This window comes from Caballeronia pedi (assembly GCF_001544915.2).
GTDB classification, from domain to species: Bacteria; Pseudomonadota; Gammaproteobacteria; order Burkholderiales; family Burkholderiaceae; genus Caballeronia; species Caballeronia pedi.
On record NZ_FCOE02000047.1, the window covers coordinates 1 to 55,476 of the forward strand.

General features: G+C 60.3%; 59 protein-coding genes and 3 pseudogenes. 26 read left to right on the top strand and 36 right to left on the bottom strand.

Annotated features, from left to right (window positions below; genetic code table 11):
- Positions 1–1,305 precede the first annotated feature (1,305 nt).
- The 4 genes and pseudogenes from AWB80_RS36885 to AWB80_RS36900 all read right to left on the bottom strand — a co-directional run bounded on the left by AWB80_RS36885 (position 1,306) and on the right by AWB80_RS36900 (position 5,283).
- Positions 1,306–2,109 (bottom strand): enoyl-CoA hydratase-related protein, encoded by an 804-nt coding sequence (locus AWB80_RS36885; protein ID WP_061179614.1) that lies wholly within the window; start codon positions 2,107–2,109, stop codon positions 1,306–1,308.
- A 26-nt stretch (positions 2,110–2,135) separates the two neighbouring features.
- A pseudogene (locus AWB80_RS36890) lies at positions 2,136–2,890 on the bottom strand (SDR family NAD(P)-dependent oxidoreductase).
- A gap of 33 nt (positions 2,891–2,923) precedes the next feature.
- A complete protein-coding gene (locus AWB80_RS36895) occupies positions 2,924–4,324 on the bottom strand; it encodes a GntP family permease (protein ID WP_061179575.1) in 1,401 nt (466 codons plus the stop codon).
- 80 nt (positions 4,325–4,404) lie between these two features.
- A complete protein-coding gene (locus tag AWB80_RS36900) occupies positions 4,405–5,283 on the bottom strand; it encodes an NAD(P)-dependent oxidoreductase (RefSeq protein WP_061179576.1) in 879 nt (292 codons plus the stop codon).
- A gap of 302 nt (positions 5,284–5,585) precedes the next feature.
- On the opposite strand from AWB80_RS36900, the gene AWB80_RS36905 reads away from it, so the two are divergent.
- Genes AWB80_RS36905 through AWB80_RS36915 form a run of 3 tightly spaced genes read left to right on the top strand, consistent with a single transcriptional unit; the run spans position 5,586 to position 7,884 of the window.
- Positions 5,586–6,290 carry a CoA transferase subunit A gene (locus AWB80_RS36905; protein ID WP_061179577.1) on the top strand — a complete coding sequence of 235 codons (705 nt, stop codon included), beginning with the start codon at positions 5,586–5,588 and terminating at the stop codon, positions 6,288–6,290.
- A 10-nt stretch (positions 6,291–6,300) separates the two neighbouring features.
- A complete protein-coding gene (locus AWB80_RS36910; RefSeq protein ID WP_061179578.1) occupies positions 6,301–6,936 on the top strand; it encodes a CoA transferase subunit B in 636 nt (211 codons plus the stop codon).
- Between the two features lie 48 nt (positions 6,937–6,984).
- Positions 6,985–7,884, top strand: a complete 900-nt coding sequence (locus AWB80_RS36915; RefSeq protein WP_061179615.1) for a LysR family transcriptional regulator — start codon at positions 6,985–6,987, stop codon at positions 7,882–7,884.
- Positions 7,885–8,277: 393 nt separating this feature from the next.
- On the opposite strand, the gene AWB80_RS45480 is transcribed toward AWB80_RS36915, so the two are convergent.
- The gene (locus tag AWB80_RS45480) at positions 8,278–8,544 is read right to left on the bottom strand and encodes a BtpA/SgcQ family protein (RefSeq protein ID WP_087131891.1); all 267 of its coding nucleotides are present in this window, start codon (positions 8,542–8,544) and stop codon (positions 8,278–8,280) included.
- Complete coding sequence (locus tag AWB80_RS45485) at positions 8,469–8,810, bottom strand: hypothetical protein (protein ID WP_341866860.1); 342 nt, start codon at positions 8,808–8,810, stop codon at positions 8,469–8,471. Before AWB80_RS45485 ends, AWB80_RS45480 begins: the two co-directional genes overlap by 76 nt.
- Positions 8,811–9,066: 256 nt before the next feature.
- Between AWB80_RS45485 and AWB80_RS43630 the strand changes: the two genes are divergently transcribed.
- Both AWB80_RS43630 and AWB80_RS36930 read left to right on the top strand, forming a co-directional pair.
- Complete coding sequence (locus tag AWB80_RS43630) at positions 9,067–9,282, top strand: hypothetical protein (protein ID WP_143328206.1); 216 nt, start codon at positions 9,067–9,069, stop codon at positions 9,280–9,282.
- A complete protein-coding gene (locus AWB80_RS36930; protein ID WP_061179579.1) occupies positions 9,279–9,518 on the top strand; it encodes a hypothetical protein in 240 nt (79 codons plus the stop codon). The genes AWB80_RS43630 and AWB80_RS36930 overlap by 4 nt, the downstream gene beginning before the upstream one ends.
- Before the next feature lie 543 nt (positions 9,519–10,061).
- Here AWB80_RS36930 and AWB80_RS36935 read toward each other — a convergent pair.
- The gene (locus tag AWB80_RS36935) at positions 10,062–10,853 is read right to left on the bottom strand and encodes an EAL domain-containing protein (RefSeq protein ID WP_061179580.1); all 792 of its coding nucleotides are present in this window, start codon (positions 10,851–10,853) and stop codon (positions 10,062–10,064) included.
- A gap of 547 nt (positions 10,854–11,400) precedes the next feature.
- Here AWB80_RS36935 and AWB80_RS43635 point away from each other — a divergent pair.
- On the top strand, positions 11,401–11,604 hold the full coding sequence (locus AWB80_RS43635; protein WP_143328207.1) for a hypothetical protein: 204 nt from the start codon (positions 11,401–11,403) through the stop codon (positions 11,602–11,604).
- Between the two features lie 131 nt (positions 11,605–11,735).
- Here the strand turns inward: AWB80_RS43635 and AWB80_RS36945 are convergent, their stop codons facing one another.
- Positions 11,736–13,439 (bottom strand): methyl-accepting chemotaxis protein, encoded by a 1,704-nt coding sequence (locus AWB80_RS36945; protein ID WP_061179582.1) that lies wholly within the window; start codon positions 13,437–13,439, stop codon positions 11,736–11,738.
- Positions 13,440–14,279: 840 nt separating this feature from the next.
- Here AWB80_RS36945 and AWB80_RS36955 point away from each other — a divergent pair.
- Both AWB80_RS36955 and AWB80_RS36960 read left to right on the top strand, forming a co-directional pair.
- On the top strand, positions 14,280–15,239 hold the full coding sequence (locus AWB80_RS36955; RefSeq protein WP_061179584.1) for a chemotaxis protein: 960 nt from the start codon (positions 14,280–14,282) through the stop codon (positions 15,237–15,239).
- On the top strand, positions 15,236–15,550 hold the full coding sequence (locus AWB80_RS36960; protein WP_143328208.1) for a hypothetical protein: 315 nt from the start codon (positions 15,236–15,238) through the stop codon (positions 15,548–15,550). The genes AWB80_RS36955 and AWB80_RS36960 overlap by 4 nt, the downstream gene beginning before the upstream one ends.
- A 397-nt stretch (positions 15,551–15,947) precedes the next feature.
- Here the strand turns inward: AWB80_RS36960 and AWB80_RS45640 are convergent, their stop codons facing one another.
- The 5 genes from AWB80_RS45640 to AWB80_RS36980 form a co-directional block, all read right to left on the bottom strand.
- On the bottom strand, positions 15,948–16,250 hold the full coding sequence (locus AWB80_RS45640; RefSeq protein WP_160147509.1) for an EAL domain-containing protein: 303 nt from the start codon (positions 16,248–16,250) through the stop codon (positions 15,948–15,950).
- Positions 16,132–16,569, bottom strand: a complete 438-nt coding sequence (locus AWB80_RS44510; protein ID WP_167390495.1) for an EAL domain-containing protein — start codon at positions 16,567–16,569, stop codon at positions 16,132–16,134. Before AWB80_RS44510 ends, AWB80_RS45640 begins: the two co-directional genes overlap by 119 nt.
- A gap of 224 nt (positions 16,570–16,793) precedes the next feature.
- A complete protein-coding gene (locus tag AWB80_RS36970) occupies positions 16,794–18,479 on the bottom strand; it encodes a methyl-accepting chemotaxis protein (RefSeq protein WP_425266924.1) in 1,686 nt (561 codons plus the stop codon).
- 670 nt (positions 18,480–19,149) lie between these two features.
- Positions 19,150–19,449, bottom strand: coding sequence for a hypothetical protein (locus AWB80_RS36975; protein WP_061179588.1), 300 nt, complete (start codon positions 19,447–19,449; stop codon positions 19,150–19,152).
- Positions 19,450–19,462: 13 nt separating this feature from the next.
- Complete coding sequence (locus AWB80_RS36980; protein WP_061179589.1) at positions 19,463–20,545, bottom strand: IS630 family transposase; 1,083 nt, start codon at positions 20,543–20,545, stop codon at positions 19,463–19,465.
- Positions 20,546–20,733: 188 nt separating this feature from the next.
- On the opposite strand from AWB80_RS36980, the gene AWB80_RS36985 reads away from it, so the two are divergent.
- Positions 20,734–21,099, top strand: a complete 366-nt coding sequence (locus AWB80_RS36985) for an ElaB/YgaM/YqjD family protein (RefSeq protein WP_061179590.1) — start codon at positions 20,734–20,736, stop codon at positions 21,097–21,099.
- A 279-nt stretch (positions 21,100–21,378) separates the two neighbouring features.
- On the opposite strand, the gene AWB80_RS36990 is transcribed toward AWB80_RS36985, so the two are convergent.
- Positions 21,379–22,590, bottom strand: a complete 1,212-nt coding sequence (locus tag AWB80_RS36990) for a DUF2252 family protein (protein ID WP_061179591.1) — start codon at positions 22,588–22,590, stop codon at positions 21,379–21,381.
- Positions 22,591–22,782: 192 nt separating this feature from the next.
- Between AWB80_RS36990 and AWB80_RS36995 the strand changes: the two genes are divergently transcribed.
- Complete coding sequence (locus tag AWB80_RS36995) at positions 22,783–23,391, top strand: Gfo/Idh/MocA family protein (RefSeq protein ID WP_425266927.1); 609 nt, start codon at positions 22,783–22,785, stop codon at positions 23,389–23,391.
- 403 nt (positions 23,392–23,794) lie between these two features.
- Here AWB80_RS36995 and AWB80_RS37000 read toward each other — a convergent pair whose 3' ends face one another.
- Positions 23,795–24,166, bottom strand: a complete 372-nt coding sequence (locus tag AWB80_RS37000) for a GNAT family N-acetyltransferase (protein ID WP_061179592.1) — start codon at positions 24,164–24,166, stop codon at positions 23,795–23,797.
- 564 nt (positions 24,167–24,730) lie between these two features.
- Here AWB80_RS37000 and AWB80_RS37005 point away from each other — a divergent pair.
- Positions 24,731–25,081 (top strand): response regulator, encoded by a 351-nt coding sequence (locus AWB80_RS37005; protein ID WP_061179593.1) that lies wholly within the window; start codon positions 24,731–24,733, stop codon positions 25,079–25,081.
- A gap of 68 nt (positions 25,082–25,149) precedes the next feature.
- Here AWB80_RS37005 and AWB80_RS45645 read toward each other — a convergent pair whose 3' ends face one another.
- From AWB80_RS45645 to AWB80_RS37020, 5 genes are all read right to left on the bottom strand, one after another.
- Entirely contained in the window at positions 25,150–25,644 is a 495-nt protein-coding gene (locus AWB80_RS45645; RefSeq protein WP_061179594.1) for an IS3 family transposase, read from the bottom strand.
- The gene (locus tag AWB80_RS45650; RefSeq protein WP_087131894.1) at positions 25,571–26,032 is read right to left on the bottom strand and encodes a Gfo/Idh/MocA family oxidoreductase; all 462 of its coding nucleotides are present in this window, start codon (positions 26,030–26,032) and stop codon (positions 25,571–25,573) included. Before AWB80_RS45650 ends, AWB80_RS45645 begins: the two co-directional genes overlap by 74 nt.
- Positions 26,033–26,402: 370 nt before the next feature.
- Positions 26,403–26,570: a hypothetical protein gene (locus AWB80_RS44515; RefSeq protein WP_167390497.1), complete on the bottom strand. Its 168-nt coding sequence runs from the start codon at positions 26,568–26,570 to the stop codon at positions 26,403–26,405.
- Between the two features lie 277 nt (positions 26,571–26,847).
- Positions 26,848–27,354: a DUF421 domain-containing protein gene (locus tag AWB80_RS37015; RefSeq protein ID WP_061179596.1), complete on the bottom strand. Its 507-nt coding sequence runs from the start codon at positions 27,352–27,354 to the stop codon at positions 26,848–26,850.
- 120 nt (positions 27,355–27,474) lie between these two features.
- Positions 27,475–28,065 carry a ParB-like protein gene (locus AWB80_RS37020; protein WP_061179616.1) on the bottom strand — a complete coding sequence of 197 codons (591 nt, stop codon included), beginning with the start codon at positions 28,063–28,065 and terminating at the stop codon, positions 27,475–27,477.
- Between the two features lie 359 nt (positions 28,066–28,424).
- Between AWB80_RS37020 and AWB80_RS37025 the strand changes: the two are divergent.
- From AWB80_RS37025 to AWB80_RS43645, 4 genes and pseudogenes are all read left to right on the top strand, one after another.
- Positions 28,425–28,733: pseudogene (locus AWB80_RS37025) on the top strand (thiamine pyrophosphate-binding protein); the annotation flags it as partial.
- Positions 28,734–29,616: 883 nt separating this feature from the next.
- A complete protein-coding gene (locus tag AWB80_RS37030; RefSeq protein WP_061179597.1) occupies positions 29,617–30,483 on the top strand; it encodes a glucose 1-dehydrogenase in 867 nt (288 codons plus the stop codon).
- 364 nt (positions 30,484–30,847) lie between these two features.
- Complete coding sequence (locus AWB80_RS37035) at positions 30,848–31,129, top strand: hypothetical protein (RefSeq protein WP_087131896.1); 282 nt, start codon at positions 30,848–30,850, stop codon at positions 31,127–31,129.
- Between the two features lie 677 nt (positions 31,130–31,806).
- The gene (locus tag AWB80_RS43645; protein ID WP_143328210.1) at positions 31,807–32,229 is read left to right on the top strand and encodes a surface-adhesin E family protein; all 423 of its coding nucleotides are present in this window, start codon (positions 31,807–31,809) and stop codon (positions 32,227–32,229) included.
- Between the two features lie 244 nt (positions 32,230–32,473).
- Here the strand turns inward: AWB80_RS43645 and AWB80_RS37040 are convergent, their stop codons facing one another.
- Together AWB80_RS37040 and AWB80_RS37045 are read right to left on the bottom strand one after the other, a co-directional pair.
- Positions 32,474–32,755, bottom strand: coding sequence for a hypothetical protein (locus AWB80_RS37040; protein ID WP_061179617.1), 282 nt, complete (start codon positions 32,753–32,755; stop codon positions 32,474–32,476).
- Entirely contained in the window at positions 32,742–33,101 is a 360-nt protein-coding gene (locus AWB80_RS37045) for a hypothetical protein (RefSeq protein WP_061179598.1), read from the bottom strand. Before AWB80_RS37045 ends, AWB80_RS37040 begins: the two co-directional genes overlap by 14 nt.
- Positions 33,102–33,461: 360 nt before the next feature.
- Between AWB80_RS37045 and AWB80_RS37050 the strand changes: the two genes are divergently transcribed.
- The 3 genes from AWB80_RS37050 (at position 33,462) to AWB80_RS37065 (ending at position 34,793) form a co-directional block, all read left to right on the top strand.
- Positions 33,462–33,836: a phage holin family protein gene (locus AWB80_RS37050; protein ID WP_061179599.1), complete on the top strand. Its 375-nt coding sequence runs from the start codon at positions 33,462–33,464 to the stop codon at positions 33,834–33,836.
- Positions 33,833–34,135 (top strand): hypothetical protein, encoded by a 303-nt coding sequence (locus tag AWB80_RS37055; protein ID WP_061179600.1) that lies wholly within the window; start codon positions 33,833–33,835, stop codon positions 34,133–34,135. Before AWB80_RS37050 ends, AWB80_RS37055 begins: the two co-directional genes overlap by 4 nt.
- A gap of 352 nt (positions 34,136–34,487) precedes the next feature.
- Complete coding sequence (locus AWB80_RS37065) at positions 34,488–34,793, top strand: CsbD family protein (protein WP_244206934.1); 306 nt, start codon at positions 34,488–34,490, stop codon at positions 34,791–34,793.
- Between the two features lie 187 nt (positions 34,794–34,980).
- Here AWB80_RS37065 and AWB80_RS37070 read toward each other — a convergent pair whose 3' ends face one another.
- Entirely contained in the window at positions 34,981–37,299 is a 2,319-nt protein-coding gene (locus AWB80_RS37070) for an FdhF/YdeP family oxidoreductase (protein ID WP_061179601.1), read from the bottom strand.
- Positions 37,300–37,754: 455 nt separating this feature from the next.
- Positions 37,755–38,966, bottom strand: a complete 1,212-nt coding sequence (locus tag AWB80_RS37075; protein WP_061179602.1) for a DUF2252 family protein — start codon at positions 38,964–38,966, stop codon at positions 37,755–37,757.
- A gap of 326 nt (positions 38,967–39,292) precedes the next feature.
- Between AWB80_RS37075 and AWB80_RS37080 the strand changes: the two genes are divergently transcribed.
- Complete coding sequence (locus AWB80_RS37080) at positions 39,293–40,420, top strand: L-dopachrome tautomerase-related protein (protein WP_208635742.1); 1,128 nt, start codon at positions 39,293–39,295, stop codon at positions 40,418–40,420.
- A gap of 19 nt (positions 40,421–40,439) precedes the next feature.
- On the opposite strand, the gene AWB80_RS37085 is transcribed toward AWB80_RS37080, so the two are convergent.
- Both AWB80_RS37085 and AWB80_RS45135 read right to left on the bottom strand, forming a co-directional pair.
- Entirely contained in the window at positions 40,440–40,658 is a 219-nt protein-coding gene (locus tag AWB80_RS37085) for a hypothetical protein (protein ID WP_061179603.1), read from the bottom strand.
- Positions 40,659–40,768: 110 nt separating this feature from the next.
- Positions 40,769–40,966, bottom strand: a complete 198-nt coding sequence (locus tag AWB80_RS45135) for a response regulator (RefSeq protein ID WP_244206938.1) — start codon at positions 40,964–40,966, stop codon at positions 40,769–40,771.
- A 271-nt stretch (positions 40,967–41,237) separates the two neighbouring features.
- Between AWB80_RS45135 and AWB80_RS44520 the strand changes: the two genes are divergently transcribed.
- From AWB80_RS44520 to ligD, 3 genes are all read left to right on the top strand, one after another.
- Positions 41,238–41,408, top strand: coding sequence for a hypothetical protein (locus AWB80_RS44520; protein WP_167390496.1), 171 nt, complete (start codon positions 41,238–41,240; stop codon positions 41,406–41,408).
- A 495-nt stretch (positions 41,409–41,903) separates the two neighbouring features.
- Positions 41,904–43,217 (top strand): Gfo/Idh/MocA family protein, encoded by a 1,314-nt coding sequence (locus AWB80_RS37100; RefSeq protein ID WP_087131899.1) that lies wholly within the window; start codon positions 41,904–41,906, stop codon positions 43,215–43,217.
- A 93-nt stretch (positions 43,218–43,310) separates the two neighbouring features.
- Positions 43,311–45,830 carry a DNA ligase D gene (ligD, locus tag AWB80_RS37105; RefSeq protein WP_061179605.1) on the top strand — a complete coding sequence of 840 codons (2,520 nt, stop codon included), beginning with the start codon at positions 43,311–43,313 and terminating at the stop codon, positions 45,828–45,830.
- A 37-nt stretch (positions 45,831–45,867) separates the two neighbouring features.
- Here ligD and AWB80_RS37110 read toward each other — a convergent pair whose 3' ends face one another.
- Complete coding sequence (locus AWB80_RS37110) at positions 45,868–46,077, bottom strand: dodecin (protein ID WP_061179606.1); 210 nt, start codon at positions 46,075–46,077, stop codon at positions 45,868–45,870.
- A gap of 121 nt (positions 46,078–46,198) precedes the next feature.
- Positions 46,199–46,420, bottom strand: a complete 222-nt coding sequence (locus AWB80_RS37115; RefSeq protein ID WP_087131900.1) for a hypothetical protein — start codon at positions 46,418–46,420, stop codon at positions 46,199–46,201.
- A gap of 408 nt (positions 46,421–46,828) precedes the next feature.
- On the opposite strand from AWB80_RS37115, the gene AWB80_RS37120 reads away from it, so the two are divergent.
- The gene (locus AWB80_RS37120) at positions 46,829–47,416 is read left to right on the top strand and encodes a hemerythrin domain-containing protein (protein ID WP_061179608.1); all 588 of its coding nucleotides are present in this window, start codon (positions 46,829–46,831) and stop codon (positions 47,414–47,416) included.
- 581 nt (positions 47,417–47,997) lie between these two features.
- Here AWB80_RS37120 and AWB80_RS37125 read toward each other — a convergent pair.
- The 3 genes and pseudogenes from AWB80_RS37125 to AWB80_RS37135 all read right to left on the bottom strand — a co-directional run bounded on the left by AWB80_RS37125 (position 47,998) and on the right by AWB80_RS37135 (position 50,722).
- Positions 47,998–49,779, bottom strand: coding sequence for a RecQ family ATP-dependent DNA helicase (locus AWB80_RS37125; protein ID WP_244206939.1), 1,782 nt, complete (start codon positions 49,777–49,779; stop codon positions 47,998–48,000).
- 98 nt (positions 49,780–49,877) lie between these two features.
- Positions 49,878–50,072, bottom strand: coding sequence for a DUF2934 domain-containing protein (locus AWB80_RS37130; protein ID WP_061179610.1), 195 nt, complete (start codon positions 50,070–50,072; stop codon positions 49,878–49,880).
- Positions 50,073–50,189: 117 nt separating this feature from the next.
- A pseudogene (locus tag AWB80_RS37135) lies at positions 50,190–50,722 on the bottom strand (low affinity iron permease family protein).
- Between the two features lie 399 nt (positions 50,723–51,121).
- Here AWB80_RS37135 and AWB80_RS37140 point away from each other — a divergent pair.
- Positions 51,122–51,652, top strand: coding sequence for a hemerythrin domain-containing protein (locus tag AWB80_RS37140; protein WP_425266928.1), 531 nt, complete (start codon positions 51,122–51,124; stop codon positions 51,650–51,652).
- A 199-nt stretch (positions 51,653–51,851) separates the two neighbouring features.
- Here AWB80_RS37140 and AWB80_RS44695 read toward each other — a convergent pair whose 3' ends face one another.
- Positions 51,852–52,127 (bottom strand): hypothetical protein, encoded by a 276-nt coding sequence (locus tag AWB80_RS44695; RefSeq protein WP_208635743.1) that lies wholly within the window; start codon positions 52,125–52,127, stop codon positions 51,852–51,854.
- Between the two features lie 196 nt (positions 52,128–52,323).
- Positions 52,324–52,620: a DUF6723 family protein gene (locus AWB80_RS45490; RefSeq protein ID WP_087131902.1), complete on the bottom strand. Its 297-nt coding sequence runs from the start codon at positions 52,618–52,620 to the stop codon at positions 52,324–52,326.
- Between the two features lie 308 nt (positions 52,621–52,928).
- On the opposite strand from AWB80_RS45490, the gene AWB80_RS45655 reads away from it, so the two are divergent.
- Both AWB80_RS45655 and AWB80_RS45660 read left to right on the top strand, forming a co-directional pair.
- Positions 52,929–53,609, top strand: coding sequence for a divalent metal cation transporter (locus AWB80_RS45655; RefSeq protein WP_087131903.1), 681 nt, complete (start codon positions 52,929–52,931; stop codon positions 53,607–53,609).
- Positions 53,610–53,670: 61 nt separating this feature from the next.
- Positions 53,671–53,874 (top strand): hypothetical protein, encoded by a 204-nt coding sequence (locus AWB80_RS45660; RefSeq protein ID WP_425266926.1) that lies wholly within the window; start codon positions 53,671–53,673, stop codon positions 53,872–53,874.
- 169 nt (positions 53,875–54,043) lie between these two features.
- Here the strand turns inward: AWB80_RS45660 and AWB80_RS37165 are convergent, their stop codons facing one another.
- From AWB80_RS37165 to AWB80_RS37175, 3 genes are all read right to left on the bottom strand, one after another.
- Positions 54,044–54,232, bottom strand: a complete 189-nt coding sequence (locus tag AWB80_RS37165) for a hypothetical protein (RefSeq protein WP_061179620.1) — start codon at positions 54,230–54,232, stop codon at positions 54,044–54,046.
- A gap of 294 nt (positions 54,233–54,526) precedes the next feature.
- Complete coding sequence (locus tag AWB80_RS37170; RefSeq protein ID WP_341866861.1) at positions 54,527–55,015, bottom strand: response regulator; 489 nt, start codon at positions 55,013–55,015, stop codon at positions 54,527–54,529.
- The coding region (locus AWB80_RS37175; protein ID WP_208635744.1) for a YihY/virulence factor BrkB family protein at positions 54,904–55,476 on the bottom strand (573 nt) is incomplete at its 5' end. The genes AWB80_RS37170 and AWB80_RS37175, both read right to left, overlap by 112 nt.

Below are 55,476 nucleotides of genomic sequence, written 5' to 3' on the forward strand. Positions count from 1 at the left end.
GTAGACGCTCCTCCACCTCGATCACCGCCTGCTGGGCATTGCGGCCCGCACGATAAGCGTACGGCTCCGGTGGAAGGTCCGCTTCGAAGATCGGTCGAGCACCAGCATCGCTGCTGTCATGCACACCCGATCCCGCAGGTTCGAGATACCCAATGGCCTCAACTTGCCATTGGCCTTCGGGATAAACACTCTTCTGATAGGGTCCGGCCGGTAAGTCTCCTGCCTGAATGCAAGCGCCAGTTCGCCGAGCCACTTCTGCACCCCGTACGCTTCGACCTCCGCGAAGTCTTGCCGATCGACACCCGGCGCGCCCCTGTTCGAGCGACACTGGGCGTACGCATGCTCCAGCACATCCTCACCGTAGATCTTGTCGTACAGGGCGTAGAGCGGTACCCGGCTTCTGCCTTCGCTTTCGCGTGTAACGCCATCTGCAGCTTCTGAACACGAATCGGAGTTGATAGGTTGCCCAATCTCCACGTCCTCACTACGTATTGCGTCTGTCTTGAACTGAGGCCCCTTCCCTCCACCGGCATTACCCGGCTTCACCGGTACTACGGGCCTCTCCGTCATCCCAAGGCGCCCGGCCTGTCCCTCGCGGGCGTCCGGTTGGTCATCCCTGACTACGCCAAGGGACTTCCCGTGTTGCGTACGCTTTCCTTGTGTACATGCTGTCGCCACTACCCCGGCGCAGCGACTGGGCGTCCAGCCTGCTCATCCATCCAGTCGTATCAGCCTTCCCCGATAGGGTTGCCGGGTCGGCCTGCGCATCGACATTTTCGAGGTTTGCCCGGCGTTCACTCGCGTTACGCCCTGCACACTCGCGCCGTCACCAATTCGTGACACGCATCCCGAAGGCTTCAGCCACTTCGTTGCCTCCATAGCTGCTCCCGTTGCTTCCGGCTGGAGCGGTTGCCGGGCGGGGCTTGCACCCGCTGCAAAGCGCCACCTTTTCACGGCGCACACCCTTCTCAGACATTCAAAGTCAGCGCACGCCTTTGTCCGCTATCAGGTCTCCATCGGCCATCGACGAGACGATCGAAGCGCTTGCCGCCTTTTCGCCTCGCCACAGGCGTCGGGCTGGAACAGTTCAACTTTGTCTGTGGTCGAAAGTTTGGATATCGGTGTGAGGCGCTGAGATCTCGAGTTTGCAAGAAATCTGAATTCTTCCGGATCGAACATTTTCCAAAGGACGTCGCGCCGCTCATCTACTTCGGATTCCATTGCAGCCAACTCGGACGGCGCCAAGCATGGGAGCGTCGGCTCGCGCATCCGCGAGTCGAGTTTGCAGACACCGAGGAAAAGCGATCAGCCCTCGTTTGACGGGCTCATCAAAACATCGCGAAACGTCGGCTTACGCTTCTCGAGAAATGCCCGCACGCCCTCTTTCGATTCTTCAGTTTCATAGTACATTGCGAGCGCCTGCATGCCTTGCCCTGCGATGCCGCGAATCGAATCGCTGTCGGCATTGAACGAGCGCTTGGCGATGGCGAGCGCGGTTGGGCTCATCGCGAGAATCTCCTGACACCACTTCTCGACTGCCGCGTCCAGTTCGCCGTGCGGCACGACCGCATTGACGAGCCCCATGTTCAACGCATCGGCCGCGCTGTATCGGCGGCAGAGAAACCAGATTTCGCGCGCCCGCTTCTCGCCGACGACGCGCGCCAGCAGCGCGGTTCCGAATCCCGGATCGACCGAACCAACCTTCGGACCGACCTGACCGAGTTGCGCCGTATCGGATGCAATCGCCAGATCGCAGCACGTGACGAGCACGTTGCCGCCGCCGATCGCATAGCCGTTCACGCGCGCAATCACAGGCTTCGGGCAGTCACGGAGCGCTCCCTGCAACTCCTCGACAGGCAGGCCGATGATGCCGCGGCCGTCGTAACCGCCGTCGTGCGCGGACTGGTCACCGCCGGTACAGAACGCCTTCTCCCCCGCCCCGGTCAGCACGACCACGCCGACCGCCTTGTCCCACGACGCCGCGTTGAGCGCATGGATGAGTTCGTCGCAGGTCCGGCCGCGAAACGCGTTGTACTTTTCGGGCCGGTTGATGGTGATGCGTGCGACGCCGCCGCGCACGTCGTAGAGGATGTCGGTGTAATCGTTCATCATAGTGTCCGTGGGTTCGTGTGAGATCAGGAAATGATCAGCCCGCCATCGACGGGAAGAATGTGGCCCGTGGTCGAGCGGGATTCGTCGGATGCGAGAAACAGTGCCGTCGATGCGACGTCTTCCGGCGCGATCATCCCGAAGAGCTAGTTGCGCGCCGAGATGCCCGTGACGCCATCCACTTTCATCATCGCGAGCACTCGATCGGTCGCCGTGGCACCGGGCGCGATCGCGTTGACGCGAACACGGTCTTTCGCAAACTCGACCGCCATCGATCGTGTGAGCGCGCTCACCGCGCCCTTGGCGGCGGTGTATGCGTCCTTCCCATGCGTGCCGACGAACGCGAAGATCGAACTCATGTTGATAACCGACCCGCCGCCGCTGCGGACGATTTCCGGAAGGCCGTGACGGCAGCACAGCCAGGTGCCGTAGAGATCGATCCTGATCCGCGCCCAGAACTCGTCCTCGGGCGCTTCGGTCACGGCTGCATCGCGCGCGGAAGAGCCGCCCGCGTTGTTGTGCAGGATGTGAAGTCCGCCGAACGTGCGCACGACCTCGCGCACCGCCGAGGCGACCTGCTCCGCAACGGTGACATCGGCTTCGATGAAGAGCGCATGCGCGCCGCAGCCTCGATGCGCTGTGCGGTCTCGCGTCCTCGTTGATCATCGCGATCGATGATCGCCACTCGCGCACCTTCCCGTGCGAATGTCAGCGCCGTGGCGCGGCCAATGCCGGCTGCGCCGCCCGTGATCAGCGCCACTTTTCCGTCGAGTCGGGGCATGTCGAGCCTCTTGGTTGTGTTAATTGAAGACGGTCAGACGATGCCCGTCGTGTAGTACACCGCGATCACGAAGAACACGGCTAGCGTCTTGATCAGCGTGACCGCAAAGATGTCGCGATACGACTGCCGATGCGTGAGCCCCGTCACGGCGAGCAGCGTGATGACCGCGCCGTTGTGCGGCAGCGTATCCATGCCGCCGCTCGCCATCGCGACCACGCGATGCAGCACTTCCATCGGGATACGCGCCGCCTGCGCGTGCCTAATCAGTTGATCGGAGATTGCCGCGAGCGCGATGCTCATGCCTCCCGACGCCGAGCCCGTGATGCCCGCCAGGGTGCTGACCGACACCGCCGCGTTCACCAGCGGATTCGGGATGACCCTGAGCGCATCGCTGACCACGACGAAGCCGGGCAGCGCCGCGATCACGCCGCCGAATCCATATTCGGAGGCAGTATTCATCGCGGCCAGCAACGCGCCCGCCGCCGCGGTCTTCGAGCCATCGGCGAAACCGGTGGCCACAGCGCGCCACGCCGTGACGATCACGAGCGCGATACCGAGCAGCAGCGCGGCCTCGACGGCCCAGATGGCGGTGACGGTCTTGATGGACGTCGTGAGCGGCACATGCACGCCTGGCAGAAGCTCCGGCGGCACGGTGTACGACGTGCCGTACCACAGCGGAATCCACTTCGTGAACAGAAAGTTCGCGACGCCGACGAGCAGGAGCGGCAGAACCGCAAGCATCGGATTAGGCAATGCATCGGTGGCGACGCGTTCCGGTTCATTGATGAGCGCGCTGCCGTAGCCCTCTCCTTTGGCCATCGCATGGCGACGGCGCCATTCGAGATACGCGAGACCGGTCACGACCATGAACACGGAGCCAACCACGCCGAGCCACGGAGCGGCCCAGCCAGTCGTCTTGAAGAATGTGGTCGGGATGATGTTCTGGATCTGCGGTGTGCCGGGCAGCGAGTCCATCGTGAACGAGAATGAGCCGAGCGCGATCGCGCCGGGCATCAGCCGCTTGGGGATGTTGCTCTGCCGGTAAAGTTCCGCAGCGAACGGATACACCGCGAACACGACGACGAATACCGATACGCCGCCATACGTCAGCAACGCGCACACGGCGACGATCACGACATTTGCGCGCGACCGTCCTATGTAGCGAATCGCCGCCGCCACGATGGACGCGGCGAAGCCCGACATCGCAATCAGCTTGCCGAACAGCGCGCCGAGCAGGAAAACCGGGAAGTAAAGCTTCACGAAACCGACCATCTTCTCCATGAAGATGCCCGAGAATACCGGTGCGACCGCGGCGGGTTCCGTGAGCAGCACGGCCGCGAGTGCGGCAATGGGCGCGAAGAAAATCACGCTGTAGCCGCGATACGCGGCCAGCATCAGAAATGCCAGCGCCGCCACGACAATGATCAGGGTCATGCAATCTTCTCCAATCCTAAATATTTATTATTGACCCGCTACCCGTGGCACCTCCGCCTGGCCGGGCTACCGCATATGCATCAGCGAATGCCTCCGTGACGCATCCATCGATCCATCGCCGAGCCGCCGTGGGCGTCGATATAGCGCGAGACTTCGTCGAGCAGGCCGAGATCGAGCTTGCCCGATGCGGCCATGTCCTTCGCCAGATGCAGATCCTTGCCCACGACCTTCAGCAACGCACCGAACGCCTCATCGGAGCGTGCCCATGCGCCATATTGACGGCGCCCTTCGGCGGCATCGGCAGTGAGGAAGTTGCGTCCCGTGCTGACGTTCACGATCGGTGCGATCTGCTCGAACTTGACGCCATGACTCTCGGCGAGATCGATCGCCTCGGCGGTCAGGAACATGATCGCGATGCAAAGCATGTTGTTGACGACTTTCACTACCTCCGCTGAACCCAGTTCGCCGCAACGGAAGAGGTTCTGCCCCATCGCATTCATCACCGGCGTGACGGCGTCGATGTCGCTGGCGTCGCCGCCGAGCATGATCGTCAGCGTGCCGTCTTCCGCCTTGACGATGCCGCCGCTGATCGGCGCATCGACCAGACGCGCGCCGGCCGCGTTCAGCCGTGGCGCGACGCCCTGCAGCGTGCCGGGCAAGGTCGTGCTCATCACGCAGACGACCGGCGTATGTCCTTCTGCGATGCCATGCACGAGACCTTCGGCGCCGATCGTGACATCGTTGATCTGCGCGTCGTTCCCGACCAGCACGATGATGACGTCGGCCGCGCCGCAATCTCGCGCGGACATCGTAACGTGCGCGCCTTGCGCCTCGAACGAAGCGAGCACGTCGGGATTGCGGTCGCACACGATGAGTCCGAAGCCCGCCTCGCGAACGCGGCGCGCCATCGGCGCGCCCATGCTGCCAACGCCGATGAATGCAACGGTCTTGATTTCCATGATTTCCTTTCCTCGATCGTGCCAAGTTCAAAGCGAATTATCCGCATCGGGCATGAGCGGAGAAAGGCAACGCGCGCAAGGTGGATGTGCATGAATGCACAGTCGCATTCAGTCGCAGAAGCGCATCGCGACTCAGCCACGCACCGCGCGATGACGCGATGTGCATTTGCGCACGCCGAGTTTGCGCCGATCGCCATTGCCACACACGCACAACCGACGCGAGAATTCAAAAAAATTTACGCGGCCAACCCCGGACCGATTCATCGCGTCCAGAGACGATTCCATAGAAAAGAGAGACTTAAATGGAGAAGGTATTCGAGACACCCGAGGACGCGCTCGCCGGCGTCGTCGGAAATGGGCAGACCATCGCCATCGGCGGATTCGGCCTGTGCGGCATTCCGGAAAAACTCATCTTCGCGCTGGGCGACAGCCGCGTGAACGATCTCACGTGCATCAGCAACAATGCCGGCGTCGACGACTTCGGGCTGGGCATTCTGCTCAGGACACGGCAGATCAGAAAGATGATTTCGTCGTATGTCGGCGAGAACAAGGAATTCGAGCGCCAGTATCTGACGGGCGAACTCGAACTGGAATTCACGCCACAAGGCACGCTCGCTGAGCGTCTGCGCGCGGCCGGCGCGGGCATCCCCGCATTCTTCACGCGCACGGGCGTGGGCACGGTGATCGCCGAAGGCAAGGAAGAGCGCGTCTTCGGCGGCAAGCGCTACATCATGGAAACCGCGTTGAATGCGGATGTTGCGCTGATCAAGGCATCGATCGCGGATCGCGCTGGCAACCTCGTGTTCGCGCGGACCGCGCGAAACTTCAATCCCGATGTCGCGATGGCGGGCCGAATCACCATCGCGGAAGTCGAGAAGATCGTCGAGACAGGCGAGATCGATCCCGATGACGTGCACTTGCCCGGCATCTTCGTCGATCGCATCGTTCTGAACCAACATCCCGAGAAGCGCATCGAACGCAGAAGCTTTCGTGCGCGCGGCAACTGAGAGGCGAATCATGGCCTGGACCCACGAGCAAATGGCGGCCCGCGCCGCGGCAGAACTCCGTGACGGAGACTATGTGAATCTCGGCATCGGCTTGCCGACGAAGGTCGTACAGCATGTGCCGGAAGGCATGCAGGTCTGGCTGCAATCCGAGAACGGCCTGATCGGTATCGGCGAGGCGCCCTATGAGGACGAGATCGACCCCGATCTCATCGACGCCGCGAAACAAACCATCACGATGGTGCCGGGCGCATCGATATGTGCATCGTCGATGTCCTTCGCGATGATCCGCGGCGGTCACATGGATCAGTCGATACTCGGTGCGATGCAGGTCAGCGAAGGCGGCGATCTCGCGAACTGGATGATCCCCGGCAAGTTGGTCAAGGGCATGGGTGGCGCGATGGATCTGGTCGCCGGCGCGCGCCGCGTCGTCGTGCTGATGGAGCACGTGGCGCGCAATGGTGAGATGAAGATACTGCGGCGCTGCTCGTTGCCGCTGACCGGCGCGAGTGTCGTGAACCGGATCATCACCGATCTCGCGGTCATCGATGTGATGAAGCAAGGTCTCGTCGTGAAGGAACTCGCTCCGGGCGTGACGCGTGAGGCATTGCAGGCGCGCACGGAGCCTGCCCTTTCGTTCGCGCTTTGAGGTCGAACTCGGTTATCGTCGTGACATCACGGAATGGCGAACGAGATCATGAAAAACGACCTGGAATGGACCGACTTTCGATACTTCCTCGAAGTTGCGCGCACGGGGAAAATCTCCACCGCCGGCGAGCGATTGAACGTCGAGCATTCGACGGTATCGCGCCGCATCAACCGGCTGGAGGAATCGCTCGGCACGGTGCTATTCGACCGTCGGCGCAACGGCTATTCTCTCACCGACGCAGGCAAGGCGCTCGTGCCGCACGCGGAGCGCATGGAGAACGCGATGCTCGGCGCGCTCGAGGAACACATGAGCCAGTCGTCGGCGATCCGCGGTACGGTGCGAGTGGGGACGCCCGAGGCGTTCGGGATCCATGTGCTGGCATCGGGCATCGTCGAACTGAAGCGGCAGCAGCCTGAATTGCACGTCGAACTGATGGCGCAGCCGCAGTTCCCGAGTCTCGTCACGCGCGAGGTCGAGATTCTCGTCACGCTTGAGCCGCCGCAGATCGGCCGATATACGGTCACGCGTCTGGCCGATGTCGACTATTTCTTCTATAGCTCGCGCGCATATCTGGATACGCACGCGCCGATTCGCCAACTCGCCGATATCGCCGAACACGATTTCGTCGATTATGTACACGACGGCTCGGTGAGTGAACGCTATCGCATTCTCGATGAACTCGTGTCGAAGCCGAAGAGACGCTTCACATCGACAAGCGTGCTTGCGCAGCGCGAGGCGGTCGCGGCGGGGATGGGCATCGCGCTTCTGACACCTTACGTCGCGACCGGCCGCCAGGACCTGATCAACCTGTTCCCCGACCACGCGCAAATCACGCGCACGTTATGGCTCGCCGCGCCGGAAGATCTCTTTAAGACCAGGCGGGTTCGTTTCGTTTGGGACTTCATTCGCGGGATCATCGACAGCCATCTGCATCTGTTTCGAAGATAGCGTTAGCCATGGCGCTTCACCGACGGAGATCGTCGCTCTTCGATCGCCCGTGAAAACGGCGCTCGCGCGGGTCGCAGGATGGTAATCCGATTTAGCACTCTGCTGGCGTTTGGCCGCGTTGCAAAGAGAGCGAATGGTTCGGTGATCAAGTGCACGACCGCTCTTGTGAGTCCAGCGATCGCACGGATCGCGCGGTGCCGGTGAGTCGCGAACGGCGGCTCTTGCCGCCGAATGCGGCAATCTGCGCTTCGCTGAGCGTTTTAGGGCGCCCCCGCCTATTTCCGAAAGACTTCACGGCGTTGTCACCGCGGCATACGCTGTTCTGTGTGGTGCGCACGGTCTGAGAACACGCACAAACCATTCGTGGACGATGTTCTCAAAATTATGCGCCTCCTACCCTTCTCGCGCGGCCCGCATGAATGTCGTCACCTTCTTTTCTTCGACGGGATTCCACCACACGCCGCCCACCTTCAGCGAAGTTGCGACGATCACCGCATCGACCACGGACAGAAACGGAATGACGTTATCCTGGGTGCAGCCGCTGCCTACGAGAAGCGGCAGTTGCGTCGCCGCGCGAATCTGCTTCAGGTAATCGAGGCTCGCCGCGTCTCCCGTGCGCGTTCGACACCACGCGCCAGGAATGTTTGGAGTTCCACGCAGAAATCGGCGATCGAATCAACGTAGCGTTCGGCGTCATCAGAACGCCCGTGTTCGCGACGCACTTTCCAAGCCTCCGAAGCTGATCGAGCGCTTCGGGCGCGAACTGAACGCGCCAAGTCATTTGTGGCGAGTTCGAGATTTTTCAGTTCGGCACGTACCTCGTCGGTTGAGAGTGCACGGCTTGGATCGTCGCGAAGTGCCTGCGCTTCAGGAATCACTTCGTTTCGCAACCACGCTTCACCCGCGCGGTCACGCTCGCGGAGCACGCGAAGCGTCTCTCAGCACTTTGCGACTTTTGTGCGTACGAACTCGGCCACCTCGTCAGGTAAAGTGATGCATCATCAGATGCGTCGTCCTCATAGCAACGTCCAGCCAGGGGGACTTAATCCTACTCGCCCCTCATACGCTGAGTCGCTTCTATCTCAATCGCCGAAATGCCAGAATCTGATCGATGGGAACGAGTTATTGCGGCGGCATGAAGAATGCTAATAGGAAACATCCCAATGCTCGCAAGAGGTTGGCATGAGTCACCCTTTGGTGGAAATTAACGCCGCTGAATGGCGCCACGAACAGTCTTCGTTGCGTATATCTCGATGCGTGCGGGCCAGGCTTGCGATGCTTGATCGGACCTCCCGCCGCTACGATCGCATGATCATCTTGGGCTCGATCCTGATTGCCCTGACTCCAGGCTGGCTGGTCATGGTGGCCTGGGTTTTGGCTCAGCGAGAGCTATTATGAGCGATGCCCGAGACGCGGCAGCAAGCCTGTCCTACGTCGAGTTTCACGACCTGGCGCGGGCGCTCAATCTCACACTCGCGACCAGTCGCAAAGCGCAGGGCAAGCGCAATCCAAGCGAAATGGAGCCGGGGACAGCCGAGTGGCATGCGGTGGTAGAGGATTTCGCTGCCGACTTGGTGCGTTACGGCTGTCTATTGCTGCTGCCAATGGGAAGCTCGGCGAATGAGACGGACTGAAAAGCAGGAAAAGCACGCTTAATAGTGTGTTTCCGTACGTGGACCCCGGATTGTTGATTTTTCGCGCCAGGGTGCAAAGTGAATGCGCCAAATCATCTGCGGTGTGCGCGAGCATTTGCAACTCGGCACGTGCTTGGGCGGCTGAGAGTGCACGGCTTGAAACGCTTGCGCTGCGGGCATCACTTCGTTTCGTAACCATGCTTCAACTGCACCGTCACGTTCGCCGGAGCACGCAGAGTGCGTACCGCGGCACTCGCTGTCAAACGGGGTAGTCAATGCTGGCGACTCACGTGCGAACGAGTTATGGCCGCGCGCACGCGCTAGAACTCAACGGTTCCGTGCGTCGCCTCGCCGGGCAACATGAAGTCGCACCCGACGCATATCGAAAAGGGCGTCAAAGATCGATGGACAGTCAAGAGGCGCGGACTCAGTTCGCGCACAGCGTGCTGACGTGTGCCCGATGCCTCGATATTTGGCCCCGTCAACTCTCGCGACCGGTGTTCGCGCCCGGACGGGATGGCGCTTGACTGCCGTTTTTATATTCTATGTCTCCAAAGCGGCGGAATCGATCCGTGGAATTGATCGAAAGGCCGGCTTGGCGAAGAAGTAGCCTTGCATCAGCGTAACTCCATTCGCTAGGAAGAAGTCCCGTTCTCCGCGCGTTTCTATGCCCTCAGCGACTACCCGCACGCCAAGGTCGTTACAAATCGCAAGCACGCCGCAGACGATGCGCTGCCTCACATAATCCGTATCGACATCGCGCACTAGGTTCATGTCCAGCTTGATGAGATCCGGCTGGAAGTCCGCGAGCAAGGAAAGTCCCGAGTAACCGGCACCGAAATCGTCGATCGCAGTCTGGAAGCCGAAGCGCTTGTATGCACGGAAGATATCGACCAAGTGCGACCGATCGTGAATGCTTTCTCCCTCAATCGTCTCGAAGATAATTCGCTCGATGGGAAAGCCGTGTTGCTCTGCGGCTTCGAGGGTGCTGCGTATGCAAGCTTCTGCGCGATACACGGCGTTCGGCATAAAGTTGATAGATAGCAGCCCGCCCATCTCAAGCGCTGCGGCTTGCGCGATAGCGGTTGTCCGGCAGCGCTGATCAAAATGGTAGCGATTGTCCTCATGCACTTGCGCAAGCACACTACTCGCCGGCTCGCCGCGCGGGCCTCGTACCAGCGCCTCGTGCGCAAAAACGCTGCCTGAACGCACATCAACGATGGGCTGAAAGGCAAAACCGAGCGCAATCGGGCTCTGTGCAAGTTTGCATCCGGCGCATCCGCTCGTGGTAAGTCGCGTCCTGCCATTTGCAGGCGACTGTATTGCGTCGTCCATGTTGGGTTCTGACCTGAAGTCCGTTAATGATCTTATCTGTCTAACGGCAAGCTTGCCGTCATCCTTAAGTCTCGCAGCGCTTCGATTAGCATTTGGGTGAGTCAGACTGCGTCCTGCTGATTGCTGACGGCCGCCTTTAATGAGAAGCCATCAGCCAGAGCACACAGTACCGGTAAGGTCGGGAAGAGGTCCTTCACGTCAAGCTTCGACGTACTGTCAGTCAACCTACAGGGGCGTCATACATCGAGATGCTTGATAACGTTCTCAACCAGGATGGAAGCCCGCGGTGAAACGTCTTCCCCCTTCTCGCTTTTGCGTCCGAGTTGGCAAGACCGGTCGAGACAGTGCAACACGAGGCCAAACGCGGCCGGGTACGACACGGACTCCCCCAATCGAAAGCGGATCCAAGGTGCGGGTAGCAGAAGACTACGGCAAGTCCAGGGCTGTCAAAAGCAATTCGCTCCAATTCAATGTTCGCTACATAGCACAGTACATCCTCGGTTTGGATGTATCGTCGATATCTATCTATTTGCGGCCAGCGCCTCTCATGAACCAATATTTCACGACCACGCAGGGCGCCATCACGCGGCTGATGAAGCTCAAGCGCGAACTCGGCGGAGCGCTTATGTCCACAACCATTGTGGGTCGCCGAAAGGACGGACGCGAGGTGTCGGGTCTGCAGGCTGTCCTCCTCAATGCACGCAACGGCCAACTCGCCTGCTTTGTGCAAGCGAGTACAATGGAAGAATAGATCGTTTTCATTAGCTAACGAGAGGCGCCCGCTTGGGCAAATCTGCGTCGGTATCCGTCGCTCGAGATCAGTCCGGCGCGGCCGCGCGAGGGCCTGCACCTCCGATCAGTGCATCGCGTTCAGAACGATTGTTAGTCGTCGCCATGTGTGGCGCTGGCCGCCATCGCGACCGCCGGCCGAGCTGCACGGGTCGTCGAAGCCGACGCGCGTGGGCGCAGTCGGGCGCTAGCAGGTTGCGCGTGAGTCGCCGACTCGACCCGATCACGCTCATCGAGGCGGAAGAACGCCACCGCCTGTGTCAGCTGACGCTCTTGGTTTTCGAGCGATTGGGAGGCGGCCGCCGCTTCCTCCACCAGCGCGGCATTTTGCTGCGTCACTTCATCCATCTGTGTGACCGCCAGATTCACTTGTTCGATGCCACGGCTCTGCTCACCCGATGCCGCAGCGATCTCGCCCATGATGTCCGTCACGCGAGCCACCGCCTGCGTCACTTCGTTCATCGTCGTGCCTGCTTGCTCGGCGAGCACCGAGCCATCCCGAATTTTCTGCACCGAGGCGTTGATCAGCTGCTTGATTTCCTTAGCCGCGCTCGATGAACGCTGTGCGAGGCTCCGGACCTCGCTCGCCACCACCGCGAAACCGCGCCCCTGCTCACCCGCACGAGCCGCTTCCACGGCTGCATTCAACGCGAGGATATTGGTCTGAAAGGCAATGCCTTCGATGATTCCCGTAATCTCGGCGACCTTCGTCGATCGCTCGTTGATGTCACCCATGGTCTGCACCACGTTGCTTACCACTTTGCTTCCCTTGTGGGCCACTTCCGAGGCGTTGGCAGCCAGCGCACTCGCCTGCTGCGCGTTTTCCGCATTTTGCTTCACCGTCGCCGTCAACTCTTCCATGCTGGATGCCGTCTCCTGCAGCGAGGCCGCCTGCTGCTCGGTGCGCGAGGACAGATCCTGATTGCCCGACGCGATCTGGCTCGAGCCCGTGGCGATATTGTCCGAGGCGATCCGAACCTCGCCGATGAGTTTGACGAGGCTTGCCTGCATGACGCCCATCGAAGCCATCACGCTACCGGCCGGCGCCTTCCGCGCACCTTCGACAGCGCTCAAGTCTCCCTCAGCGACGCGTCGCGACACACGGCTCAACGTGTCGGGCTCGCCGCCCAGTGCACGCGTGAGGCTGCGTGTGATCAACACTCCCGCGATCGCCGCCAGGATGACTGCGGTCATACACATTGCAATCAGCAGGGTGCGCTGATTTGCGTACTGTGCCTCTGATTCGTGCACCAATTGCTCTTCACGCTGCCGCGTGTAGGTGCTATAGGCGTTGGTCGCTGTGATGAGTGCAACCAGCAAAGGGCGGCACTGATCGTTCATCATTCCAATGGCCTCATCGTGCCGGTTGTGCAATGCGGCATTCACGATGGCCAGTGCCGGGGGACCGTACTGCGCTTCGACGCGGTCCATATCCGCAACGAGACTGCGCGCCTTCTCCGTCGTATCGGAGGCACTCGCGATCATTTCCTTCAATTTTCGCAGTCGGGACTGGACGTCTTCGTGCGCCTGTGTGACCGCCGCCTTCTCGAGCTCGCGGTCCTCTGGCTTGGTGACGAGTACAAGGTTGCGCGCTGCGATCGCGCGACTATCGACAGCCATACGAACCAGATCGGCCTGCTGGGCGCGTGCGCTAATGCCGCGCACGTATTGCGTAAAGCGCTCGTTGGACTCTCCGAGTGCGCTGAGCGCCATACCGGACACCACCAGCACAAGCCCGACCAATAATCCAAAGGTCACGGTCAACTTGGCGCGCACCGTCATCTGTTTGAAGTCCATACTAAATCCTCCATCGCGATTTATTTGTTCGCACGCTCGAACGACGAGCGCCCACTACCTCTAACGGCAAGGCCTTCGCGTAGCCTAAGGTGGGACCACGCGCTTTATCGTTTGCGTTAGGGTTTTGGCGTCGACGCAGTGTCTGCCGCGCCTTAGAGGCTCGCACAACACACAATTTCCACGAGAAGTGGAGCGTGTCGTGCAAGTTGTCGGTGTCTATCAATCTGAGAGGCGGCTAGCTTTGCAAGCGATCCGACGCGAAAGTCCCGAGTGTTCCGATGTGATCACTTGGCTCACGTGCTGATTTCACGCTTCTCCTGACCGATGCCGTGGGTGGCCTCCTGGATTTCGCCTACCTTCGTGGGATCGAGAGCGATCTATCGAGGGTCCTAGCGAACTGCGAAGCGTCGTGCGAGTGCCGCTTTCCCTAATCCCTGTTCGAACCGCTGACCGTCATTGTCAATGAACACGACCGACAACTGCGTGAGGTACGGCGGTCGGAGATCGCAGCTGCGACCTGACGGCTCGATCAACGGCGCGCGATCGCTGGGCGGCTCACGGACAAGAAGCGAATAGCAGCCGAACTGCATATCGGCCCGGGAGCTCTCCATCGCTTCTCGCCGGTCCCGTGACACCCGCGACGGAGCAGGCCGTGTAAGCCAGGCCTTCAGACCGACCTCGTTTTGCCGTAAGCATCATTGAAAGTCGCAGTGGTTGAGGAAGCCGGCCGCAATACGCGACCGCTCTGATCAACACGGCGGCTGCTGACCTTACGTCGGCGCTCAAGCGTCTCCGTGAGGTGCGAAGGATGACCTGGCTCTCGATGAGGAAAATAACTGAATGAACAGCGACCAACACGATATCGAACAGCGCGTGCGGCTGGCGGGCAGCAATATGTTTGAACTGCTGCTGTTTCGTCTCGGCAGCACGCCCGGCACCGGCGCGCGCGAGCTGTACGGCATCAATGTGTTCAAGGTGCGCGAGATCGTCGCCATGCCTGTGCTGACAGAACTGGCGGGCTCTTCGGACAAGATTCTGGGTGTAGCCGACGTGCGCGGCGAGATCATCCCCGTGATCGATCTGGCTAAGGTTACGGGCTGCGTGCCGCGCGAGGGCAACCGGATTCTGCTCGTCACTGAGTTCGCGCGTACAACCCAGGGATTTGCCGTTGAAGAGGTCGACGACATCGTGCGCCTCGAATGGAACCGTGTACTGTCGGCCGAAGGGCATTGCAGCGGCAAGACCGTGACGAGCATCGCGCGACTGGATGCGCAGCCCGGTGGCCGGCTCGCTCAGGTGCTCGATGTCGAGCAGATTCTGCGCGACGTGCTCCCCGCGAGCGAACCGGAAATCAACGAGGAAAACACCGGGCGCCTCGCGCTGCCGCCGGGGGCGAAAGTGCTTGCCGCGGACGACTCGGGCGTCGCACGCGCGCTGATCGGGGAAAGCCTGAATGCAATGGGCGTGCCCTACATCATGGCCAAAACCGGACAGGAGGCGTGGGAGGTGCTCGAGCGCGCGAACGAGAAGGCCGCCAAGGGCGGCAAAAAAGTCACAGACCACATCGCACTGGTGCTAACGGATCTGGAAATGCCCGAGATGGACGGCTTCACGCTCACGCGCAAGATAAAGTCGGCCGCCGAACTGCAGGCGATTCCGGTCGTAATCCATTCTTCGCTGTCCGGTGCGGCCAACGAACAGCACGTGCGCAAGGTCGGCGCGAACGCCTACGTGTCGAAGTTCGTCGCGGCAGAACTCGCCGCGGTGATGCGGCAGGCCATGTCGGGGGCTGCCGCATGAGCCAGTTGTCGGACACGCCAGTGCCCCCGCGCTTCCCAAGCGAATTGGGTGCCAGCACGGCGTGGCAACTCAGCGACGGACGAAATCTCACGCTGTTCGTGGTCGACTCGTCGGTGCCTTTGTACAACGCGGTCCTCGGAAGTCTGCGATCCTTTGCGAATTCCGATCAGGTGACGGCATTCGTCGCGCGACTCAACGCCGCGCCAGGGGAAGATCCGACGCAACCAGCTTGGCAAGGGGTCTTCGAAACCGGCTTCGAACAGTCGGTCGATGGCTCGCGAAACAAGCGTTGGTGCTTGCGTGAGCGTTAGCCTGCGCTCTTGCCGCTTATCGGTTTTCCCGATGTTCCATAACCCTGCCCCTGCTGACTATGCCATTCGGCATGGGGACCAAGACACTTCTGAACAGGAGCGGTCGTGACAAGTAATCAGCAGGCGTACGACTTCTTCCTGGGCGCGAAGGTGAATAGACGCCAACCGTTGCCTCCGCGGCGCGAGCTGCGAGCGCAACTGCAATGTCGTTCGCTTCGTCCTCATGGACTGGCCCCGATCCGACGAAAGCGAACTCAACACCGCCCACGCGAGCGAGCATGTCTACGCGGATGAGAAGCCGTTCGATTGCCTTGCCCGTGCCCTCAAAAGTGGATTGGCATTACAAGACGTCATGCCTTACCGGTCTCTGTTCGGCCATCGGAATGAGCGAGCCAAATTAGTAACCGTGCATGACCGTGCAACTGAGACCACGCAGAGTCGTTTCGTGAGCGCTCGATTTCATGCCCTTCGACCACACAGATGAGCTTGAGTGAACGGCACAGCTCAACAATGCTTCGACGATGTCCTGCGCCGCCGCGTCAGAAATAATATTCTCCCGGAAGCCACAATCAATCGTTACCTTATCCAGCGGCAAGGGATGGACGCACTTGAGGTTCGAATAGCCCGTGCCGAAATCGTCCAGCGAGATGTGGGCGCCCGGTTTTTTCCAAGGCCCGCAGAGGCGATGCCGCTCGCTCAAAATTCTGTATCAGCACAGTTTCGGTGACCTTGAACGCCAGCCGCCCGGGCGCTACGGCACTTTGCATGATCAAGGCCACAATAACCGCGACCGCTTCCGCCGATCTGATGTCACGAGCGGAAAGGTTGAATGAGACGCGGGTGGTCAGATCGCATGCCTTCATGCACTCATAGGCCTTGCGCAGCATTTTTTGGGAATCGCTGTGGGCATGCGAGCCCTCCATGACATCATCCACCGTGACGTCGATTTGACGAGCAGAAGGGTCATCGTCGGCCAGCGCCGCCAACGGAAGCGCTGGAACCACATGTGCGTCGAGCACGTCGAGTATCCGCAGCAAATTATCGACGAAACCTTCGCAAGACCTCCGTGACTCCCCAACGGACCATGCGCTCACCCGCAGCGACAAGATCCCATCGTGAGTGCTTGAGGCATGGAAGTGGTCTCGGCCTGCCGCGGAGGCAAGCGATGAACATCCCACGCCGGACGGCTTGCTCGAGCTCGCGCCCTCCGACGGGCTCCCGTAGAGGGCACGGTCGCGCCGAGTCAGAACCGCTCCCAGTCGCCGCTCACGTCGGCGGTAACGGTTGTGGCGGTCTTCGCGACCGCAACAGGCGCTGCCTTGGCGGATCGTTTAGTGATCGATGGCTCGAGGCGTCTGGGCGCTGGACGTGGCGATACCGTCACCTTGGAACCAGTGATACCCGGCGCGGGGCGGATGGCTGAGTCTGCATCGTTGCTCAGACGGAACGTCGCGACCGAGGTACGCAACGCGTTAGCCTGATCCTCCAGCGACTGCGCGGCCGCAGCAGCTTCTTCAACGAGTGCGGCGTTCTGTTGAGTCACTTCGTCCATCTGCGTGACAGCACGTCCTACCTGCTCGATGCCGGTACTTTGCTCTTCGGACGCCGCCGCGATTTCGCCCATGATGTCGGTGACGCGCTGAACCGCCCCGATAATGTCCGTCATCGTCTGGCCCGCATGATCGACCAGCGCCGAGCCCGCTTTCACGCGCTCGACTGATGCTTCGATCAACTCCTTGATTTCCTTGGCCGCCGCCGACGAGCGCTGCGCGAGCGTGCGAACTTCACCTGCCACGACGGCAAATCCCCGCCCCTCTTCTCCTGCGCGGGCGGCTTCGACCGCAGCATTGAGCGCGAGGATGTTGGTCTGGAAAGCAATACCTTCGATGATCGAGATGATGTCCGCGATCTTCGTCGAACTCTGATTAATCTGTCCCATCGTGGTCACGACGTCAGATACAACATGGCTGCCTTTGTTCGCGATCTCCGAAGCATTGGCCGCCAGGGAGCTGGCTTGACGAGCATTTTCCGCATTCTGCTTCACCGTGCTGGTCAGTTCCTCCATGCTTGACGCGGTTTCCTGCAACGCGGCAGCCTGCTCTTCGGTGCGCGAGGACAGATCAACGTTGCCGGCGGCGATCTGCTTGCTCGCGGAGGCGATCGACTCGCTGCCCGAGCGCACGTTGCGCACCGTCTCCGCGAGCTTAGACTGCATCTGGGCCAGCCCGCTCAGCAACTGACCCATTTCATCCTTCGACTTGATCTCCACGTTACGGCGCAGATCGCCTGCGGCGATCGCATCGAATTGCGCAAGCGCCGCGTCGATCGGCCCGCCAATCTTTCGACGAAGAGACAGCCAAGACAGCACGGCGACCACGAGTCCAACGCCGATCGAGCCAAAGCTCAGGATGCGAAAGCGCGAGAGCACTGCCTGCCCATCCTCATACGCAGCTTTTGACGTCTCGAACTGCATTTTGTCCAGATCGGTACCCAACTTAGCAAGCTCGTTGTATTTGACTTGCATCGCGTTCGCATCGCTGATCAGCTTGTCGCGTTCGTTCGCCCGCACATGTGCATAGCCTTCATCCAGCAGCTTCTGCATCGCAAGTCGCTTCTCGTTGAAGGCCTCGGCAGTCTGTTTTTCGTTCGCATCCTGCGGCAAGGCCGAGTACCTCGCCCACGCTTCGTCCGACATTCTGCGCATCAAGGCGCCACGGGTGATCGGCTCCTCGGCCGCAGGTGTGCCGACGTTCAGTGCGGCGCGATCAAAACTCAGCCGCTCCCGCGCAACGAACATCTCGGCTTTCGCGACTGAAACGGCGGCCGGCAACTGGTCGCTGTACAGTCCTCGCGTGATTTCGCCAGATCGGCTCATACCAATCGAGCCTACCGTGCCAATCGCGATCAGCAAAACGCCCAGCAACGCCATGACCGCACCGATCCTGCCCTTTATCGTCCCAAGCATAATGTCTTTCCACTGCCCGCATCAGCATCCCGGTGATGCGAAGTCGGCGACGATGCGGTTCCGCCTTCGCGGGAAGGGCACGGTTGCGCCCTACCTGATCGTTTAACGACAGGAAAATGGAAGGCTTTATGGGCGCTGAGAACACGGTCGATCCGCCGACGTCCCCGGACATCGCGGTTTTGATTGCCAGCGGGCGGACTTTGCTTGACTTCGCGATGTGGTCAACAGGCTCGGAGGTAAGTCATTGCTTCATTGGCAATGCTCGCCCACGCAGCTTGAATCATCGTTGATGGACTGCCCCTGTCTCAATGCGATCCTGCGCATGGCAGGCGGCACTTGACACTCGACTAATGTCGGCGGAGTCAATGCGTCAGCGAAACGGGTGATGTTGCGAAATCTTTTACTCAGCCATCGCTCAGCCTGACAACTCGCGAGTGTGTGCAGCCTTTTGCTCGTACGAACTGTCGAGCGCTGTCCGGATCGTCGAGCGCGTGTTGTTCGTAGTCCAATCGAGCAAGAGATCAAAGTACTCAGGCTCATCGCCGCGAGCATCATCGCGTCGCCAATTGGGGCAAAATCTGGTGGCCACCGAGTCGCGTCCTACAAATACTAGTGCAACATCCCGTAAATGCCTTTAATAATTATCGGGCTGCAAATAAGGCTGTAGGAGCGTGACGACGACCTCGGCCATCTCGTCGAGTGAGCCTGTGCCCGGCAGCGGTTCCCATCGGCCGGTGTGGCTGCGAAAGGCGGCACTATAACGATTACGGGCGAGCTCGGTAAGGCGCGCTACAACGGTCGGTTCCTCATCATCAAGGCGTTTGATCAGCAGGTGCCGCCCGTAGGCTTGTGTGACGATCTGCTCATGGCCGAGCAAGCCGCGCAGTTTACGCTGAAGTTCAGTCGCGTAAGGTTTGGGGGGTATGGCTGGCATGTCTGTCTCTCGATTACGATGCGCCCATTTGCAACGGATAGCCCCGGAAAGTCCATTTGAAGGGGCGTGCTGCCTGATTATGCTCGTGCAAAAACTGCTCGGTGCGCTCGCGCAGATGTGCCGTGCTGGTATGGCTGGCATGGCGTAGCACCCGACGCGTATAGCGGGCAAACCAGAGTTCGATCTGATTGACCCAGCTCGCGTGCAGCGGGGTGAAGTGGAAGTGAAACCGCTGATCATGCCGCTCGTTGAACGCCTGCCAAACGGCCTGAGCGCGATGCGTATTGAGATTGTCCCAAATCACGTGCACCTGTTTGCCCGGGTGCGCAGTCGCCACGCGCTCCATGAAGGCGACCAGGTCGTCCTGGGTGCGCCGCTCGCGGCAGTCTGCCAGCACCTCTCCGGTATGCACGTCCAGTGCAGCGATCAGCGCCTGGGTGCCGTGGCGGATATATTCAAACTCCCGACGACGCAGCCGTCCCGGTGCCGGCGGGCGACCCGGGTGCTTGCGGTCGATGGCTTGAATGCCTGTCTTCTCGTCGATGCTGAGCACTACCGCGTTTTTGGGCGCCTTGCGGTACAGTTTGCAAATCTCATTGACCTTCTCGCGAAAGGCCAGGTCGGGACTGTGTAGCCATTGCTGGACCCGGTGCGGTCGAACGTCGCCAGCTTGCAGAATGCGCTGCACATGACTGCGGCTGATCTGTTCGACGATGCCGCGCTCGATTGCCCGCGCCACAATTTCGTCAAGCGTCGGCGTGACCCGCCCCTCCGGTTCCTGCGCTTCGCATGCCAACGCAATCAACTGCAGTCGCGTTTCTTGCGTGATGCGTGGCGGACGGCCGCTACGTTCACCCTCGCGCAGGCCCTGCGCACCGTGCTGTGCGATGCGCTTGCGCCACGCGCAGACCGTCTGCACCGATACGCGCAGTTCTCGAGCAATCACCGTATTCGGGTGTCCTTCGTGCGCCCACAGCGCGATGCGTGCCCGCATCACATCTCTCTGAGTCGCGGTCTTCCGCTCGATCAGCGACAGGAGTTCCTCTCGTTCTTTCTTCGCCAACTTCACTGGCGTTGCATGACGACCTTGGCTCATCCCGAAATGATAGCAAGGACAATTATTTATCAAGATAGTTACGGGATGTTGTACTAGCCTATCAGCCTCGAAGCACTTCATAGCGTTGCGAACCATCGCGTCGCGTAGTTGGTCATGCTGTCGACGGCGCATGATCGCCGAGACGGCGGGTTCTGCAATGGCGTCTCGCGCGATCGCGAACGACAAGAATGGCTGACAACAATCATACGCTCGACCCCGTCGACGCGCTCAAAACCAAACGGGCCGGCAGTACCTACGACTTTCCGACGAGCGCAAGGATGACTTCGGGCCAAGACGGCAAGCCATCCGCGAAGAGCAACGACCGTCGTTTTCGTGAAGCGTCTCAGTCGTGCGATGCTAGCAATAGCGATTCGTCGTCGATCGATTGGCGTGCGAGCGCGAAGGCCAGGTTCGCTGACGTGCAGGATGCCATGGTCCAACAGTATCGGGTTGCGGCCGACACCACCGACGATTTCGTGCACGAGAATCCGTGGAAGGCCATCACGATAGCCGCGCTGGCGCGCGTGGTCGTAGGCATGCTCGCCTCGCGTTGAACTGCCGATCCGTCAGATCGCGCGTGGCATGCGCCGCCGATCAGCTTCGATTCCACGCGAGAAGAGCATCAACGTCCCTGCTACGGGGGAACTGATCCCCCTCCCCTATTGGCTTCGAGAAGAAGCGGACAGCCCCGATGGTCGCTCCGGCGATTTCTGGACCCGTGCGGACCGAACGAAGATCGCGCGCCCGATGTAAAACCGGTCATCAAGTCAGACACGTCGCCGGGCACGCAAAGCGAGCGCGAGCGCAACGAGTCGCCGGATTAAATCGTACGGTCAAGTTCCGGTCGCGTAACGCCGACAATGCTCAAGGTACCCCGCTTCATGGTTGCTCACCAATTGGACGATGCTGTTCCAAAGCCATAGCGGCGCGTCGATGGTCTTCGATCGCTTGCGACCGAGTTCCGTTCGCCACTCTCGCTTCGTTGCGTCATCCATTTGCCGTGCGTGCGCCTTGCCCACGACCGCGGCGAGATAATGCGCGACGTGCATCGCATCATCGTTGCCGAGTTGCTCGATCTCAAGCTTCATGTCCTGCGGCAACAGCTCGCGGATAACCACTCCGCGATCGAGTAGGCGTGCTGCACGCATACGTTCACCGAGATACGGCGACAAGTTTCGAGCACCTTCGAGGACGCGCAGTGCGTTGTCGCGCGGCATCGCCCCGTCCTCATAACGGGGCGCCGCGGCCTTCACGCCTTCCTTGATGTCCATCAGACACAGATCATCGCCGTCAACGACGCCACCGTCGACATCGAGCAGGACCGCATAACGCAGACGGCCAAGCGAGCTGCAACCCTTCACCCAGTACGCCGCGTCCAGCACGACGGTCTCGCCCGAATCTTTGCGGCCCTTCAGGCTGTTCGACAGACTCGCAATGCCCTCATCAGCGAAGAGCGCTTCGATCGCCTTTCGCTCGTCTCTGGCAAGAGGCCAGAAGCGTTTTCCCAAGGGAATGGTCGGATGCAGATCCTCGATGCGTTCACGCGCGAGATGCTGCCACGATCGACGCACGGCCTCCTTCATCGTCACATGAACAGGTTCGGGACGCTTGCTGTCGATGACCACATCTGCGAAGGCGGTTTCATATCCGGCGGCCAACGCCTCGATCATCCGCACGACGTTCAGGCCAGACAATGACGAGCCGCGCGCAGCCGTTGCAAGCGACAAACCCAGACGAACGACGTCATGCACCGGGTTGCCGATCACCGTCTGATCGAGGTCGCGAATCTGGATCTCCACTTTGCCTTTCGCATTGGCGATCGGACCGAGATTGCCCGTGTGGCAGTCGCCGCAAATCCAGATCGCCGGGCCGTGAGGCAACGAATCTCCGTTCGCCTCGATCACCCACTCATAGAACCGTTCCGTATTGCCTCTGACGTACGCGTGCGGCGAGCGCGCCATCTTGCAACGGCGCAGTTCGGTCAGAAGCGCCTGGCGGTCATCAGGCGCGGGCATCCCCTTATTTGTTTTGCTGTTCTTGCTCATATCCGATTGCCGTGGGTGGTCGGACGACCACAGCAGGACCCGTGCCGTCGTCTTCCAAACGCCTTACGCGGCCGGCGAGTTGCGCAACAATTCAGGCTGCCGGAGCGTGTCTCGAGCACGGTCGGCGATACTCGCCAGGTTCGCCCCAATCCGTTCCAGTTCGAACGACCGTTGGGCAGCACCACGTAGTTCATCGCCGGGAATTCGCAAAATGTCGGCGACCCGTCGCAGTGGCGCCTGAAGCGCGCGCTCGCGGGCGGCGGCGCGATGCCCGACATCGGACTCTACTGTCTCAATGCGGTGCGCTTTCTGTCGGGGGAAGAGCCGCAGGACGTCATCGCGACGGTTCATCGGCCGGAAGACGATCCGCGCTTCGGCGAAGTGACGGCCTCAGTGCAGTTCATTCTGCGCTTTCCGAGCGGCCTCACCCCGACATGCATGGCGAGCTACGCGAGTCACGAGTCGCGCTTCTTCACACTCCACGGCGCTCGGGGCTGGGCGGAGATGGATCCGGCGTTCGGCTACAATGGACTGCGATTGCGGCACGGCATGCTGATAGACGGCAAGAGCGCGACGACCGAGGTGCAGATCGATCCGCAGCATCAGTTCGCGCGCGAGATCGATCACATGTCGGTCTGCGTGAAAGACGACATTGTGCCACATACGTCCGGGGAGGAAGGCGTGCAGGATCAGCGCATCATCGACGCAATCTTCGAATCGGCGCGCACCGGACGGCCCGTCAAACTTGCGCAGCCGGGCGCGCCAACGCGTGGCCCAGACCCGCAGGAAGAGAACTTCTAATAATGCGCCACGTGTGTCGAGCGTCCTTCGGGACGCTCGCGTCTGTGGCGTGACCTCTCGTTTATGTTTTTAGGTCGCTTCGTCGGCAAAGTGCTAAGCGACGGGGGGCTCGCAAACCGATGATCGTAGAGGCGTTCCTTGCAGCAGTAGTTTCCATTGATTGGCTTTGGACAGCCTCACGCGAACGTTTCTGATGGTCATTATCTCCGCGGGTGGAGAAATGTCCCATCACCACTTGGAGTCGAGTAGTGAATCCACTGGCTTTGCCAGCAGCTTCGCTCCTGGCTGCGAAAGTTGACCGCGCAGCTTGACCGTTTGCCAAGAAGACCCATACAAACTTCCGCGCATGTACTAGAGGCGTGAAAGGCTTTCACTTGGATGTCGTTACGAGAAGACGACATGATCAGTCACAGCGCCTTACCTCGGGCTGCTGGGCTAGTTGGCGGTAGCCTAGCGCCGCACCATCTGCTTCGACACGTGCCAATAATGCGTCGCCGATGCCAGCACCCAAGGCCCGGCTGTAAAGATACTTCAACTCGGCAGCACCGTAATCCAGTCGAAGAAGTGCAACGCAGCCGACGGCGAAGCCCCCCAAGGTTCGGACGACGAGAAAAGTGCTTCTCGGCGAACGAACCTCTTCGTGAAAGACGCCGCTTCGTCCGGCGTCGCCATAGAAGAGTGCCGAGCAGGCGTCCATCTCGTCAAGAAAGGCCTGTGCGTGTGCGGATTCAGGATCCTCTTTCCGGATGAAAACAAGCTCCTTCGTTTCGATCATGGCGGCTCCCGGGCCTTGAAGCAAATGTAAGGCCAAAATCTTCCGTGTGTCGCTCGGACGCGCAAACGGCGTTGGAGCGCGCGCTTCTGCGCGAGAAACACCTCGAGACGACTCGTACAGGGAAACTTGAGGCCGCGCGCGCCTCGCACACCGGGCCCTAGCCGGACGGCGTTCTATGCGGCATGAACATAAAGCCCGGGCCGCCGCGCGCTCAGTCAAATTGCAACCGGGCGATCTCCAATGAAACGCCACCCAAAAATATTCGCTATTAAATGGCGGTTTTGATAAATTAAAGCAAAATACGCGGCGCATCGGTCAAGACGCCGGTAGCCTTTTTCCGCATAAACAGCGCGGCTGCGCGACATGCCCCCCGGGTGTTTGGTACCGACGTCTATGTCTCGCGATACGGGAATGGGCGAGCCCAGCTTTCAATCGGCAGCATAAAGCCAGCGGACCGCTACGAGCTTGGCGCCCATTTTCTGCCGGCCGATCAAGTTTGCCGTACAGTCTTCCTAAACTCGACTTCAACAACTCCGCTTTTGATGCTTTTTTTATTGGCACACGATGACCACTGTTCTTTTTGTCGATGATCATCAAGATGCGGCCGACTCACTTTCCGCAATCGCTACAGCGCTCGGGCATCACTCCGCGGTCGCCTATGACGGCGCAAGCGCCGTCAGGCTCGCCGCAGAAACCGCCTTTGATCTCATCTTTCTCGACGTCTCGCTTCCAGATGAAGATGGCAGAGACACTTGCGAGCGCATTCGTGTCGGTGCATCGCAAAATGCCACGGTCATCGCACTAACGGGTTACGCTGAGATTAGAGGCACCCAAGAAATGCAGAAGTTCGATGACTGTTTCATTAAGCCGTTGGATATTGATGAACTGGAATCCCTCTTGAACGGCCGCGGCTAAGAGCCTCGGCGCGTCCTGCGCAACCCTTCCTCACATCTTGTCCCGAACCCGACACCGACTGTCATTCGTCAGGTTTGAGTTGCAGTCGCCTCCGCCAACGATGGTTTCGCGTCATTGCATTTACCTCCTGACAGCAATGCGCTCCCTGACGCGAACGCACCGACAATGTCGTCTCGCCCGGACTCGATCCGACGGCTAAACACGTCGAGCACCACCGCGAGACAGAGGAACCTTTCGGCGGTCGGCACGTCGGCAGTTGAACTGTCGTTGCACAAGGTCCCGCACGGGCCGAGCGTCAAGCTGCCGCCGCGTGGGCGAGCTCCAGCGCCGTCGGCGGATGCCACGCAGGCCGGCCAGACGCATCGGCGGGCGACGCGTTTGCGTCCAACGTGCATGTCTTGCTCGATGAATTCGACATAACTGCGAGGCATCCCATACGTCTCGCGGGAGCCAGCGTGAATCGCCCGGATGCGCGCAAGTACATCGGCATCACTGCAGGCATGTATCGACGGGGCCACGGCGAAGCGTTCGTCTTCCGACGTGCTCCACGCCCACGCGGACATTTTCGACGGGTCTTCTCCCGTCACGAAGCGCGCGAAGTGCAGACAGTGTGCCGATGGTCCGGCAGAGATCCGCCGCGTGCGAGACTGTTGTCGTGCCGCCATTGAGGTGTTGCGTCCTGCACCTGACCGTTGTTCGCCGTGATGATCTTGAGCGCGCCGGACTCGCCCGGCCGGACAATCCGCGCGGCGTCGGATTGTGCGGCGCACATCCGACGCGATGCGCGACCATTGGCGAAACGTTGGCATCGGCGCAGGCGCGGATCATCTCCTCCGCCTCGGCTGGCGAGATGCCGAGAGGCTTCTCGCAGAGCACGTGCTTGCCGCTTCGCGCGACGGGACAAACCCAATCGCGGTGCAGACCGTCCGGAGTCGCAATGGGGACCGGCATGGCTCACATCTCACACCCGCCTTTCGCGAGTGTCGAGATTTTTACCGACGCCAAAACCGACCGGGCCGAAAACGGGATGCTGAACAGGCCATGGCAACCATAGGAATGCCAAAGGCCGAACTCGTTGTATGCTCCATGATCGCCACCAATGGCCGATGATCCTACCGCGCGAGAGAATTTCAGGGCTGGGGTGGGATTGGGTCCGATCACGGCACACAGCGACAGCGCTCGACGGGCCCGCGCCCGCGTTAAGCGACGACTGCGTCGCTCGCCAGCATGTAAGGGTAGCGCCATCGCTTGCTGCATGGCGCTTGCGGAGGGGGTAGTGAGACCGCGTATCCTGATGCGCCAAGCTTTGACAGTAAGAAGTTCAGCCGCCGCCTATGCCTTGAGTTACTTTGCCCGTGCCGCCGCAGGCCTTGCAATCAGTGCCTTCGAGCGTGCCCGAGCCGTTGCATTCTGGGCACACATCTTCGCCCGTGCCGGGCGCGCCGGGGACGGCGTCATCGCCCGGATTGAGAGGGGGTTCCTGAGCCATCGATGTCTCCTTGTCGTTGCAATATCTGTCGCCTTAGCAAGTAATGTTCCTCATAGTATCGCGTGCGCGCGGGCGCTGCTGGTATGCATGGAGGTTCGATAATCGTGGGGGCCGCCCTGCGCATTTCCTTGAGATGCTTCCGCCTACAGCCAAATTCTCGATCTTTTAGCGCGCACCCGAGCCGTGTGTCTCTCGCGCCATCAAACGCAGAGAGCGGACGATTAGGATAGCATACGAAAGCGACTTCACGGCATCTGGACGAGCTGAAATTTTTAGCTCACCGTTTGCGCGCGCCGTTCCTCTTACGAATTAGACTCACCTGTCCATTACGTTCAAGTATGGCCGATTGCACCTCGTCGAGGTCGAACGAATGAAGCTCCTGCCGCGCGGTCTCGAACACATCAGTCCTGGTGATAAGGGCGGCGGACATCTGCTCTTCGTTAAACCGACCGCTTGTGAAAACTTCTCTTTCAACGCCGACAACCAGTGATTCCAGCCGCGACGAGCGAACGCAAGCCCACGCGAGCGTTCGATGCAGGAGCACCATCACGAGCGATGCGACCAGCGTGGGAACCGCCGGGGAAGCGCCGACAATCACGCGGCTCATTGTTGCGCCTAGAAGAATGGTGACTACGTAGTCAAAAGGCGAACGCTGTCCGAAGGATCGTCGGCCCGAGATCCGAATGAAGACCAGAGCCGCTAGACAGACGATCACTGTTCGCGCAGACATCTGCAAGGCGTCGAGGTCTTTTCCTTCGCCAAAAATCGCTATCAGGATGTTCATCTGTTCCTCCCGTCGACGAGATGCCGGTCAGCTCACACGTGGCGATCGCCGCAGATGCTACCCCACGTTGTCGCTAGGCACCCATGCATCCGACCGAAGGACACGCCCGTCTCTGGACAATCAGTCCGGTCCCAGGTACCCCGGAAGTCCAAGCGCGGTTTCGCTTTTAGCAAGCTTCAACGCCTTCTTGACGAGGGCATCGAACTCGTCATCGGTTTTGGGCAGCGGCAAATGACGTCTAAATAAATCAGCCCAGCGAAACTCCTCGAGCGGGACAGAGGTTTTCAGATAGCCGCCTGCATCGCGCACGAATGCTGCAAGGCTCCGGAATTCGTCGTCTTCCAGGTCCCACACGTGTTCTCGCATTTCAACGAATGCGATGCGTCGGCCATGAGAATCGTACGGATATGTCCAGCGGTTGTTTTCCATCGCCAACCAGAATTCAGTCCTGGACAACGACGACAGGTCGCTTACTAGGACAAAAGGAACGGTCTTTATCTTCGCGCGCCACAATGCGGTCGCGACATGATGATGGTCAATGGCGAATGGAGCGCCGTGTGGACCGAGCACGACCGGAACGGGCTTTTCCGCAATCGCCATTTGAAGATCGTGCCCAGTCAAAGACCGATAGGCTTTTGTCTTGTCGCGGATTTCCCGCATGCCGTGAGTGAGCTGGGTCGGGCGCAACTGATCTATTCTCAACGTCTTCATCGCAATCCCCAAATCTCCGACACTGTCGGCAAGCCGCCCTTCCCGCTTCGACATAAAGCCCCACCCGATTCAAGTTCGTGACAATGGAAAGCACATGCTATACCCGTTGACAACGCGTACGACTCGAGCGTCCATTGCGACGCGTCGCGAGGTTGAAGAAGTTCGATGACTGTGTGCTCGATGCAATGATTATCCATGAACCCGATGCAGAATCCGAGGCTGCCGCACGATTGCAAGCTGTCGCCGCGGATGGGTAGCCGCTAATTAATCTGCCCGTCCGGCGATGAGCATTGCGATCCCGCGTTTGAATCCAATCTTGCGCGTTGGTTTTCCCCCATCAGTCCTGGGGAGCTTCTATCATGGCGCCGACTGTCGGCGATTTGCTCATTGACCGCCTGCATGCGTGGGGCGTCAGAACGCATTTTCGGCTACCCCGGCGACGGCATCAACGGCATGGTCGGGGCGCTCAACCGTGAGAAGGGTAGGATCGATTCATACAGGCACGGCACAAGGAAATGGCGGCCTTCATGGCGTCGGCGCATGACAAGTTCACGGGCGAGTTGGGTGTGTGCATCGCAACATCGGGGGCGAGGGCGACTCACCTCATCACTGGTCTCTACGAGGCACGACTCGATCACATGCTCCCGCTCGTCATCGCGAGCCAGCAGATCTGAGCGAGGTCACCTGGGAGCAGCGCGTGATCGAAGCCGATCCGAAGTTCGAGGCGTCGTAGGATATTACTTGCGTGGCCGTATCGCAAGTTCGCGGACATGATCAGTCTGAAAGCGTTCTAGGTTGACGACGCTGAACGCATGACAGCGGCTGGGATCACGCGTTCGCGTCAGACCAGCCGGTCGTAATCGAGGTGAGCCGACCCGAACGTGCCGCCGCTGCCCTCGCACATCACGCGGCAACAGGCCAAAGCGTTCGCGACCTCGCTCATCAAAAGGTGATCCGCAACAAAGCAGCGTGATCGTCGATACCGCCAGCCAGATGCTAGGCTGTGCTTCCCGGACACTAGGACTAGTCACGTACCATGCAGGTGACTTCGCAACTGGCGTCGCCCTTCGTTGTTGTTCGCGCCGCACCGCCAAAACGATGATGGCATGGAGGCGTCTTATCAGCCGTTTCCTCTTGTGACAAAGCCGGATTTATCCGGAACGAAGACGGCCGTCGGAATGATTGGGACAACACTCGCCACCGCGTTTTTTAAACGAAGCCAGACACATGCCCATGCAAAGCGATTTGAGCCCGGCGTGCAACACATGGAAGCTTCTGAGGCGGGAACAGGTGATCGACCTGCGTTGCCGGGAACGCTGAATGCTCGGTGGCGATCAAACGCCTGCACGAACGGCCGCCCGTCGAGTCAATGCCCGAACTCCCATCAACGCGCTCGTCCAATAAGACCGCGCACAGCCATTGTTGAGAAAGGGCCTGACGCGCGTACCGAGTATCTCGCACGACTTGCTTTCGACAAACATCGGACGGCTGGGTCAGGGTCGTGCTGACGACCGCCGCATGGAGCGCAAACCCGCAACAAGGAGCAAAACCATGACCGCATCTGAATATCCCCGTCCGCCCATGCCGCCCCAACAGCAGGAGCGTCGCCCCGGGCTCACCGCGCCGATGGACCCACTGCCCGATCACGGCGAATCAAGCTATCAGGGCAGCAGCCGGCTCGCGGGCAAGGTTGCGCTGATCACCGGTGCGGACAGCGGCATCGGCCGGGCGGTCGCGATCGCATTCGCGCGCGAGGGGGCGGACGTCGCCATCGCGTTCCTCGATGAGCACGAGGACGCCCGTGACACAGCGCGCTGGGTCGAGCAGGCCGGGCAGCGTGCGCTGCTGCTGCCCGGCGACATTACCGATCGCGAGCATTGCAAAGCGCTCGTCGCCAAGACCGCCGAGGCTTTCGGGCGCATCGACGTGCTGGTGAACAACGCCGCCTATCAGGCCACCTACGACAAGCTCGAAGATATCAGCGACGACGAATGGGACAAAACCTATTCGACCAACATCGGTGCGATGTTCCGCATCACTAGGGCGGCGCTTGCGCACATGAAGTCGGGCAGCGCGATCATCAACACCACCTCTATCAACGCCGACGCGCCGAATCCTGGTCTGATCGCCTATGCGAGTACCAAGGGCGCGATTCAGAATTTCACTGGCGGACTGGCGCAACTGCTGGCCGAGCGCGGTATCCGTGCGAACTGCGTGGCGCCGGGGCCGATATGGACGCCGCTCATTCCATCGACGATGCCGCCTTCGAGCGTCGAGAACTTTGGCAAGCAAACGCCGATGAAACGTCCCGGTCAACCGGCCGAACTGGCTGCCGCGTACGTGATGCTGGCAACTGACGAGGCGAGCTACATCTCGGGCGCGACCATCGCCGTCACGGGCGGCAAGCCGTTTATCTGAGGTACGTCGGCTCTGGTTCGTTTAATGATCCCTCCGCGCACACGATGAAAGTCGCGCCGCACGTACGCCCCGAAGGCACGGCGGTTGCTGAATTTGTGGCATTCCTCGGCGCCTCGGCGCGCAGCGATCATGTTAGCCCGATCTGTAGCGCACTTCTGTCCACAGAGTCTGGCCGAATTAAGGGCCCATCGCCGTTGGCCAGTTTGAGGGCTTCGCGGAAGTGCGCTCAAACCCGCTAGTTCCAAGAGACACACATAGTTGACTCGACTGTGTTGACTAATCTTTCGCGGCATAGTTATTGCTGAATCTCCAGCGGCGTCCACTGCACCTGGGCCGGCGGTTCGCCAAACGACAGAGGGAAGCCATGAAACTAACCAGTAAAGCGATGCTCGTTTCTATTTTGGTATTCGGCATGTCTGGCGGAGTGTTCGCACAAGGCGGAGGGGGAGCGGGAAATGGCAGTGCCGGTGGCGGAAGTGCTGGTCAAGGCGGCACCGGTATGGGCACTCCCAACACTACTGGCGGTACCGGTTCGACATCTAGCGCGAAAGGCGAGAACACGTTGAACAAGTCTTCTTCGGGAATGGCGAAGAGCAAGGGACAAGAAAAGGGAGCGTCTGATTCGGCTGCATCCGCGGCGCACTGAGCGAAGACTCAAGTTTTGCAGGGCAGCGCGGGTTCTTGGGTGAACCCTTCCAGAACGCCTTGTATGCCGCTCGACCCGTCACGACTCGGCTTTGGACCATTTCCGTTGCGGACCGTTGTGAAGCGCCGGCGGATGGCCAGCGACCCTTCGCTGGATCCATCCGGAGCTTTCGGCCTGCCCGATTGCTGGAAGGCCGCAGTGCGTCTCGATGGCTCATTGCCCACCGCGGCGCGCAGGTCGAACTCCACGAGCGTGGCGGAATCCTGCATCGAGTTGAAGCTCTTGCGCAGTCACACCGCGCCGCGACCCATCTCCATAGCCTCAACAAGCTGAAAAGCGGTCGGCGTCCGCTCGGGAGCAACCGGTTCAGGACAGCAATACCTACGACAGCGGAAATTCCGTGTCCCGTGGATAGCCGGGCACAAGTCCCTACCCTTGCCAACCTCCCTGACCACAAATCCTCTCGCGGGCTACGGCGCGACTTGCTGCGCTCGCCCTCAATAAGAGAAACGGCCAAGTCAAAACCTCCCGGGCTATGAACGCCGCAAGCGTCCCTACGGATGTAGTCTTTTCAGCACGCGTTGGGCGCTGCAAAGCCTTACGGGAATGACCGGACTCGTTCAGGATGAAGCTGTGTTATGAGTGCTTGATCGACTTTGAAGTCCACCGAGATTAGTGTGCGAAAACCTCTCCATGCCTTGGCAGCCGTGCTTGCAGCACCAGCATTCCTTCTAGCGGCAGCGGAAGCCGTTTGGGTTCGTGTCGCCGCTAGTCCCGAATCGCAGACATTTGTCGATGCAGGATCGATAGAGCGGGACGCCAAAGGGCGAATCAGCGTTTGGACTAGAACGGTCTACGCCGCTCCGCAGAGGGCGCTTGGAATCCCCTACGTCGTGGACATGACGCAATTCGTTCTCGACTGCAGCAACGTGCGATACCGACTTTCTGGAGGCAAGATTTTCGACGCCGAGGGAAAAGTCCTTCAGCAGTTCGATGCGCCCTATGACGATCTGCAGCCAATTCCGCCGTCAACTAAGATCGACGCCGTGGCAAAAGCTGTCTGTACGGCGAATGGCGGTGCGAGGCGAACCAAAAATTGACGACGAATCCGATGGACAAATGAGCCTTCAAGGCAAAAAAAGCCCGCTGCAAGAACGGGCAATCCTGCTTTGGCGTGGATCGAGCGCGCCGTCTACGCGCCCGCATCCAGTATCGGTGTTTTTATGAGATCGTCAAGCGGAGATGGACTTTTGAACTTCGAACAAGACGCGCAAGCCGCCCGCATCCCTTTCCTCGCAGAAGATATGTTCGGTGGTAGCGTCTGGATCGAGCCGCCATGCCGGATCAGCTACCGTTGGCAGGCCGGATATGGTTCTCCCCCGGCAGCTCCGCCGCATGCGCGCGGATCAGCGCGATCCAGTTCGGCCGGCGTGATTTTGTGGCGGTTTCACGCGTGATGCTCGGCTTGCGCAGATCGATATCGACGAGGCCTACACTGCGGCTGTCGCCGCTCGCTTCGAGGCGCACAGGGGGTTGCGGCTGATCCTGTTCGCCGTATTCGGCCGGCAGGTGCATCGCGCCGAGCGCGCCACTTATCTTGGTCTTAGGAGGATCAGTCGGTGTCATCGCCATTCCAAAAAGAAGGACGCCGACCGGCGTTCGACCGACGATTGTAACGAGACCAGTACGGCGGCCAATCTGACGGCGCGTTTCTCTGCATGATGGACTGCCGATCGAATACTTCGCCTACGCCGACCGTGCGCTGCGCGTGGATATGGGTGCTCGGCGCGACGATCGTGCTGGAAGCGGCCGACGTTGCGCACCCGGCGCGTCGAAATGAATCGAGCGGGTTCTTCAACTGCACAATCAACAGCTGGCCACCCTCGGGTTGCGCGACCTGACAGCCGCGACGCAGAGGCTTCAGCGCTTCATGCGAAGTGCGCGGCCCTTGCAGAACAGTTCGCGCGGCCATCCGGATTCGGCGGCCATCGCCTTGGTGAGCGAGATGGGACAGGCTCTTGCGCGTTGCCGCTTTGCGGGTCAAGGGCGCGTAAGAACCGGAGTCGCCGGCGACATCCGCATGGCACCGGCTGGGTGGGCTCCTCTGATAGGCGAGATGTCCACAAGGGTGCTCCGTTAGGTCGATTTCGCACGGCGCGGCGTAGCGCAAGACGCCACGCCTTGCAACCCCCCGTACTCAAGTCGTCGTAGATTCAACCGGGAGGTCCCCGCCGCCCTTCATCATCGGCGCGGTCTGCCGCCCGGCACGCTCGCTGCTATGAGGTGATGGCTGAGTACCTGTCTTGACTGAAACCGCGGTGGAGGGGCAAGAATGACAATCCAGAAAAAAATCGCCAACTGGCGCAGGATCGGCCATTTCTGCGCGGGACGTCTCGTCGATTACGGTGAGCTGATTCCCATCGAACTCGCCGAAACCAAGAAGCGCGTGCTCCATGAAGTGGTCGCGCTCGTCGCGCTCGCGATCGGCGCGCTGTTCACGCTCTCGTTCGTGTCGATCGCGGTGATCGTGTCGACGGTCGGTACGCCACATCTCGTGTTGACCGCATGGTGCGTCGCGGGCGCATGGCTCGCTGTAGCGGTGATCGCTTTCATCGTCATGATGTCGCGCAAGCCGGCTGAGCCGTTTCAATTGCTGCGCGAAACGTTGCGACGCGACGCCGACGCCATCAGGGAGGCGACACAATGAAGCACGCTGAAGCTCAGGAGGCCGTGCTGGCGCGCATGGCAGAATCACGCGCGGAGTTGATCGCCGCACACGTCGCGAACGCACCCGTGCGGCTCACGCGCGTACCGCGCGGATCACCGGCCGCCACGCGTGCCACGCCGTGGCTTTTGCGTACGCCTAACGCGGAACTGATCGCAATCGCGCTGGTTGGTATTGCCATACTCGGACTGCGCCGCACGATTCAGACGGCGATCGGCGCGGGATTGAGCGCGTCGACCCACAGGGCGGTGGGCGATCTGCTCAACGCGCTGCGCGAATAACGATTCTGTCGATGAACCCGCGCCCAGCACCGCAGGCGCCGCTTCTTCGGCTTGCGCGGCAGCGTGAGCGCGGCTGAGAGCAGTGTCGACGCCTGTTGTTTCACTTCCGCAGTGGCGCGGCCAGCGTCGAATCGCCATGTGGCTCAACTCACGTTCGGGGAAGCTGCATTAGGGCGCAACTTGACGGAATACTCAGCGCGGCCCATCGAGATGCGTTCGCTTTGGAAGACTCACGAACCGGTCGCCTGCTTCCCGACGGGAACACAACTTGCAAGACATTGACGGGATGTTGGGCCAGCAAATCTACGCAGCGAAACGTCCCGCATCTCTCAACTGTAACCAGGGAGCGACAATGGACTCAGATACAGTACAAGGCAAGGTCACGGAAACTGCCGGCAAACTGCAGAACGCTGCGGGTGATTTGTTGGACGAGACCGGCGCACAGACGGCTGGCAAGGCGCGCGAACTGGGCGACAAGGCACAACAGCTGTACGCGGATACCACCGAGATTCTGCGCAACAAGACGTTGGACAGTCCATTCACCGCGCTTGCAGTTTCCGCAGGATTGGGATTCTTGCTGGGCGCGATATGGGCAACCGCGAATTCAACGCGCCCACGGTCTTACCCAAAGCGGTATCGAGGGGATGATCAATACTGACACGAAGCTACCCGAACGCGGAGACAGTCGACGCGTAGTGATCGTCGCTTTGGTCTACTGTCAGCGCGTATCGCCCAAATTTCTTCGTTCACGCAGCGGCCATCGCAATTGCCTGATCCGTCGCAATACGGGACACCAGGCAGAAGCGATTTCCGCTTCGTTCGCTCCCTCGTGCGCGTAACATCGCTCAGGGTTCGCGCGGCGTGCCATTCACCTCGACGATATGAACCGGAATGGACTTCGCGCCGGGCACCTTGCTTTCCTTCGCGCAGTGCCAAAGCGGCAGCAACGGATTGCACTCGGGATAATAGCCGGCGATGCATCCTTCCGGTATGTCATACGGATGAATCTGCAGGCCGCCGACGCGCCGCTCGAAACCATCATCGGCAATGGTGCGCAGCGTGATGCGGTCGCCCTTCGCGAGACCGTGGCGTGCCATGTCGGCGTCGGACATGAAGATCACCATGCGACCGCCCTTAACCCCGCGAAAACGGTCGTCGTGGCTATAGATCGTCGTGTTGAACTGACTGTCGCTGCGCAGTGTCATGAGGCGCAGCGCATCCGGCTCCCGCACGGGCATGTCCGGATCTTCGCCCAGCGTTTCCGGTACGGCGAATTCCGCCTTGCCGCTCTTCGTCTGCCACTTGCGCTCGCGCGCGGGGAGATCGCGGGGGAAGCCGCCGGGCGTCCACATCCTTTCGTTGAAGTTGTGGAAGGTCTCGGGATAGGTCTTCGCGATTTCCTCGCGTACGAGCGCATAGTCATTGCGCCAGCGATCCCAGTCGACGGTCGATCGATCGCCAAGCGTGTGCTTCGCCAGTTCCGCGACGATATACGGCTCCGAACGCGCATCGGGCGAAGCCGGTTCGGCCATGCCGCGCGAGCCGTGAATGCAGCCGGTGCTGTCTTCCATCGACACCGCCTGCGCGCCGCTCGCTTGCGTATCGATCTCGATGCGGCTCAGGCACGGCAGAATGTACGACTTCTCGCCGTGCACGAGATGACTGCGATTGAGCTTCGTCGCGACATTGACTGTGAGCTTGAGGCCGCGCCACGCCGGCTCGATGCGCATGCGGTCCGGCACAGAGCGCACGAGATTGCCGCCGAGATTGATGACCGCGCTGACCTTGCCATCGAGCATCGCCTCGAACGTCTCGACGATGTTCATGCCTTTGTCACGCGGCGGCTCGAAGCTGAACTGGCTCGCGAGCTTGTCGAGCGGCGCGAGCTCCGGCTTCTCCGTGATGCCGACCGTGCGCTGCCCCTGCACGTTCGAATGCCCGCGCACCGGCGACGGTCCCGCGCCCGGCTTGCCAATATTGCCGCGTAGAAATAGCAGATTGCACAGCATGCGCACGTTCTGCACGCCCTGCCTGTGCTGCGTGATGCCCATGCCGTAGTGCGCCATCACCGCGTTCGCGCGCATGTATTCGCGAGCGGCGGCTTCGAGATCGGCGCGCGGCAATCCCGATACGCGCTCGATATCGTCCCACGATGCCGCGCGTGCGTAATCCGCAAAAGCATCGAACCCCACGGTATGCGTTTCGATGAAGTCGACATCGAGCACGCGCGGCTCGCCCTGTTCCTTCGCGCGATCATCGGCTTGAATGACGAGCTTGCAGATGCCGAGCAACGCGGCCGTATCGCCGCCCGTCTTCACTTGATGATATTGCGTGCTGATGAGCGTATGCGCGGGCGTCATCATCTCGAGCGGCGATTGCGGATTGGAGAACTTCAGCAAGCCCGGCTCGCGCAACGGATTGAAGGTGATGATCGGCACGCCGCGCTTTCTCGCGTCCTGCAACTGATGCAGCATGCGCGGGCTATTGGTCCCGACGTTCTGTCCGAAGAAGAACATGAGGTCGGTCTTCTCGAAGTCGTCGAGCCTGACGGTGCCGACGCCCGCGCCGATCGCTTCCTTCAGTCCGACGCTCGTGCTCTCATGGCACATGTTCGAACTGTCGGGCAGATTGTTGGTGCCGTACATGCGCGCGAAAAGCTGGTACATGTAAGAGGTTTCCAGCGATGCTCTGCCCGATGCGTAGAGCGCGACGCGCTTCGGATCGAGCGCGCGCAATTCTCGGGCAATGTCTTCGAAGGCCTCTTGCCACGTGACGCTCACGTACTTGTCCGTGGCTACGTCGTAGCGCAGTGGCGCTGTGAGACGTCCCGCTTCTTCGAGGTCGTGATCATGCCACGCGCATAACTCCGTCACCGTATGAAGCTCGAAGAATTGCGGCGTCATGCGCTTCGCGGTCAGATCCCACGCTGTCGCCTTCGCGCCGCTCTCGCAGAACTCGAAGGTGTGCGGATCGGCGGGCTTCGCCCACGAGCAGCTCACGCACGCGAAGCCTTCGGGCTTGTTCTGCTTGAGAAGGAGGGTGCTGACCTTCAGCGGCACTTTCTCGTGAATGAGCGCGCCCGCGACGGCCGTGAGGGAACCCCATCCGCCTGACGAATAGGGATATGCAGGGTTGTCTGATTTGGCCACGTCGTTGCCTGGCATGTTATGGATGTCGTCGATATGTTCGCTACACGTACGAGCAATCTGCGTACCCTTTCAGTCGGTTTTCGCGGGCGCGGCCGGGCGTCGCCAAAGATCGCTTGAGCAGCGTACACATCCGGCGCCTATCCAGCGTTAGGAGAAGCGCGGTGCTCAGAACCCCGAGATCGACTATGCAACAAAGCGAACTGAGTCCGGCGCATGGCATTCACCACCGATCAACCTCGATTCCACCGGAGAGGCGCATCAACGTCCCTTGCGGAGGAACAGTTCAGCGCGCCCGCTTACCGGCTTAAGAAAGAAGCAGGCAGCCCCGACGGTTGCTGCCGCGATTGCTGGATCCCCGCGCCGACGGAACGAATCGCGCGCCCGATGCGCAATCGGACACCAAGCCAGGCACGTCGCCGGGCCCGCCGAGCGAGCGCGACCGCAACGAGTCGCCGGATTGTATCGTCCAGTCAAGTTCCGGTCGCGTAACGCCGACAATGCTCGAGGTACCCCGCCTCATGGCTGCTCACCAATTGGACGATGCTGTTCCAAAGCCATAGCGGCGCGTCGATGGTCTTCGATCGATTGCGACCGAGTTCCGTTTGCCACACTCGCTTCGTCGCGTCGTCCATCTGCCGCGCATGAGCCTTACCCACGACAGCCGCGAGATAGTGCGCGACGTGCATCGCGTCATCCTTGCCGAGTTGCTCAATCTCGAGCTTCATGTCCTGCGGCAACAACTCGCGGATCACCACGCCACGATCGAGCAGGCGTGCTGCGCGCATCCGCTCACCGAGATACGGCGACAAGTTTCGGGCACCTTCGAGGACACGCAACGCGTTGTCGCGCGGCATCGCCACGTCGTCATAACGGGGCGCTGCGGCCTTCACCCCTTCTTTGATGTCCATCAGACACAGGTCGTCGCCTTTCACGACGCCGCCATCGACATCGAGCAGGACCGCATAGCGCAGACGGCCAAGCGAACTGCAACCCTTCACCCAATACGCCGCGTCCAGCACAACGACGTCGCCCGAGTTTCTGCGGCCCTTCAGGCTGGTCGGCAGACTCGCAATGGCATTGTCGGCGAAAAGCGCTTCGATCGCCTTTCGCTCTTCTCTGCCAAGGGGCCAGAACCGCTTTCCCAAGGGAATCGCCGGGTGCAGATCGTCGATGCGCTCACGCGCGAGGTGCTGCCACGATCGGCGCACGGCTTCCTTCATCGTTACGTGAACTGGCTCGGGACGTCTGATGTCGATGACCTCATCTACAAACGCGGATTCATATCCGGCAGCCAACGCCTCGATCATTCGCACGACGTTCAGGCCGGACAATGACGACCCGCGCGCAGCCGTCGCGAGCGATAAGCCCAGGCGGACGACGTCGTGCACGGGATTGCCGATCACCGTCTGATCAAGATCGCGAATCTGGATCTCCACTTTGCCTTTCGCATTGGCTATCGGACCGAGATTGCCGGTGTGGCAGTCGCCGCAAATCCAGATCGCCGGGCCGTGAGGCAGCGAATCTCCGTTCGCCTCGATGACCCACTCATAGAATCGTTCTGTATTGCCCCGGACATACGCGTGCGGCGAGCGCGCCATCTTGCAACGGCGTAGTTCGGTCAGAAGCGCCTGTCGGTCATCGGGCGCGGGCATCCGCTTATTCGCTTTGCTGTTCGTGCTCATATCGTTTGCCGTGGGTGGTCGCCAAGCAGAGCAGGAGCTGTGCCGTTGTCTTCCAAACGGCTTACGCGACCGGCAAAGGCTCGATGACCCGAGGAAATTCATGCACGCGTCCGTCAACGCGTCGCAATGAGCGACTGCACGCACATGCGCACCGCATCGAACCGCCCGATGCGTCGAGGGCGTCTTCCTGTGATCGTCAATCTGGCTTGAGTCGCTGAAACGGTCCGTTTCGAAAAGGGCCGACGGATATTGACGCGAGCATCACCTGCGCCCCTGCCACGGCATCGCGATTGCTGAAATGCCGCATCCTCGCCTCGGAGCCGATCATGCGACCGCTCGTCAGAACCCTTCTCGCCCTTTGCCTCGCCGCCCTCCCGCCGATGGGCGGCGCACAGGAATCCGCCAACAGACACGATCGGCAAAGCGGCGATGCCCGGCTGCAGCTCATTGCGACGTTCGAGCATCAAGTGACCGGCGTCACTGTGACGCCCGATGGCCGCACCTTCGTCAACTTCCCGCGCTGGACGGAAGACGCGCCGATATCCGTCGCCGAGCTCGGCAGCACTGGCGACCTGCGTCCCTATCCCGATGTCGAGTGGAATAGCTGGCGCAATTCGCGCCGCGATGAAGTCACACCGCAGGATCATTGGGTCTGTGTGCAATCCGTCGTCGCAGATAAACGCGGCAATCTCTGGGTCATCGATCCGGGTGCGCCGGCTCAGTCGCTGGTCGTGCCGGGCGCGCCGAAGCTCGTGCAGATCGACCTTGCGTCGAACCGCGTCGCGCATGTCTATTCCTTTGACGAAACGATCGCACCGCAAGGCAGTTATCTCAACGATGTGCGCATCAGTCCCGACGGCCGCTTCGTCTATGTCACCGACTCTGGCGTGCGCGGCGCGATCGTCGTGGTCGATACGACGTCCGGCTCAGCGCGCCGCGTGCTTGACGGCGATTCGAGCACGCAGGCCGACAAGAGCGTGACCGTCAAAGTCGACGGCAAGCCGCTGCAGCAGACCGATGGACGGCGCGTAAGTTTCTCGGCAGACGGGCTCGCGCTGACGCCCGATGGGCGCTATCTGTACTGGCAGGCGGTGAAGGGCAAGACACTCTACCGCATCGCGACAGACGCGCTTCAAAACACGCAGTTGACCGCGCGGCAGGTCTCGACGCGCGTCGAACCTGTCGGCATCGATGGTCCCGCAGACGGTCTCTGGTTCGACGAACGCGGGCGGCTTTATGTGTCCTCGGTCGAACATCACGCGATCCGCGTGCGCGACGGCGAGCGCTTCACCACCCTCTTGCGCGATAAGCGCCTGGTCTGGCCCGACACGTTCTCGGAAGGCGCGGATGGCACGATCTACGTCACCGACTCCCGGATTCCCGACATGAGCTGGTTCGACCCGCAAAGCCCCATCGCGTTACCGACGCGGCTCTATGCGATCAGGGCACGTTAGCGGTCGTCGTCTTTGTCGGTTAGCTGACGAAGACGATCTCCTGGACAAATGAACTGATGCAAGTGAAATGAGCGATCCGCCCGATCCGCAAGTGAAGAAGCACTTGCTCGAGTCCGTGGACTTTCCTGCCGTCCTTCTGCTCACCGACGACTGTCGTGCGGCTCGCCTCAGGTCCATTGCGCTTCAGGTCGATGATGCGGCGGATGGCGCCCTGCTTATTGGTGAAGTATTGGTTCATGAAGGCGCGCGTGCGTTGTCGTGCGGCGATCGTAGCGCGGCGTGCCTTAAGCGAATGTTATGCAGGATACGTTGACGCGCGATCCACGCAACGCTGCACGAGCCGACGCCTCAACAGCTCCGCATGACTCCCGCGAGTTCGGCTGCGGTAACGGGCTTGCGCAGATAACCATCGAATTGACGCGATGATTCCATGTCGAATCCACGTGTACCGTTCACGGCGACGATGCATGCTTCGGTCGATGCACCCGCGCAGCGAATGTATTCACAAAGCTTGCGTCCATCGATATCGGGCAGGCCGATATCCATGAAAACGGCGTCTTAGCGCGTCTGGCCTCCCGTGCGTGGCGCCTCGCCGCCGGTACGTGCAACGTCCGCATGACAGCCGAGCGATGCGGCCAGTTCAGCGAAGGCCGCCGCACGTCTTTTTCGGATGCCTCGTTTCACCATGACGTGTGCCCCCGGAATGCCTGCGCCCGACAACGCCGCTTCCGCACCGCAACACATCGGCGACGTGGCATAACCGTTGTTCAGAAATACGACGCAATCCCCGTCCGATGCAGAAGAGCAGACATCCAAAATGAACCCTCCGATCCCGTCGAGCGCGCGGACGACCGTCGGAAAACGCTCGGTGAGGCGATGTAGAAGAGAACGCGGCGGCACCATCGAGCAGCGTGAGCACGGCAACATCGACGTGAGCCTTGTGCCGAAGGGCAAGGAACATCCCGACGACGGCCCGTACGCACCTTAACACGGTCACGTCGATCCGGATCACGCACCCGCGAGCCGCAGCGGCAGACCAGGCCAGTCCGACAACGATGCCTAGCCTTACGCCGGGAACGTCACGCATCGCGGGAAACACTTACGGGCAACGGAGCACAAGATGAACCCCGATCAGAAGGAAGGTATCAAGGAACAGGTTTAAGGTTGGACAGACTCGGCTATCAAAACCGTCACCGGAAACGAAGACCGCAAGGTGAAGGGTGATGTCGAGATGACTAATGGCGCGAATCGCAAGGATCACGGCGATCAAGCAGACCATCGGAAAAAGCGTCGAGGACCCCGGAGAGCCGACCAATCGGTAACTTTCGCCGGGCCTCGACGACGCGGAAGAGCTCGCTTCCAACTCGCCTCGCCAGCAGTCGACAAGCCGACGGCACAGTCAATGCTGAGGCTGTCGCAACACCGCGACGGCCGATTTTCACCGGACGGCGCTGCCGCATCACGCCTATCCCTGGAGCTTCTGATGCCTGTCCACAACGATCCTACGCTTGAATCCGAATCGACTTCCACGCCGCCAGAAACCGGGCGGCGCTCGTTCTTGTTACGCGGAAGCGCGGGCATCGCGGTCGCGCTCACCGCCGCTTCGGCCGGCAGCGCGTGGGCTGCCGGTCCGACGGGCTCCGACGCCAATCAAGTCAGGCTCCCTCTGATTCAGGATCCGAACACTGAGCAGAAGGAAGAGACGCCGGACGCCAACTTGCCGCCCGACGATCGCATCGGTTATGCGATCGTCGGACTCGGTCGACTGTCGCTCAACCAGATTCTGCCAGCGCTCGCGCAGTGCAAGTACTCGAAGGTCTCCGCGCTGGTTTCGGCCGATCGCACGAAGGCGCTGCGCGTCGCGCGCCAGTACGGCGTGCCGGAGGCTGACATCCACGACTATCAGAGCTTCGAGCGTCTCGCTGACAACCCGCGCGTGCAGGTTGTTTACATCGTCTTACCCAACGGCATGCACAAGGAATTTACGTTGCGCGCCGCGAAGATCGGCAAGCACGTGCTCTGCGAAAAACCCATGGCGAACAGCGTCGCCGACTGCCAGACCATGATCGACGTGATGAAGCGCGCGAACCGCAAACTCATGATCGCATATCGCAGCCAATACGAGCCGATGGATCGCATGGTCGCCAAGATGGTGAAGGACAGGCAACTTGGGCCGCTGCGCGAGTTCATTGCAGGCAATTCACAGAACGTGAGCGATCCGTCTCAGTGGCGTTTGAAGAAAGCGCTGGCGGGCGGCGGCGCATTGCCCGATATCGGGCTTTACTGCCTGAATGCCGCGCGCTTTCTATCCGGGGAGGAGCCGCAGGAAGTCATCGCGACGGTGTATCGACCGGAGTCCGATCAGCGCTTCGTCGAAGTGGAGGCATCCGTGCACTTCATCGTGAGATTTCCAAGCGGACTGACGGCGACGTGTATGTCAAGCTATGCGAGTCACGAGTCGCGTTTCTTCAGGCTTCAGGGCGCGCAGGGCTGGGTGGAGATGGACCCGGCGTTCGGCTACAACGGATTGCGCATGCGGCACGGTACATTGCTGGACGGCAAGAGCGCGACCACCGAAGTGCAGATCGATCCGCAGAATCAGTTCGCGCGCGAGATCGATCACATGTCCGTGTGCGTGAAAGATGACATCGTGCCGCACACACCGGGCGAAGAAGGCTTGCAGGATCAGCGCATCATCGAGGCGATCTACGAATCTGCTCGCACCGGCCGCGCAATCAAGCTCGCTGCACCCGCCGCCCCGACACGCGGCCCTGATCCGCAGATGGAAGAGTTCTGAGAAGTTCTGCAGTTCACCCGAACGTCCGCTGCGTACGATCGGCCACTTTTCCGGGCGTACGGAAATCAGCCCATCGAACCGAGGGAAACCGCGATGGCTTCATCCCGCAAAACTGCAGCTACTACGCCACTTGAGCGCTATCGCAAAAAGCGCGACTTCGGCGCCACGCCTGAGCCGCCTGGATCTAAGGCGAGTATGGCAAACGGAACGCCGACTCAGGGCAGCAGCTTTGTTGTGCAGAAGCATTGGGCCAGTCGCCTCCACTATGACTTCCGGCTCGAACACAAGGGCGCGCTGCTCTCGTGGGCCGTTCCCAAAGGGCCGTGCTACGACCCGGCCAAGAAGCAGATGGCGGTGCACGTTGAAGACCACCCTATCGATTACGCTAGCTTCGAGGGCACCATCCCTCCCAAACAATATGGCGCAGGCACGGTCATTGTGTGGGACCGTGGAACGTGGGAGCCGGTCGGAGATGCAGACAAGAGTATGGATGCAGGAAAACTGATTTTTCGACTGCACGGGGAAAAGCTCGCCGGCTTGTGGGAGCTGGTGCGGATATCAAAGCCGGGAGACAAGGCCGACCAGTGGATGATGTTCAAGAAGCGCGATGAGTGGGCGCGTCCGCTCGCCGAATACGACGTCATCAAGGCACTCCCCGACAGCGTCATTGCCAATCCCCTTGGACTTGTCGAAGAACGCGAGCCTCGCTCCCCTCGGAATCGGCACGTCGCGGCCCCCAAGGTTGACTTGTCAGCTGCAGTGGCGGCGTCGCTGCCTGCTAAGCTTGAACCCCAACTTGCGACGCTAGCGCCTTCGCTGCCAGCAGGCGGTGACTGGATAGTTGAATCCAAGCTAGACGGTTACCGACTGCTAGCTCGCATCGACAAGAAGCGAGTGAGACTGTTCACACGCAACGGGCACGACTGGACATCCCGATTCCCATTGCTGGTCGCTGAGCTCAAGGATCTGCCGCTCTTGAGTGCATGGTTGGATGGTGAGATTGTCGTGCTGAAAGACGGTCTCCCCAGTTTCTCAGCTCTTCAAAACGCGGTTGATGGGCAATCGAACAAGGACATCGTCTACTTCCTTTTCGACGTGATATTCCTCGACGGCAAAGACCTCCGAAAGGTGCCGCTGTGGTCAAGACGTGCGTTACTAGCGCCGATTGTTGGAAATTCAGGAGAACGGCTGCTGTACAGCCAGGACTTTGACGCTCCGGCGGCGCAGATATTCGAAGCGGCGACAGGATTGGGTTTGGAAGGGCTCATGCTTAAGCGGCGCGATGCACCGTATGAGTCGGGGCGTACGCAAACTTGGTTGAAGGCGAAAGCACGGCTGCGACAGGAGTTGGTTATTTGTGGCATGACCGCGCGCGGCGGCAATGAGGGAGAAGTGGGCAGCTTATTAGTCGGCTATTACGTTGGCAGCAAGCTTCATGATGCCGGGAGTGTCGGCACTGGTTGGGATTCGAAGACTGCACGCGGCCTCTGGAAGCAACTCACACCTCTTGAGGTCGACGCAACGCCGTTTGACACGCCACTCAAGAAGCCAGGCAGATGGTCAAAGCGAGCGGTCGGGAGCGAGAGATGGGTAAAGCCTGTGCTAGTGGCAGAGGTGGAATTCACTGAGTGGACCGCCGATGAAGTAATTCGGCAAGCGTCCTTCATAGGTTTGCGCCTCGACAAGGACGCTCGTGGCGTAGTTCGCGAAGGCGTGACGACCCGGGCCCCTGAGTCTCTTCCCCAAATGAAGATAACGCATCCCGAGCGCGTGATTGACGCGTCAGCGTTGGTGACGAAAGCCGACCTTGTTCGCTTCTACGCCAGCGTCGCTGAGAGGATGCTGCCTCACCTCAAAGACCGGCCCGTTGCCCTCGTGCGCGCGCCTGAAGGCGTAGCCGGTAATCTCTTTTTCCAGAAGCACGCCGAGCGCACAGCAATGCCCGGGCTGAAAGCGCACGACCGCGATTTGTGGCCAAACCATCCGCCGTTGCTAACGGTCGACACAGCGGACGCTCTGTTATCCGCGGCGCAGATGAACACTATCGAATTCCATACATGGAACTCGGTCGTGCGCCGGCTCGAAGCGCCAGACAGGGTCATCTTCGACCTCGACCCCGGCGAGGGCGTCAAATGGGCTCACGTTCAGGAAGCGGCTTTACTCGTCCGCTTGCTACTGTCGGAGTTGGGCTTGCAAGCGTGGTTGAAAACGAGCGGTGGCAAGGGCTTGCACATAGTCGTGCCGCTAAATCCTCGATTGGACTATGTCAAAGTAAAGGCGTTCTCGAAATCGTTCGGTGCGCATCTCGCAAAGACGATTCCCGAGCGCTTCTCGGCGGTCTCTGGTCCATCGAATCGGGTGGGAAAAATCTATGTTGACTACCTTCGCAATGGGAAGGGGCAAACGACCGCCGCCGCATTTTCAGCTCGAGCCCGGCCGGGGATGGGCGTCTCAATGCCAATTGCTTGGGAACAACTTGCTGACCTCAAGAGCGGTTCGCAGTGGACCGTACAGACCGCTCGTGAGTATTTGAGCTTCCAGGCAAGCGACCCTTGGGGCGATTACTGGACGACGACGCAATCCCTGACCTCCGCAACGAAGCGATTGCCGTAGACTGCCGGTCCGCCCGGTCATTCGTGCTCGATGAGCTTCAGTCGTCGACGCGGAACCCAACTTTCAAGGTCACTTGCCGGTGCGCAATCTTGCCGCCTTCCGTATGGCCCCTGGTTTCTGTCACCTGAAACCATTCAATGTTGCTCACTGAGCTGGACGCCTTTTGGAGCGCAACCTCGACAGCTTTATCGGAAGATTCAGGTGAAGAACCCGTGATTTCGAGAAGTTTGTAAACATGGTCAGACATACGAGCTCCCAAGACAATATGTGTCTTCAGTTGTAGATGGGTGGTGGTGAATTCGATGTGAACCTGGGCTCTCGAGCTCCGACGCGCGTCTCCGGCGATGGGGCCGAGAGCTTCCGCGGAGCTAGCTTCGCGCTTCCGTTCCCTTCAATTCATCGTGTCTGTGAGCATGCGTCGCAGCGTATTTCAGTTCAAAGTGCGCTCCTTTGCCGCTGCGTGCCGGTGGAAAGTGTTCGCCTTCTACGCAGGTCACTTCGAACGTATCTTTGCCATCGTCATGGACGACAGAATAGATACCAGATACTTTCACGCGCTCGCCTGGTTTGTATGCAGTGTCGCCAGCCATAGATAGCTCCTCGAGTAGATCGTGAGGGCTAGACAGCAACTGCCATACCTTGGCGCCGGGTCGCGTGCGTGTTCGTGCAGATTGTCGACCGACATCGGTATCAGAGCGGGCGCGGTACCGCGCTCTCGCTGAAGCCAACCAAAGATGCCGCGATATCAAGCTTGAAAGGAACGTCACATGTATCAATCCGGAAATCATCGCGTCCAGACGCACATTTAATTTAGTTATCCAAGAATCAGCGAGCCTGCGGCGGGCTTTGTATTCCTGCACTCCATCGATAGACTAACCTTCTGCGCGCCCATGTCTTAGCTTTATTTAACGCGGCGAGGGAGTCGGAATAGTGCTTGCTAAGGCCTTTGTATCAGTTCCCACACGCACTTGACCCCAGCCCTGCGCGAAGGAGTGGCCATGGACATATCACCATTCCCAACCATCACGTCGATGATCCGGATGGATCACACGCACGTGATGGCGGCCTTTCATCGTTACCATGCAGACACATCGTGGCCAAGAAAGCGCGCCATCGTCGAGCTCGTTTGCACCGCGTTGCAAATACACGCGCAACTCGAAGAAGAACTTTTCTATCCCGCGCTCAGCGAGGCAATGGCCGGAGACGAACGCCTCACGAAGAGCAGGCCTGAGCACGAAAAGATGCGCGAGGACATCGCGAAACTGCGTTCGATGGGTCCGGAGCATGCCGCATATGACGCCCTTTTCATGCAGCTCATGCGTGAAGTCATGCATCACGTCGCAGACGAGGAGACGGTGCTGCTTCCAACGGCTGAACGTGCGCTCGCATCGCAGTTGTCCGACCTCGGCATGCGGATGACGAAGCGCCGCATCCAGCTCGTCGCGCAAAACCGGCCCACCGCAATCGCCGCGAACACTGTTGGCACCTTTCCACTCGCATCGTTGACATTAGTGTCGATCGGCGCGTTCGCGCTCGCACGCTGTTTGCGGGCCGGTTCCGCGCACCGCGCACGTGACGACGCTTGAGGTTCACGTGGCGCGCAATTCATTACGATATGAACAGGGATCGACTTCGCGCCTCGCACCTTACTCTCCTTGTCGTAATGTCATAACGTCAGCAGCGGATCGCACGCTGGGCAATTACCGGCAATGCATCCGTTAGGGGTCGCAGGGCCGGAGGCGCAGACTTCCGACACGTCGCTCGAAGCGATCGTCGGCGATGATCGGGGGTGAGACACTGCGTCGTTCGCCTCTCCAGCTTCGTGCATTGTGGCGCCGGAAAGGCGGTCAACTCCGTCTCTTCGTGAGATCGTGATGCGGGCCCTTCTTGAACATATAGAGGCTCGCGGCCGCCGCTGCGAACGCGAAGCGGCTCGGATTTGCCTTCACTGCATCAAATATCTTTACGATCACTGGCGAGATACCGCAGCAGGACGTAGGCGAGAACTAGGAAGACGGGAAGACGACGGTCGTTGCGGGATGACTGATCGATCGTTCCCAAGTCGAAGATTGCGATTCATCTGGCCCTTCCGTTTGCGCGAGTGCTTTGATCGTCTAGCCGTTCATAGCAGTACGCGCGCCAGAACGCATTATCCCTTCGGCAGGCCTCACGATGACGCGGCGCGGCTTCGTTTCAGATACCGCGCGATGAACGTGCGCGTGTCATCGTCAGCGAAACGCACAGCCACGCTTTCGCCGCTGACCATTTCTACAATACCTTCACCATAGCGACGCACGAGGACGCGCTCGCCCCGCTCGAATGCGGGCTTCGTCCGCTTAGGCTTCGTCTCTTCTTTCTTTCGCGCCTGTTCGACGAGCTCGCGCGGACTCTCGATCACTTCCGGTGGATGTAGGCAGTTGTCGCATACGCCACATGTCTTTCCGCCGAGTTTATCATCGGGCGGGGCGTAACGCTCATCCGACGTCGAGTCCGTATTGTGCGCGAAGTAATCGAGCAGAATGCGCCAGCGACACTGTGCGCTTTGCGCAAAACTGATCATGCATTCCAGCACGGCGCGGTCTCGCTCCGCGCGCGCAACATAGGCGTGGGATGCATCGCCTAATTTTGCGTCGGCCTTGCTGCCGTCCTCATCGATCAATTTCGTGCCGCCGTGACGCGTGCGTCGCGTCATTCCGATGTCGTGAAGCAAGGTTGCCGCGACGCGCAGCTTGTTCGCGCCCACGTCGGGCAATGCTTGACGCAGGCGCTCGAGCGGTTTCTCAAGCGTCTTGTTGCTTGTTTCGTTCGCCAGTTCGCGCACCGTCCGCGCAACGCGTGCGATGGTCTGCGCACTCGGATAGCGGCCGCTCAAGAAGAACTGCTGCACCTGCTTGTCCTTCAGTTCGAACAGCAGCGCGCAGCGGGCCGGCTCGCCGTCGCGTCCCCCACGGCCTGCTTCCTGATAGTACGCATCGAGACTGCCCGGCATCTGCGCATGGATCACGAAGCGGATATCGGATTTGTCGATGCCCATGCCGAACGCATTGGTCGCGACCATCACACGCGCACGGTCTTCCATGAAGGCGTCCTGGGACGCGGACCGCACGCTCGCCGCGAGCTTGCCGTGATAGCGCTCGGCTGCAACGCCCGCTTCGACCAGGGCCGCATGAAGCGCCTCGCATTCCGCGACGGTCGCACAATATATGATGCCGCTGCCCTTCTCGTTGCTTGCGAGCTCCACGACACGCTCGCGCTTGTCCCCCGGGTTCGTCATTTGTTCGACGGCAAAACGCAGATTGTTGCGATAGACGCCCGTATGAATGACATTGGCCTGCCGCATCTGAAGCTCGCGCATGATATCTGTCATGACCGCAGGCGTCGCCGTTGCGGTCAGTGCGAGTATCGGCGGGCGACCGAATAACTCTATCGCCTGAATCAGTTCGACATACGCGGGACGAAAATCGTGTCCCCACTGCGAGATGCAGTGCGCCTCATCGATGACTACGAGCGCGATCTCGGTTACGTCCAGCGCCTTAAGTTTCGCGACGAACTCCGCATCGACTAGACGTTCCGGTGTAACGAACAGCATGCGCAATGTGTGTCTGGAGAGCGCGTCCATTGCGTCGTGCAATTCGCTTGCGGAGAGTGCGCTGTTGAGCACGGCATTTGCAATGCCGGCTTCGGTTAACTTCGTCGCTTGATCGCGCATGAGCGAAATGAGCGGCGATACGATGATCGTCAAGCCTTCGAATTGCAGCGCGGGCAGTTGGTAACACAGCGACTTGCCCGCACCGGTTGGCATCACCGCCAAGGTATCGTGCCCGTCCATCACGCTGCGGATCACGTCTTCCTGCCCTCCTCGCAGATTCGGAAAACCGAAGACGCGGCGCAGCGCAGTTTCCAGTTCTCGGTCGAGCGGCTTGCGCGTGGGCATCATAGTCGAATGCATATGAGTCGATCGTTTTAGGTTGAATTGGGCTCGAGCATCAGACGACGCATTCCGCGCGCAGATAGCTAGCGGAAGTCCTATTCTTAGGATGATCAAGTTTACACGCTGGCGCCTAGTGTTTCGGGCCCCTCCGCGGCGGCATTACCGGGAGTTACGGCTTGCGCGCCCTCTGCGCTGATCGACGCTATCGCCTGCTCCCAGAACTCTTCCGCGCGCCCCCCCGGAGAGCCTTCTCGCTCCCAGATCTCATAGGCACGACGACGAATGCGGTCTTGCTCTTTCTGTTCATCCATCACTCTCTCCCTGTAATGCGGCAACGTTGCCGCCGAATCGGCGCTTGCACCCGATGACGCAACCAGCGTGCCGCGTGCATAAAGTGTGCTTGTCTTTCCGGAAGAAGATTTCGGGACCTAAGCGGTGCGCTTAGCCGCGCTCTTGTCTTGTGCTGTTGCGAGCCGCCTTGCGATTTCAGCAGCCGCGTCGACATCGTCCGTCGGGTCTACGGGCCCGCTTTCCGAAGCAAGCTTCCAATAGGCAGCGGCAAGCTTGCGCAACTCCTCCTCGGTCGCGTCTTCGATGCCGATCAACTGATTGCTCGCCCGACGATACGATGCCAGCAACTCGTTGAGCTTTAAATGAAGCGCGATGCTGTCCTTGTTCGCGCTCTGCTGAATGAGGAATACCATCAGGAACGTGACGATCGTCGTGCCCGTGTTGATGACCAATTGCCAGGCCTCTGAAAAGCGGAATATCGGCGCGCAGATATCTCGACTGAGATCACTGCAAGGCCGAATGCGACAGGCGAGCCTGCCCATCGAGTGACGGCGCTCGCAGACGCGTCGAACGCCCGTGCGAAGGGATGCGCTTCGGGGTATTCCGGACTCGACGACGCGGGCACGGTGTCCATCGGCTCTGCAACGGGCAGTGCGTTTCGTTGAATCATATTCGCAATCTTGAAAGTAGGTCGAGCCGCGAATTTGTCGACTGCACCTTTCCAAGGGACGTACGGGAACACCGATCCCCCAAGGCGACGAACTTGAGCGTCGTCCGATCTGATTCCCCGGTCGCTGCATAGCGTGGGCGATGGGCGTCACCGCCCTCGTGGGCGGCAGCGCCCATCCTCCGTGCGGATCATTGCCCCGCGTGCGACGTCCCGACGACGACCTTGCTATATACGCCGGAGCGTGCCAACCCGACTCGCGTGCGGATAGCGCGAACAGGGAACGCGTTTTTTTCAAGCTCTGCGCGCCAAGACGCTTGGCTACGCAGAAACAGAAAAAGGGCAGGCCCGCAACTTGCTAAAGGTCTCGTAGCCATTATTCAAACAGAGACCGCGATGCCTATGACGCCAACACAAGCTGCGACCGGCACTTCCCGGCCGGCGCAAACTGAAGACGCCATCGAATTGCTGAGGAACGATCATCGCGCCGTTCAGAAGCTGTTCAGTGCGTTCGAGAAAGCGAAGGACGACGACTTCGATGCGAAGTCCACACTCGTGCGACGTGCGTGCGAAGAACTCACCGTCCATGCGATGATCGAGGAGGAGCTACTATATCCGGCCGCGCAGGTAGCGCTGGACGAAGACGATCGGCCCGATGTCGAAGAAGCGTATGTCGAACACTATCTTGTGAAGGTGCTGATCGACAAGTTCACGACACTAAGAGCGGGCGAGCCCGGTTTCGACGCGACCTTCAAGGTAATGAGCGAGATGGTTCAACACCACATCGAAGAGGAAGAGTCGGATCTCTTCCCTAAGCTTCGAAAGTCCGGCGCGGATCTGAACGCGCTCGGCAAGGAACTGATGCAGCGCAAGGAAGAACTAGAAGCGAAGATCCCGAAGGATGCAGGCGATAACACGATGCGCCTGCGTTGATCCATATTTCGCCTTGCGTCACCCTCGGAGCGCGTCGAACACTTTGGCGAACGCCCGGTGTGTTGACGCGCTCCATTTGCGCCAGCCACTCTCTGACCCGTGCGCCGAAATAAAAAAATAGCGACGCTGACGAGCGAGCCTAGTCAACTCGGCGCTCGGCGTGGAACCCAGGGCTCGCGATGCGTCCCCGGAGCGCGCGTCACGCCAACGGTTCATCGGCGAGATGCGCGCCAATCAGCTCCGCGCGTGATTCCGTCATGGGTGCGAGCATCGCGCCCTGAGCATCGGCATGCTTCATTGCGCGGCCATCCTTGATGGCATCCATATCGCGTTGCAGTTCCTGGCGCAGCATTTGAAACGGTTGCGCCGGCTTACGCGACGTCATCACGAGAACCGTGATGATCGCGACGGCGAACCATGCGCCCGCCACGCACTGGGCCGACAGCACGAGATACGGCGGGCGGGCCGCAGTCACGATCACAGCTATCGAGACGAATGAGGTCGTGAACAGTGCGCGGATCGTCAATCGGCAAACTTGAGTTAATTTTGACGTAACCGAGCTCACCTATCTTCAAATTTAGTCCGTGCTTATTCTCCCGCTAACGTCACTGTCGATGATCGTCGCACAATGAACTCGTCGGCTCAGCGGGCTGTGTTTAGTTGCGTTCATTCTAAAGCTCAGGTCGCGCGAGATCGCCGTCGACAATCGCAAGGCCGCGCTGCTGCGCCGCGGCTACGGCGCCCGTACTCGTATTGAACGGGCCGATGGCTGAGGCGCCATCAAACGGATATAACAGCCGGCCGTCAGTTTTGCGCACCACCTTTAAGGTTCCGTAGAAGCCAGCCGACGCCGATCCCCGATAAGAGGCATATATTTGGAAGTCCCCTTGAGAGTGACCAGGCTTCGCAGGCACAGATTTCGACGAGAACAAAACGAGCCTAGGACGTCTACCGATTGCACTCATCATGACACCTCGCGCTTCAGATTGCTCCTGTGCAGCAAATGCCGGTCCTCATGAGCTATCAGCGGGCCAGTTGGTCGAAGCTTAGAGTAACGAAATCCGTCCAGTAAAGCATCGTTCGGGCGCGATATGGCGCCCCGGTCTACGTCTCTCTACGACTGCGGCTGCACAGCCACGCTTCCAAAGTGCAACTCAGCAAGCTCGTCACGCAGATCGCTGTGGTTCGGGACGTCGAACGGGAAGCCCACATCGAGCCCTAATGTCCGTTACACGCCCCTTTGAACTGCTTCAACAACACTGACCGGGGCGACTGAATGTATGAACATCGCGCCGTCCGCGCTTGCCCGGCTCGCTGCTACCCAACCCGGCGTGCCCCCACACTTTGCGTGCCGAAGCGATCTGTTGCGCGGGCGCCCCCTTGGTGGTCGGTTACGGGCGCCGCTCCCCTCTGCGGTGGCCTACATCGACCCCGAGCAACTAGGCAGCCGCTCTACCGGCGGCGCACGTTATGGCGATCAGTTGCGGCTCGTGGTTCTCCTCGCCAGTCTCATGTGCATGCCGCTGCAAAGGGTACGTCGCGGGTAGGCGTCGTCACGGGGCGTGATTTGACGCAGATCTGCCGCGAGCGCTATAGCCGGTACTTGCCGTCCCTTTTGTGCGTGGCGTGCAGAACCAGCAATCATTGCGTGCGATGTGGCGGAGTATTCGGCAGCGCCGTCGCCCTGCAAATGCTGTTCGGCGTCTCGCCTATGACAGGCGTGCTCTGTTCGACGGTTGGCACTCTTGCCATGCACGCGCTTCGGAGCCCTGGCAGACGACCTCTGCAGGGCACGAGCGCGGCGCACATCGCATTCGTGGGTTTCTGCTTCGTCGTGAGGCTGGCGCCTGCGCATCCCGTCTGGGTAGGTGCGTTGCGCGGCCTCGCTCGCAGCCTGTCTTGCTGCGAGATGCAGGCATGCTGTGGCTTGCCACCGGCCCCCTCGACGCGAAGGTAATGCGCACAACTTTTATCTACACTCAGCGGGTCAAGGAGCACGCGCCGATTATGATCACAGCGTGATAGGCCGCGCGCTTAAGGGCGAGTATATCGATACCTTCGCGTCGATGGGCCTTGCGTTTATCGTCAACGCGTCCCTGCTCGTGGACGCCGCGGCGCTATTTCACGTGAGCAGATCTCGCCGATGCGCATCGTCTGATCGCCCCTCTCTTCGGCAGCCACTGGGCCGCCATCGTGTCTGCATTGGCCCTGCTTGCCCGTAGCCTGGATGCGACCGTCACCGGCACGCCTGCCCGAGCAACTTTGACACGAGCGCGCGGGGCCGTGGGCGCCGCGCGGCGGCGTTATCTATGCATCACCAAAGTTGGCGAATTGCATGACTCTGACCAATTGCAAGCGCCCTCCTTCACTAACCCTCCAGGAGCCGACGACTCAGCTTCCGGTAACGTTGACAGCGACGATTTCGTATCCGGGATCGGTGTGTGTACTCGCTGCTTTTTCCGCTTCCTCATACGAGGGAAAGGATGTGGCTTCTTCGACAGCAGGTGCCAACCCCATGTCGCCGTCCTCGGCGGTGCAGAGGAACTGCGCGCCGGACTTCACAACGTAGACGGTCGTCATATTTTTCTCCATGGTGCAGTAGAACTCCCAATCTAGCAGGCAGGAAGAAATGCACGCGGCTCCCTGGTCCGTTTCTGTCATGTTGCCGCCGTAGGCGTTCCCGCCTCGATTGTCGGTGCATCGCTTCTGCACGCAGCCTTACATATAAGCGCGACATGTCGTTCTTGCAATGTGCAGATCAGCAAAACCCATCCAAAGTTCTCTCTAATCAGCCGCGTTAGAGCCAGCAACCCATGCGCTTCAACAGATCCGGATGACTCGCGCGAGTTCCGTTGCGGTAACGGGCTTGCGAAGTTAACCGTCGAATTGACGTGATGATTCCATGTCGAATCCACGCGTACCAGTCACGGCGACGATGCAGGCTTCCGTGGATGCGCCCGCGCAGCGAACGAATTCGGAAAGCTTGCGTCCGTCGATATCGGGCAGGCCGATATCCATTAAAACGGAGTCGTAGCGCGTCTGGCCCGTCATGCGCAGCGCCTCGCCGCCGGGACACGCGACGTCCGCGTGATGGCCGAGCGACGCGGACAGTTCGGCAAATGCCGTTGCGACCTTTTCATCATCTTCGACGGATCCGGGTACCGGGTTGTGCGACGGTCGAAATGCAGTTGCATGTATGGCTGTTCGCCAAACGCGTCCTCTCGACGCAGCATCCGTCGCGCCGAAGTCGCTCAGTAACGTCTTCCCGCGTGATGTCGACGCGCGCCCTTCGTGAACACGAAGAGCGTCGCGCCTGCCGCCGCGATAGCGAATCGGCTCGGATTCGCTCTCACTGCATCGAATATCTTCGCCATTACTGGCAACCCATCCGGCGTAACCCGTTGGCTGCTTCGCATCGCGCTCGCGCCCACGATCACTTGCGCGGCGACAGGCGCGGTTTGCACATGCGTGCTCGGGGCGACGCTCATCGGCGCTGCATGAGGCTCGTGCGCCTCGCGCGATTCGTCTGGCTTACCTTCGCGCGCCTCGACTCTCGTCGCAGCGGCTTCAGCGCCGAGCAGCATGACGGCCGCCGCAAAATACAGCCACATCAGCAGCACGGCGAGCGAGCCGGCCGCGCCGAACGCGTTAGCTGTCCCGGCGTGTGTGAGATACAACGCGAAGAGCTTCTTGCCGACCGAAAACAGCACTGCGGAAATCACGCCGCCGACGAGCGCGTCGCGCCAAGGTACGTGACCATCCGGCAGATACTTCAACAGCGCCGCAAATGCGCAAGAAAGGATGGCGAGCCCGAGCACGAATTG

Coding starts and splice junctions, on each gene's coding strand:
- AWB80_RS37065 (WP_244206934.1), top strand. CDS start 34,488: ATGGACTCAGATACAGTACAAGGCAAGGTCACGGAAACTGCCGGCAAA.
- AWB80_RS37045 (WP_061179598.1), bottom strand. CDS start 33,101: ATGGCCGCGCGAACTGTTCTGCAAGGGCCGCGCACTTCGCATGAAGCG.
- AWB80_RS43635 (WP_143328207.1), top strand. CDS start 11,401: ATGAACCAATATTTCACGACCACGCAGGGCGCCATCACGCGGCTGATG.
- AWB80_RS45490 (WP_087131902.1), bottom strand. CDS start 52,620: ATGATGAGTGCAATCGGTAGACGTCCTAGGCTCGTTTTGTTCTCGTCG.
- AWB80_RS36970 (WP_425266924.1), bottom strand. CDS start 18,479: ATGGCGTTGCTGGGCGTTTTGCTGATCGCGATTGGCACGGTAGGCTCG.
- AWB80_RS36915 (WP_061179615.1), top strand. CDS start 6,985: ATGAAAAACGACCTGGAATGGACCGACTTTCGATACTTCCTCGAAGTT.
- AWB80_RS37120 (WP_061179608.1), top strand. CDS start 46,829: ATGGACATATCACCATTCCCAACCATCACGTCGATGATCCGGATGGAT.
- AWB80_RS36905 (WP_061179577.1), top strand. CDS start 5,586: ATGGAGAAGGTATTCGAGACACCCGAGGACGCGCTCGCCGGCGTCGTC.
- AWB80_RS37040 (WP_061179617.1), bottom strand. CDS start 32,755: ATGACACCGACTGATCCTCCTAAGACCAAGATAAGTGGCGCGCTCGGC.
- AWB80_RS44520 (WP_167390496.1), top strand. CDS start 41,238: ATGAACCCTCCGATCCCGTCGAGCGCGCGGACGACCGTCGGAAAACGC.
- AWB80_RS37005 (WP_061179593.1), top strand. CDS start 24,731: ATGACCACTGTTCTTTTTGTCGATGATCATCAAGATGCGGCCGACTCA.
- AWB80_RS37125 (WP_244206939.1), bottom strand. CDS start 49,779: ATGCATTCGACTATGATGCCCACGCGCAAGCCGCTCGACCGAGAACTG.
- AWB80_RS45645 (WP_061179594.1), bottom strand. CDS start 25,644: ATGTCCGCGTGGGCGTGGAGCACGTCGGAAGACGAACGCTTCGCCGTG.
- AWB80_RS45135 (WP_244206938.1), bottom strand. CDS start 40,966: ATGGATATCGGCCTGCCCGATATCGATGGACGCAAGCTTTGTGAATAC.
- AWB80_RS37035 (WP_087131896.1), top strand. CDS start 30,848: ATGAAACTAACCAGTAAAGCGATGCTCGTTTCTATTTTGGTATTCGGC.
- AWB80_RS37165 (WP_061179620.1), bottom strand. CDS start 54,232: ATGACGACCGTCTACGTTGTGAAGTCCGGCGCGCAGTTCCTCTGCACC.
- AWB80_RS37100 (WP_087131899.1), top strand. CDS start 41,904: ATGCCTGTCCACAACGATCCTACGCTTGAATCCGAATCGACTTCCACG.
- AWB80_RS36900 (WP_061179576.1), bottom strand. CDS start 5,283: ATGGAAATCAAGACCGTTGCATTCATCGGCGTTGGCAGCATGGGCGCG.
- AWB80_RS36910 (WP_061179578.1), top strand. CDS start 6,301: ATGGCCTGGACCCACGAGCAAATGGCGGCCCGCGCCGCGGCAGAACTC.
- AWB80_RS37115 (WP_087131900.1), bottom strand. CDS start 46,420: ATGGCTGGCGACACTGCATACAAACCAGGCGAGCGCGTGAAAGTATCT.
- AWB80_RS37015 (WP_061179596.1), bottom strand. CDS start 27,354: ATGAACATCCTGATAGCGATTTTTGGCGAAGGAAAAGACCTCGACGCC.
- AWB80_RS36930 (WP_061179579.1), top strand. CDS start 9,279: ATGAGCGATGCCCGAGACGCGGCAGCAAGCCTGTCCTACGTCGAGTTT.
- AWB80_RS36980 (WP_061179589.1), bottom strand. CDS start 20,545: ATGAGCCAAGGTCGTCATGCAACGCCAGTGAAGTTGGCGAAGAAAGAA.
- AWB80_RS37020 (WP_061179616.1), bottom strand. CDS start 28,065: ATGAAGACGTTGAGAATAGATCAGTTGCGCCCGACCCAGCTCACTCAC.
- AWB80_RS36895 (WP_061179575.1), bottom strand. CDS start 4,324: ATGACCCTGATCATTGTCGTGGCGGCGCTGGCATTTCTGATGCTGGCC.
- AWB80_RS37075 (WP_061179602.1), bottom strand. CDS start 38,966: ATGAGCACGAACAGCAAAGCGAATAAGCGGATGCCCGCGCCCGATGAC.
- AWB80_RS37070 (WP_061179601.1), bottom strand. CDS start 37,299: ATGCCAGGCAACGACGTGGCCAAATCAGACAACCCTGCATATCCCTAT.
- AWB80_RS36985 (WP_061179590.1), top strand. CDS start 20,734: ATGGCTGACAACAATCATACGCTCGACCCCGTCGACGCGCTCAAAACC.
- AWB80_RS37085 (WP_061179603.1), bottom strand. CDS start 40,658: ATGAACCAATACTTCACCAATAAGCAGGGCGCCATCCGCCGCATCATC.
- AWB80_RS44515 (WP_167390497.1), bottom strand. CDS start 26,570: ATGGCTCAGGAACCCCCTCTCAATCCGGGCGATGACGCCGTCCCCGGC.
- AWB80_RS37080 (WP_208635742.1), top strand. CDS start 39,293: ATGCGACCGCTCGTCAGAACCCTTCTCGCCCTTTGCCTCGCCGCCCTC.
- AWB80_RS37110 (WP_061179606.1), bottom strand. CDS start 46,077: ATGTCTGACCATGTTTACAAACTTCTCGAAATCACGGGTTCTTCACCT.
- ligD (WP_061179605.1), top strand. CDS start 43,311: ATGGCTTCATCCCGCAAAACTGCAGCTACTACGCCACTTGAGCGCTAT.
- AWB80_RS37050 (WP_061179599.1), top strand. CDS start 33,462: ATGACAATCCAGAAAAAAATCGCCAACTGGCGCAGGATCGGCCATTTC.
- AWB80_RS37030 (WP_061179597.1), top strand. CDS start 29,617: ATGACCGCATCTGAATATCCCCGTCCGCCCATGCCGCCCCAACAGCAG.
- AWB80_RS37000 (WP_061179592.1), bottom strand. CDS start 24,166: ATGATCGAAACGAAGGAGCTTGTTTTCATCCGGAAAGAGGATCCTGAA.
- AWB80_RS36960 (WP_143328208.1), top strand. CDS start 15,236: ATGAGCCAGTTGTCGGACACGCCAGTGCCCCCGCGCTTCCCAAGCGAA.
- AWB80_RS37055 (WP_061179600.1), top strand. CDS start 33,833: ATGAAGCACGCTGAAGCTCAGGAGGCCGTGCTGGCGCGCATGGCAGAA.
- AWB80_RS36885 (WP_061179614.1), bottom strand. CDS start 2,109: ATGAACGATTACACCGACATCCTCTACGACGTGCGCGGCGGCGTCGCA.
- AWB80_RS36955 (WP_061179584.1), top strand. CDS start 14,280: ATGAACAGCGACCAACACGATATCGAACAGCGCGTGCGGCTGGCGGGC.
- AWB80_RS37130 (WP_061179610.1), bottom strand. CDS start 50,072: ATGGATGAACAGAAAGAGCAAGACCGCATTCGTCGTCGTGCCTATGAG.
- AWB80_RS36975 (WP_061179588.1), bottom strand. CDS start 19,449: ATGCCAGCCATACCCCCCAAACCTTACGCGACTGAACTTCAGCGTAAA.
- AWB80_RS36935 (WP_061179580.1), bottom strand. CDS start 10,853: ATGGACGACGCAATACAGTCGCCTGCAAATGGCAGGACGCGACTTACC.
- AWB80_RS36945 (WP_061179582.1), bottom strand. CDS start 13,439: ATGGACTTCAAACAGATGACGGTGCGCGCCAAGTTGACCGTGACCTTT.
- AWB80_RS43630 (WP_143328206.1), top strand. CDS start 9,067: ATGAGTCACCCTTTGGTGGAAATTAACGCCGCTGAATGGCGCCACGAA.
- AWB80_RS45650 (WP_087131894.1), bottom strand. CDS start 26,032: ATGCCGGTCCCCATTGCGACTCCGGACGGTCTGCACCGCGATTGGGTT.
- AWB80_RS45655 (WP_087131903.1), top strand. CDS start 52,929: ATGTATGAACATCGCGCCGTCCGCGCTTGCCCGGCTCGCTGCTACCCA.
- AWB80_RS36990 (WP_061179591.1), bottom strand. CDS start 22,590: ATGAGCAAGAACAGCAAAACAAATAAGGGGATGCCCGCGCCTGATGAC.
- AWB80_RS37140 (WP_425266928.1), top strand. CDS start 51,122: ATGACGCCAACACAAGCTGCGACCGGCACTTCCCGGCCGGCGCAAACT.